This is a genomic window from Nocardia jinanensis, from assembly GCF_014645735.1.
In the GTDB taxonomy this organism is placed as follows: domain Bacteria; phylum Actinomycetota; class Actinomycetes; order Mycobacteriales; family Mycobacteriaceae; genus Nocardia; species Nocardia jinanensis.
Genome location: NZ_BMMH01000013.1, coordinates 115,344 through 165,864 on the forward strand (window position 1 = coordinate 115,344; position 50,521 = coordinate 165,864).

55 protein-coding genes, 1 tRNA gene, 2 pseudogenes and 1 riboswitch (1 of these 59 running past the window's edge) are annotated in these 50,521 nt (G+C 68.1%); of the genes and pseudogenes, 26 read left to right on the plus strand and 32 right to left on the minus strand.

The annotated features are described in order from the left end of the window. A protein-coding gene (gene betT, locus IEY68_RS26030) for a choline BCCT transporter BetT (RefSeq protein WP_058856375.1) crosses the window boundary here: on the minus strand, positions 1 to 1,191 show its 5' portion. 1,023 nt of this gene lie to the left of the window's left edge; the window shows 1,191 of its 2,214 coding nt (coding positions 1-1,191); the start codon lies at positions 1,189 to 1,191; its stop codon lies off the left edge, out of view. A 105-nt stretch (positions 1,192 to 1,296) separates the two neighbouring features. Here betT and IEY68_RS26035 point away from each other — a divergent pair, with 105 nt between their 5' ends. The 4 genes from IEY68_RS26035 to IEY68_RS26050 all read left to right on the plus strand — a co-directional run bounded on the left by IEY68_RS26035 (position 1,297) and on the right by IEY68_RS26050 (position 5,787). After that, entirely contained in the window at positions 1,297 to 2,217 is a 921-nt protein-coding gene (locus tag IEY68_RS26035; protein ID WP_063916410.1) for a YihY/virulence factor BrkB family protein, read from the plus strand. Positions 2,218 to 2,290: 73 nt separating this feature from the next. Further along, entirely contained in the window at positions 2,291 to 2,992 is a 702-nt protein-coding gene (locus IEY68_RS26040) for a response regulator (protein WP_058856373.1), read from the plus strand. Beyond that, entirely contained in the window at positions 2,989 to 4,089 is a 1,101-nt protein-coding gene (locus IEY68_RS26045; protein WP_082681577.1) for a HAMP domain-containing sensor histidine kinase, read from the plus strand. Before IEY68_RS26040 ends, IEY68_RS26045 begins: the two co-directional genes overlap by 4 nt. A 228-nt stretch (positions 4,090 to 4,317) precedes the next feature. After that, positions 4,318 to 5,787: a DUF4153 domain-containing protein gene (locus IEY68_RS26050; protein WP_229718995.1), complete on the plus strand. Its 1,470-nt coding sequence runs from the start codon at positions 4,318 to 4,320 to the stop codon at positions 5,785 to 5,787. Between the two features lie 30 nt (positions 5,788 to 5,817). Here IEY68_RS26050 and IEY68_RS26055 read toward each other — a convergent pair whose 3' ends face one another. Further along, a complete protein-coding gene (locus IEY68_RS26055; RefSeq protein WP_229718996.1) occupies positions 5,818 to 6,633 on the minus strand; it encodes an SAM-dependent methyltransferase in 816 nt (271 codons plus the stop codon). A gap of 319 nt (positions 6,634 to 6,952) precedes the next feature. Here IEY68_RS26055 and IEY68_RS26060 point away from each other — a divergent pair, with 319 nt between their 5' ends. The 3 genes from IEY68_RS26060 to IEY68_RS26070 all read left to right on the plus strand — a co-directional run bounded on the left by IEY68_RS26060 (position 6,953) and on the right by IEY68_RS26070 (position 9,184). Next, positions 6,953 to 7,636, plus strand: coding sequence for a HEAT repeat domain-containing protein (locus IEY68_RS26060; RefSeq protein WP_373293017.1), 684 nt, complete (start codon positions 6,953 to 6,955; stop codon positions 7,634 to 7,636). After that, entirely contained in the window at positions 7,630 to 8,643 is a 1,014-nt protein-coding gene (locus IEY68_RS26065) for a HEAT repeat domain-containing protein (RefSeq protein WP_058856371.1), read from the plus strand. The genes IEY68_RS26060 and IEY68_RS26065 overlap by 7 nt, the downstream gene beginning before the upstream one ends. A gap of 238 nt (positions 8,644 to 8,881) precedes the next feature. Further along, a complete protein-coding gene (locus IEY68_RS26070; RefSeq protein ID WP_058856370.1) occupies positions 8,882 to 9,184 on the plus strand; it encodes a hypothetical protein in 303 nt (100 codons plus the stop codon). 205 nt (positions 9,185 to 9,389) lie between these two features. Here the strand turns inward: IEY68_RS26070 and IEY68_RS26075 are convergent, their stop codons facing one another. Beyond that, positions 9,390 to 10,085, minus strand: a complete 696-nt coding sequence (locus IEY68_RS26075) for a DUF3159 domain-containing protein (RefSeq protein ID WP_199804987.1) — start codon at positions 10,083 to 10,085, stop codon at positions 9,390 to 9,392. Between the two features lie 172 nt (positions 10,086 to 10,257). Here IEY68_RS26075 and mbp1 point away from each other — a divergent pair, with 172 nt between their 5' ends. The 4 genes from mbp1 (at position 10,258) to IEY68_RS26095 (ending at position 13,444) form a co-directional block, all read left to right on the plus strand. Next, complete coding sequence (gene mbp1, locus IEY68_RS26080; RefSeq protein ID WP_058856369.1) at positions 10,258 to 10,500, plus strand: microaggregate-binding protein 1; 243 nt, start codon at positions 10,258 to 10,260, stop codon at positions 10,498 to 10,500. 183 nt (positions 10,501 to 10,683) lie between these two features. Then, the gene (locus IEY68_RS26085; RefSeq protein ID WP_058856368.1) at positions 10,684 to 11,376 is read left to right on the plus strand and encodes a PhzF family phenazine biosynthesis protein; all 693 of its coding nucleotides are present in this window, start codon (positions 10,684 to 10,686) and stop codon (positions 11,374 to 11,376) included. Positions 11,377 to 11,526: 150 nt separating this feature from the next. Continuing rightward, positions 11,527 to 12,675 (plus strand): phage tail tip lysozyme, encoded by a 1,149-nt coding sequence (locus IEY68_RS26090; RefSeq protein WP_058856367.1) that lies wholly within the window; start codon positions 11,527 to 11,529, stop codon positions 12,673 to 12,675. A gap of 406 nt (positions 12,676 to 13,081) precedes the next feature. Continuing rightward, the gene (locus IEY68_RS26095) at positions 13,082 to 13,444 is read left to right on the plus strand and encodes a cupin domain-containing protein (protein ID WP_058856366.1); all 363 of its coding nucleotides are present in this window, start codon (positions 13,082 to 13,084) and stop codon (positions 13,442 to 13,444) included. A gap of 176 nt (positions 13,445 to 13,620) precedes the next feature. Here the strand turns inward: IEY68_RS26095 and IEY68_RS36440 are convergent, their stop codons facing one another. Further along, a complete protein-coding gene (locus IEY68_RS36440) occupies positions 13,621 to 13,869 on the minus strand; it encodes a cytochrome P450 family protein (protein ID WP_082681576.1) in 249 nt (82 codons plus the stop codon). A 7-nt stretch (positions 13,870 to 13,876) separates the two neighbouring features. Here IEY68_RS36440 and IEY68_RS26100 point away from each other — a divergent pair, with 7 nt between their 5' ends. The 4 genes from IEY68_RS26100 (at position 13,877) to IEY68_RS26115 (ending at position 17,278) form a co-directional block, all read left to right on the plus strand. Next, complete coding sequence (locus IEY68_RS26100) at positions 13,877 to 14,632, plus strand: class I adenylate-forming enzyme family protein (protein ID WP_229718997.1); 756 nt, start codon at positions 13,877 to 13,879, stop codon at positions 14,630 to 14,632. Continuing rightward, positions 14,625 to 15,476, plus strand: coding sequence for a mycofactocin-coupled SDR family oxidoreductase (locus IEY68_RS26105; RefSeq protein WP_058856363.1), 852 nt, complete (start codon positions 14,625 to 14,627; stop codon positions 15,474 to 15,476). The genes IEY68_RS26100 and IEY68_RS26105 overlap by 8 nt, the downstream gene beginning before the upstream one ends. 246 nt (positions 15,477 to 15,722) lie before the next feature. Then, entirely contained in the window at positions 15,723 to 16,493 is a 771-nt protein-coding gene (locus IEY68_RS26110) for a VOC family protein (protein WP_189094504.1), read from the plus strand. A gap of 113 nt (positions 16,494 to 16,606) precedes the next feature. Further along, positions 16,607 to 17,278 (plus strand): hypothetical protein, encoded by a 672-nt coding sequence (locus IEY68_RS26115; protein ID WP_058856361.1) that lies wholly within the window; start codon positions 16,607 to 16,609, stop codon positions 17,276 to 17,278. Between the two features lie 84 nt (positions 17,279 to 17,362). Here the strand turns inward: IEY68_RS26115 and IEY68_RS26120 are convergent, their stop codons facing one another. Continuing rightward, positions 17,363 to 17,605: a hypothetical protein gene (locus IEY68_RS26120; protein WP_058856360.1), complete on the minus strand. Its 243-nt coding sequence runs from the start codon at positions 17,603 to 17,605 to the stop codon at positions 17,363 to 17,365. A gap of 18 nt (positions 17,606 to 17,623) precedes the next feature. Here IEY68_RS26120 and IEY68_RS26125 point away from each other — a divergent pair, with 18 nt between their 5' ends. Continuing rightward, complete coding sequence (locus tag IEY68_RS26125) at positions 17,624 to 18,280, plus strand: hypothetical protein (protein WP_058856359.1); 657 nt, start codon at positions 17,624 to 17,626, stop codon at positions 18,278 to 18,280. A 43-nt stretch (positions 18,281 to 18,323) separates the two neighbouring features. Here the strand turns inward: IEY68_RS26125 and IEY68_RS26130 are convergent, their stop codons facing one another. Further along, the gene (locus IEY68_RS26130; RefSeq protein WP_058856465.1) at positions 18,324 to 18,650 is read right to left on the minus strand and encodes a histone-like nucleoid-structuring protein Lsr2; all 327 of its coding nucleotides are present in this window, start codon (positions 18,648 to 18,650) and stop codon (positions 18,324 to 18,326) included. A 307-nt stretch (positions 18,651 to 18,957) separates the two neighbouring features. Here IEY68_RS26130 and IEY68_RS26135 point away from each other — a divergent pair, with 307 nt between their 5' ends. Then, on the plus strand, positions 18,958 to 19,266 hold the full coding sequence (locus IEY68_RS26135) for a DUF3237 family protein (RefSeq protein ID WP_058856358.1): 309 nt from the start codon (positions 18,958 to 18,960) through the stop codon (positions 19,264 to 19,266). 44 nt (positions 19,267 to 19,310) lie between these two features. Here the strand turns inward: IEY68_RS26135 and IEY68_RS26140 are convergent, their stop codons facing one another. Then, positions 19,311 to 19,685 carry a WDGH domain-containing protein gene (locus tag IEY68_RS26140; protein ID WP_058856357.1) on the minus strand — a complete coding sequence of 125 codons (375 nt, stop codon included), beginning with the start codon at positions 19,683 to 19,685 and terminating at the stop codon, positions 19,311 to 19,313. Positions 19,686 to 19,748: 63 nt separating this feature from the next. Between IEY68_RS26140 and IEY68_RS26145 the strand changes: the two genes are divergently transcribed. Further along, positions 19,749 to 20,717: an ADP-ribosylglycohydrolase family protein gene (locus tag IEY68_RS26145; RefSeq protein ID WP_229718998.1), complete on the plus strand. Its 969-nt coding sequence runs from the start codon at positions 19,749 to 19,751 to the stop codon at positions 20,715 to 20,717. Between the two features lie 89 nt (positions 20,718 to 20,806). Here IEY68_RS26145 and IEY68_RS26150 read toward each other — a convergent pair whose 3' ends face one another. From IEY68_RS26150 to IEY68_RS36445, 4 genes are all read right to left on the minus strand, one after another. Next, entirely contained in the window at positions 20,807 to 21,160 is a 354-nt protein-coding gene (locus IEY68_RS26150) for a UBP-type zinc finger domain-containing protein (RefSeq protein ID WP_058856464.1), read from the minus strand. A 304-nt stretch (positions 21,161 to 21,464) separates the two neighbouring features. Next, the gene (locus IEY68_RS26155; RefSeq protein ID WP_058856356.1) at positions 21,465 to 21,872 is read right to left on the minus strand and encodes a four-helix bundle copper-binding protein; all 408 of its coding nucleotides are present in this window, start codon (positions 21,870 to 21,872) and stop codon (positions 21,465 to 21,467) included. Positions 21,873 to 21,991: 119 nt separating this feature from the next. Beyond that, positions 21,992 to 22,723 (minus strand): helix-turn-helix transcriptional regulator, encoded by a 732-nt coding sequence (locus tag IEY68_RS26160; RefSeq protein WP_229718999.1) that lies wholly within the window; start codon positions 22,721 to 22,723, stop codon positions 21,992 to 21,994. A 20-nt stretch (positions 22,724 to 22,743) separates the two neighbouring features. Beyond that, positions 22,744 to 22,968: a hypothetical protein gene (locus tag IEY68_RS36445; protein WP_229719000.1), complete on the minus strand. Its 225-nt coding sequence runs from the start codon at positions 22,966 to 22,968 to the stop codon at positions 22,744 to 22,746. Positions 22,969 to 23,399: 431 nt separating this feature from the next. Here IEY68_RS36445 and IEY68_RS26165 point away from each other — a divergent pair, with 431 nt between their 5' ends. Further along, entirely contained in the window at positions 23,400 to 24,221 is an 822-nt protein-coding gene (locus IEY68_RS26165) for a SigB/SigF/SigG family RNA polymerase sigma factor (protein ID WP_058856355.1), read from the plus strand. Positions 24,222 to 24,356: 135 nt separating this feature from the next. Here the strand turns inward: IEY68_RS26165 and IEY68_RS26170 are convergent, their stop codons facing one another. Genes IEY68_RS26170 through IEY68_RS26195 form a run of 6 tightly spaced genes read right to left on the minus strand, consistent with a single transcriptional unit; the run spans position 24,357 to position 29,020 of the window. After that, on the minus strand, positions 24,357 to 24,542 hold the full coding sequence (locus IEY68_RS26170; protein ID WP_156426345.1) for a hypothetical protein: 186 nt from the start codon (positions 24,540 to 24,542) through the stop codon (positions 24,357 to 24,359). Then, positions 24,532 to 25,002, minus strand: coding sequence for an OsmC family protein (locus IEY68_RS26175; protein ID WP_063916409.1), 471 nt, complete (start codon positions 25,000 to 25,002; stop codon positions 24,532 to 24,534). The genes IEY68_RS26170 and IEY68_RS26175 overlap by 11 nt, the downstream gene beginning before the upstream one ends. Further along, on the minus strand, positions 24,999 to 26,348 hold the full coding sequence (locus IEY68_RS26180; protein ID WP_058856354.1) for an LLM class flavin-dependent oxidoreductase: 1,350 nt from the start codon (positions 26,346 to 26,348) through the stop codon (positions 24,999 to 25,001). Before IEY68_RS26180 ends, IEY68_RS26175 begins: the two co-directional genes overlap by 4 nt. A gap of 28 nt (positions 26,349 to 26,376) precedes the next feature. Then, positions 26,377 to 27,444, minus strand: coding sequence for an NrtA/SsuA/CpmA family ABC transporter substrate-binding protein (locus IEY68_RS26185; protein WP_058856353.1), 1,068 nt, complete (start codon positions 27,442 to 27,444; stop codon positions 26,377 to 26,379). Then, on the minus strand, positions 27,441 to 28,196 hold the full coding sequence (locus tag IEY68_RS26190; RefSeq protein ID WP_058856463.1) for an ABC transporter ATP-binding protein: 756 nt from the start codon (positions 28,194 to 28,196) through the stop codon (positions 27,441 to 27,443). The genes IEY68_RS26185 and IEY68_RS26190 overlap by 4 nt, the downstream gene beginning before the upstream one ends. Continuing rightward, entirely contained in the window at positions 28,193 to 29,020 is an 828-nt protein-coding gene (locus tag IEY68_RS26195) for an ABC transporter permease subunit (protein WP_082681573.1), read from the minus strand. The genes IEY68_RS26190 and IEY68_RS26195 overlap by 4 nt, the downstream gene beginning before the upstream one ends. 179 nt (positions 29,021 to 29,199) lie before the next feature. Here IEY68_RS26195 and IEY68_RS26200 point away from each other — a divergent pair, with 179 nt between their 5' ends. Beyond that, complete coding sequence (locus tag IEY68_RS26200) at positions 29,200 to 29,835, plus strand: GntR family transcriptional regulator (RefSeq protein WP_058856352.1); 636 nt, start codon at positions 29,200 to 29,202, stop codon at positions 29,833 to 29,835. A 72-nt stretch (positions 29,836 to 29,907) separates the two neighbouring features. On the opposite strand, the gene IEY68_RS26205 is transcribed toward IEY68_RS26200, so the two are convergent. The 3 genes and pseudogenes from IEY68_RS26205 to IEY68_RS26215 form a co-directional block, all read right to left on the minus strand. Further along, positions 29,908 to 31,086: an acyl-CoA dehydrogenase family protein gene (locus IEY68_RS26205; RefSeq protein ID WP_058856351.1), complete on the minus strand. Its 1,179-nt coding sequence runs from the start codon at positions 31,084 to 31,086 to the stop codon at positions 29,908 to 29,910. A gap of 154 nt (positions 31,087 to 31,240) precedes the next feature. Then, positions 31,241 to 32,147: pseudogene (locus IEY68_RS26210) on the minus strand (IclR family transcriptional regulator). A 176-nt stretch (positions 32,148 to 32,323) separates the two neighbouring features. Further along, positions 32,324 to 32,551: pseudogene (locus tag IEY68_RS26215) on the minus strand (SDR family oxidoreductase); the annotation flags it as partial. 223 nt (positions 32,552 to 32,774) lie between these two features. On the opposite strand from IEY68_RS26215, the gene casG reads away from it, so the two are divergent. Then, positions 32,775 to 34,439 carry a steroid-24-oyl-CoA synthetase gene (casG, locus tag IEY68_RS26220; protein WP_058856349.1) on the plus strand — a complete coding sequence of 555 codons (1,665 nt, stop codon included), beginning with the start codon at positions 32,775 to 32,777 and terminating at the stop codon, positions 34,437 to 34,439. 194 nt (positions 34,440 to 34,633) lie between these two features. Here casG and IEY68_RS26225 read toward each other — a convergent pair whose 3' ends face one another. Beyond that, complete coding sequence (locus IEY68_RS26225; RefSeq protein WP_058856348.1) at positions 34,634 to 35,257, minus strand: TetR/AcrR family transcriptional regulator; 624 nt, start codon at positions 35,255 to 35,257, stop codon at positions 34,634 to 34,636. A gap of 274 nt (positions 35,258 to 35,531) precedes the next feature. On the opposite strand from IEY68_RS26225, the gene IEY68_RS26230 reads away from it, so the two are divergent. Both IEY68_RS26230 and IEY68_RS26235 read left to right on the plus strand, forming a co-directional pair. After that, positions 35,532 to 36,374 (plus strand): mycofactocin-coupled SDR family oxidoreductase, encoded by an 843-nt coding sequence (locus IEY68_RS26230; protein WP_058856461.1) that lies wholly within the window; start codon positions 35,532 to 35,534, stop codon positions 36,372 to 36,374. 97 nt (positions 36,375 to 36,471) lie between these two features. Then, complete coding sequence (locus IEY68_RS26235) at positions 36,472 to 37,128, plus strand: P1 family peptidase (RefSeq protein WP_267886597.1); 657 nt, start codon at positions 36,472 to 36,474, stop codon at positions 37,126 to 37,128. An 83-nt stretch (positions 37,129 to 37,211) separates the two neighbouring features. On the opposite strand, the gene IEY68_RS26240 is transcribed toward IEY68_RS26235, so the two are convergent. The 4 genes from IEY68_RS26240 to IEY68_RS26255 all read right to left on the minus strand — a co-directional run bounded on the left by IEY68_RS26240 (position 37,212) and on the right by IEY68_RS26255 (position 41,113). Then, positions 37,212 to 37,955 (minus strand): hypothetical protein, encoded by a 744-nt coding sequence (locus IEY68_RS26240; RefSeq protein ID WP_058856347.1) that lies wholly within the window; start codon positions 37,953 to 37,955, stop codon positions 37,212 to 37,214. Between the two features lie 443 nt (positions 37,956 to 38,398). After that, positions 38,399 to 38,587 (minus strand): hypothetical protein, encoded by a 189-nt coding sequence (locus IEY68_RS26245; RefSeq protein WP_058856346.1) that lies wholly within the window; start codon positions 38,585 to 38,587, stop codon positions 38,399 to 38,401. 219 nt (positions 38,588 to 38,806) lie between these two features. Then, entirely contained in the window at positions 38,807 to 40,150 is a 1,344-nt protein-coding gene (locus IEY68_RS26250; RefSeq protein WP_229719004.1) for an NAD(P)/FAD-dependent oxidoreductase, read from the minus strand. Between the two features lie 270 nt (positions 40,151 to 40,420). After that, complete coding sequence (locus IEY68_RS26255) at positions 40,421 to 41,113, minus strand: MerR family transcriptional regulator (protein WP_229719005.1); 693 nt, start codon at positions 41,111 to 41,113, stop codon at positions 40,421 to 40,423. 81 nt (positions 41,114 to 41,194) lie between these two features. Here IEY68_RS26255 and IEY68_RS26260 point away from each other — a divergent pair, with 81 nt between their 5' ends. Further along, positions 41,195 to 41,665: a DUF6194 family protein gene (locus IEY68_RS26260; RefSeq protein WP_058856345.1), complete on the plus strand. Its 471-nt coding sequence runs from the start codon at positions 41,195 to 41,197 to the stop codon at positions 41,663 to 41,665. Between the two features lie 118 nt (positions 41,666 to 41,783). Here the strand turns inward: IEY68_RS26260 and IEY68_RS26265 are convergent, their stop codons facing one another. From IEY68_RS26265 to IEY68_RS36455, 6 genes are all read right to left on the minus strand, one after another. Further along, entirely contained in the window at positions 41,784 to 42,944 is a 1,161-nt protein-coding gene (locus tag IEY68_RS26265) for a bifunctional 2-methylcitrate synthase/citrate synthase (protein WP_058856344.1), read from the minus strand. Then, on the minus strand, positions 42,944 to 43,858 hold the full coding sequence (prpB, locus tag IEY68_RS26270) for a methylisocitrate lyase (RefSeq protein WP_058856343.1): 915 nt from the start codon (positions 43,856 to 43,858) through the stop codon (positions 42,944 to 42,946). The genes IEY68_RS26265 and prpB overlap by 1 nt, the downstream gene beginning before the upstream one ends. Continuing rightward, positions 43,855 to 45,360, minus strand: coding sequence for a 2-methylcitrate dehydratase PrpD (gene prpD / locus IEY68_RS26275; protein ID WP_063000089.1), 1,506 nt, complete (start codon positions 45,358 to 45,360; stop codon positions 43,855 to 43,857). Before prpD ends, prpB begins: the two co-directional genes overlap by 4 nt. Before the next feature lie 194 nt (positions 45,361 to 45,554). After that, positions 45,555 to 46,973, minus strand: coding sequence for a short-chain fatty acyl-CoA regulator family protein (locus IEY68_RS26280; protein ID WP_058856458.1), 1,419 nt, complete (start codon positions 46,971 to 46,973; stop codon positions 45,555 to 45,557). A gap of 326 nt (positions 46,974 to 47,299) precedes the next feature. Beyond that, positions 47,300 to 47,524, minus strand: a riboswitch (cobalamin riboswitch). Positions 47,525 to 47,739: 215 nt separating this feature from the next. Beyond that, on the minus strand, positions 47,740 to 48,117 hold the full coding sequence (locus tag IEY68_RS36450; RefSeq protein ID WP_058856342.1) for a LysR family transcriptional regulator substrate-binding protein: 378 nt from the start codon (positions 48,115 to 48,117) through the stop codon (positions 47,740 to 47,742). Between the two features lie 139 nt (positions 48,118 to 48,256). Beyond that, a complete protein-coding gene (locus IEY68_RS36455; protein ID WP_058856341.1) occupies positions 48,257 to 48,583 on the minus strand; it encodes a LysR family transcriptional regulator in 327 nt (108 codons plus the stop codon). A gap of 68 nt (positions 48,584 to 48,651) precedes the next feature. On the opposite strand from IEY68_RS36455, the gene IEY68_RS26290 reads away from it, so the two are divergent. Both IEY68_RS26290 and IEY68_RS26295 read left to right on the plus strand, forming a co-directional pair. Beyond that, positions 48,652 to 49,914: a YbfB/YjiJ family MFS transporter gene (locus IEY68_RS26290; RefSeq protein WP_082681589.1), complete on the plus strand. Its 1,263-nt coding sequence runs from the start codon at positions 48,652 to 48,654 to the stop codon at positions 49,912 to 49,914. Between the two features lie 30 nt (positions 49,915 to 49,944). Then, a tRNA-Pro gene (locus IEY68_RS26295) sits at positions 49,945 to 50,021 on the plus strand. Here IEY68_RS26295 and IEY68_RS26300 read toward each other — a convergent pair. Beyond that, positions 49,984 to 50,340: a tyrosine-type recombinase/integrase gene (locus IEY68_RS26300; protein ID WP_082681571.1), complete on the minus strand. Its 357-nt coding sequence runs from the start codon at positions 50,338 to 50,340 to the stop codon at positions 49,984 to 49,986. The two genes, IEY68_RS26295 and IEY68_RS26300, sit on opposite strands and share 38 nt — an antisense overlap. Positions 50,341 to 50,521 lie beyond the last annotated feature (181 nt).

Genomic DNA, 50,521 nt, shown 5'->3' on the forward strand with positions numbered 1-50,521 from the left:
CACCCCGAAGACGAACTGTCGCAAGGTACGACCACGCGAGATGCGCGCGAGGAACAGGCCCACGAACGGCGCCCACGCCACCCACCACGCCCAGAAGAACAGCGTCCAGGCGTCGAGCCAGGTGGTCGGTTCGTTGGGTGTCTCCGGATTGCGGTCCCAGGCGAAGGTATCCAGCGTCCGGTCGAGGAAGGTCGACACATAGTCGCCGGCGTTCTGCACGAGCGCATTGAGCAGGAAATCCGACGGGCCCGCCAGCAGGATGTAGACGAGCAGGGCGATGGCGAGGACGACATTGAGTTCCGACAGCCGCCGGATCCCCTTGTCCACGCCCGATGTCGCCGAAATCGTCGCGACGACGACCGACAGCGCGATGAGCCCGATCTGTACTGCCTTGCCCTGGGGGATGCCGAACATCTGCTGCAAGCCGTAGTTGAGCTGCACGATGCCGATGCCGAGTGAGGTCGCGATCCCGAAGATGGTGCCGAGTACCGCGGCGACGTCGATGGCGTCGCCCCAACGGCCGTGCACTCGTCTGCCGAATATCGGGTAGAGCGCCGCCCGGATGGTCAGCGGCAGGTTCTGCCGGAACGCGAAGTAGGCGAGCGCGCCGCCCATGAGCGCGTACATGGCCCAGCCGCTGATGCCGTAGTGGAAGATCGTCCAGGTCGTCGCCGCGCGGGCCGCCTCGTTGGTCTCGGCGGCGCCGGTCGGCGGGTGGAGATAGTCGTACACGGGCTCGGCGACCGAGAAGAACATCAGGTCGATGCCGATACCTGCGGCGAAGAGCATCGATGTCCAGGTGAAGAGGCTGTACTCGGGTCGGGACTCTTCCGGACCCAGCCGGTAGGCGCCGTATCTGCTGGCACCGAGGAACACGACGAGGCCGACGATGCCCGTCGCGAGGATGAAGTACCACCAGCCGAACCAGGTGACGATGAAGGTTTTGACCCCGCCGACGACGGTCTCGGCACTGCTGGGCGAGGCGAGTGCCCAGAGAGCGAAGGCGAGCACGAGCCCGGCGGCCGAGAGGAAGACCGGTGTATTGACCGACCGGCGGTCCGCCCCGGGCCGAGCCGGGGTGGCGGTTTCCGGCGTCGCATGGGGGTCGGCGGCCCCGGTACCCGCTACACCGGCCCGTTCCGGCTCGGGGCCGGCGTTGTCCCTGTCCGGAGGATCACTGAGACCGCCCATGTGACGAACCGTAGTCGCGGATGTTCCGTGTCGGTCCCAGGCACGAGGGTCGCGTTTGCGCCGCGCGCCGCGCGGGTAGATGACAGAACCGGAGGTGATGCCGGGGTGAAACGGCGTTTTCGCAGGTTGAGCGCACGAGTGCTGCGACGCGCCGAAGCCCGGGTCGCAGTCCGGACGCTGCGGGCGGCATGGTCGGACCAACTGTCCGACTGGGCCGCCGCCCTGACCTACTACAGCATGCTGTCACTGTTCCCCGCCCTGCTGCTCACCGTTGCGGTACTCGGCCTGGCCGGTCCGGAGCCGACCGGTGCGCTGGCGGGCGCGGCGGGGCATCTGGGCCCGGAGGGCAGCGGCACCCTGCTCGCCGATTCGGTGCGCCACCTGCAGCAGGTCCGGGCCTGGTCGGCACCGATCGCGATCGCGGGGCTGGTATCGGGCTTGTGGACGGCGTCGGGCTATATCGGCGCGTTCATCCGGGCCGCCAACGCTCTGTACGGGGTCGTGGAGAGCAGGTCCTGGGTGAGAACTGTACTTCTGCAGTTGTCGTTCAGCGTCGTGCTGATCCTGATGCTGGTAATCACCGGACTCGGCTTCGTGGTGACCAACGGTATGGCCGGGCGATTCGGTGGTCTGGTCGCGAGCCTGCCGTACGTCCACGGCGCCTGGATGATCCTCCAATGGCTCGTGCTCGCTCTCGGGGTGAGCTTCGCACTCTCGCTGCTCTACTGGGTCGCGCCGAATGTGCCCGGGCAACCGTTCCGGTGGCCGTCGGCGGGCAGCGCGATGGCGGTCGCCGTATGGCTCACCGGTTCGGCCGGCTTGTCGTTCTACGCCTCGCATTTCGACTCGATCAACAAGGTCTACGGGTCGCTGGCCGCGGCGGTCCTGTTCCTCATCTGGTTGTGGGTCACCAATTTCGCGGTCCTGCTGGGGGCGGTTGTCGATGCCCAGCGGTCGCGCCGGCCCGCACCGCCCGCGCCGGAGCAGCAGACCACGACAGCGGAGGAAGATGCCGTCCCAGGGTGACCGGCAGCGTGCACACGAAATCTCCACAACCGGCGCCAGTTCTCTCCACACGCGATGGCTAGGCTCCCCGAGCATGGAACAGAACGCACCGGCAGGGGGAGCGACGGCGCGGCGGATCCTGGTCGTGGACGACGAACCCACCATTGCCGAATCTGTTGCCGCACGGCTGCGCGCCGAAGGGTTCACGGTCGCTACGGCGCACGACGGGCCCACGGCGGTGACGGCGGCGAGCACGTTCGAGCCCGATCTCGTGGTCCTCGATGTGATGTTGCCCGGCTACGACGGGCTGGAGGTGTGCCGGCGTATCCAGGCCGAACGTCCGGTACCTGTACTGATGCTCACTGCGCGGACGGACGAAACCGATCAGCTCGTCGGACTCGGCGTCGGCGCCGACGACTACCTGACCAAACCGTTCTCGCTGCGGGTCCTCACCGCACGCGTGCACGCCCTGCTGCGCCGGGTCGAACGCGCCGCCGGGCGCAACGGCACCGTCACCGTGGTCGGCGATCTGCGCATCGACGCCGACCAGCGGCGGGTCTGGCGTGGCGGGGTCGAGGCCCAGCTCACGCCGCTGGAGTTCGATCTGCTCTCGCGGCTGGCCCGGCGCCCCCGCGCGGTCCTCGCCCGCGAGCGCCTGCTCGAGGAGGTGTGGGACTGGGCCGACGCCGCGGGTACCCGGGCGGTCGACAGCCATATCAAGGCGCTGCGCCGGAAACTCGGCGCCGACCTGATCCGGACCGTCCACGGTGTGGGTTATGCCCTGGAGACGCGATGAGCGAGCATATCGACGCACGCACCGGCCCCGATCGGCGCGACGGGCCCGGAGCCGTGCACAGCGTGCGGCGGGTATCGGATCGGCTGGCGGCGGTCCTGCCGCGGCCACTGGACCGGATCCGTTCCGTCAAACTGAAGCTGGCCGTCCTCATGACCTTCGCGGGCGGGCTCGCCTTCGGCTGGTTCCGGCTGCGGATCGGCTGGCTGCCGCCGATGACCACGCTGGCCGCCATGGTCATCGCGCTGGTGTCCTCCCAGTTCCTGGCGCACGGCATCACCATGCCGCTGCGTGAGATGACCGCCGCGGCCCAGCGGATGGCGCGGGGCGACTACACGAGCAGAGTGCGCGCCTCGTCCCGGGACGAGGTCGGACAGCTCGCCGAGGCGTTCAACCGGATGGCGGCCGACCTCGCCGCCGCGGACCGGCAACGCCGCGATCTGATCGCCAACGTCTCGCACGAATTGCGCACCCCGATCACCGCGCTGCACGCCGTGCTGGAAAATCTGGTGGACGGGGTATCCGAACCCGACCCGAGAACACTGGAAACCGCTCTCGCCCAGACCGAACGGCTCGGCCGGCTCGTCGCCGAACTCCTCGATCTGTCCAGTATCGAGGCGGGCGCCGTACCCCTGGAACGCGAAGAGCTGAGTATCGCGGCACTTTTCGCGGATGTCGTGGCCGAGGCCGAGGTGACGACAGCGGGCCTGGGCCGCGGTATCCACTTCCGCAGCACGGTGGACCCCGATACCGCCACCGTGTACGCCGACCGGGCCCGACTGCACCAGGTTCTGCTGAACCTGCTGGACAACGCCGCCCGGCACGGACCGGCCGGCGGCGAAGTCCGCCTGCACGCCCACACCGTGGGCGGCGATGCCGTCCTCGATGTCGACGACGACGGACCCGGCGTACCGCGCGGGGAACGAGAACGCATTTTCGACCGCTTCACGCGCGGCGGCCGGACCGACGGCGGCGGCACCGGGCTCGGGCTCGCCATCGCACGCTGGGTGATCGACCTACATCGCGGTCGTATCGCCGTCATCGACCCCGGCTCACGGATCCGCGTGATCCTGCCGGCCACCGGGTCCCGCAACCACTGACCCCCTCTCTCCCGAACCCCGGCTCGCCGATCGGCTCCGGGGGCGATCCCGCGCACCCACAGGAGGACGACCATGCCGAGACGATCCACTCCGGACGGCACCGCGAGAAGGAAACCACCGGCCGAATCGGCTGCTGGTGCGGCCGATTCGGTGGAACCGACGGACACCGCGCGAGCGGCTGATACGCCGGACATCACAGCCGGGGCGCCGAGCGGTTCGGCTACAGCCGTGAGCTCACCGTCCACAGATCTGCGGGCGGAGGAGAAAGCGCCTGCACCGGCTGTGCCACCGCGATGGCAGCGGGTGGTCTACCCGGCGGGCGCACTGCCCGCCGTGGGAATCGCCGGGGTGGTCGCGGCCGCCACCGTACCCATCGATCGGCCCGGAATCGGTTGGCTCGTAGCGGGAGCCGTCGCGGCGGGCGCGGTGACCGGAGTCCACCGCCGGGCGGGTCGATCTCGGGAGTCGGACGGACCCGGCGAACCAGGGGATCGGGAACGCCTGTGGTGGGCGATCGCGGCACTGGCCTTGCTCTCGGTCGGCACCTTCCGAGCCGCCGGATGGTTGTTCGTCCTCTGTGTGGCCGCGGCGGCGGTGGCCGGATCGCTGGCGGTGGTGGGCCGACGATCCACTCGGGGGTTGTTCCGCGACGCGGCAGCCGTCCCGCTGGCTTCGATCGGTGCTCTCGCCTGGGTTTACACGGCGCAGAGCAGCCTGCGTACCGGTGCCGGGGCTCGGCACCGGCGCCTCGGCGTATCCGCCGCTGTCACGGTGGGGTTGCTGGTGGTGTTCGTACCGCTGCTGGCCGGTGCCGACGCCACTTTCGCCGCGTTGGTCGAAGCACTGGTGCCACGGATGGACGGTGGCATCCTGGCGCGCTGGATCGTCGTGTTCCTGCTCGCGGCCATCGGATGCCTGAGCGCGGTGTACCTGCTCGCCGGGGCCGCGGCAGATGCCGGTGGGCGGGAACGTATTCCGCACCGGATGCTGGTCCGCGCGGAGTGGGGTCTGCCGGTCGGTGCGCTGACAGCGGTATTCGCGCTGTTCGTCGCGGCGCAACTGGTGGCCCTGTTCGGCGGCGACGATTATGTACAGCGCACCGCGGGCCTCACCTACGCCGAATACGCGCGCAGTGGATTCTGGCAACTGTCCGCGGTGACGGTTCTCACCCTCGCCGTCATCCTGCCCGTATTGCACAGGGCCGCGCGGGATTCAGCAGCGGACCGGCGGTGGTTGCGCGGGTCGCTGTGCACGATCAGCGGTCTCACTCTGGTAATGATCGCCTCCGCGCTCGGTCGGATGTGGACCTACCAACAGGCCTACGGATTCACCGTGCTCCGTCTCCTGGTCGGGACCTGCGAACTCTGGCTCGGTGGCGTGTACATCCTGGTGATCGTCGCCGTGCTGCGCCTGGAACCGGCCTGGCTGCCCCGGGCCACCGCGGGAACCGCCGTGGCCGCACTGCTGACGCTGTCCGCGCTGAACCCCGAGGGCCTGGTCGCCCGGGAGAACATCGACCGCTGGCAGCGCGGCGAGGAGATCGACATCGATTACCTCGCCGGCCTGTCGGCCGATATCGTCCCGGCGATCGACCGTCTTCCGGCGGCGGTCCGTATCGATCTGCGCCATCGGCTCGAATACCGATTCGACGACGACACCTGGAACAGCTGGAACCTGGCCCGTACGCGGGCGCGCTGACCGCGCCGGGCCGGGTTCCGGCGGAGGAGGCTATCCGACCTTCCGGCCCACCGCACCGTAGAGCGACACCTTCTTGTCGTGGCTCTTGGGATGCTCGATACCCGCATTACGCCACCGGTGGATCACCTCCACACCCGGCTCCACCAGTTCCAGCTGTTCGAAGAAGCGCGCGACCTCCGCGCGGGTGCGCGGTCGCACCGGAATGCCGCGATCCACATAGACCTGCAACAACCGCGCCATTCCTTCGGGATCGTCGGGGCCGTCGTCGAACTCGGTCGTGACATGCGACATCGCCAGATAGGACCCCGGTGCCAGCGGCGCCATCAAGGTGTTCACGATGTCGTAGACGTCGCCGGGCACGAAATGCAGAAGAGCCATGAGCGATACCGCGACCGGCTGCGACAGATCCAGCGTCGCCAGCAGTTCCGGCGCGGCGAGGATGGATTCGGGCTGCCCGGCATCGGCCTGGATGTAGGCGGTACTGCCCAGATCCGAACTCACCAGCAGTGCTCGCGCGTGGGCGAGCACAATGGGGTCGTTGTCGATGTACACGACCCGCGATTCCGGCGCCAGACCCTGGGCGACCTGGTGCAGGTTGGGCTCGGTCGGGATACCCGTGCCGATATCGAGGAACTGGCGGATACCCTGCTCGGTGAGGTAGCGAGTCGCGTGGCGCATGAACTCACGGTTGGTCCGAGCGGTCAACCGGACCGCCGGAAAATCTTGTAGCGCCTGCTCCGCAGCGGCCCGGTCGGCATCGTAGGAATCCTTGCCGCCGAGAAAGTAGTCGTACATGCGGGCCGGGTGCGCCACATCGGTGCGAAGGTCGATAGAGCCGTCGGGCACGGCGAATTCTCCTTGTGACGTCGAGATCGGTACCCCCGCAGGTATACCGCATCCGGGTAAGCCGCCCAACACGATCCGGCGGATCGATACGGTGCGGGTATGGACGAGCGCGTCCGCCGCTTCGATCCGATCGCCGACGAGTTCCGTTCAGCGCCCGCGCGTCTCGACCCGGCGCACTGTACGACAGACCGGCCGGCGAGAACAGCGTCTCCCCCACCGCACGCACCGGGCGGCCGTCCCCCAGGGACGCCGGGCCAGCCGACCGGAGATCACACGCTTGACCCTGACACTGTGACAAGGTTTTCACTGAGTGCAGGAGGTGGTTCCCATCAACTCGTCACCCGATTCACCGGCCACGCGCCTGCTCGAGGCACTCGGTGCCGCGAACTCGTCCATCCGGCTCCAGGCTGCCCTGGCCGCCGGCACCGGCGCCGACCCCGGCCTCGCCGCCGCGCTGGTGGCGCGGTGCGCTATCGAACCGGACTTCTTCGTCCGCGATATGCTGACCTGGGCCTTGACCCGGCTCCCGACGGAGATCACGGTGCCCGCACTGCGCGCCGAACTACGGTCCGAAGGGGCGCAGGCCCGGAGCCAAGCGTTGCACACGCTGTCCAAGATCGGCGACAAGGCCGTGTGGCCGGCCATCACACGTTCGTTGTTGCGCGACCCCGACGACGAGGTCGCGCGGAGCGCATGGCGTGCCGCCGTCATCCTCGTCCCCGACGGGATGGAAGCCGGGCTGGCCGCGGAACTGGCCGCCCAGCTCGGTCGCGGCGACCGGACGGTGCGGCTGAGCCTCAGCCGGGCGCTGATCACACTCGGCGAAGTGATCGAGCCGGCCCTGCGGACCGCTCTGACCGGCGCCGATCCGGCGGTACGCGCGCACGCACGGGCCACCCGACAGCTCCTGCACGACCCGGACGCCGCGTTCGACCCGGCCGTCGACGAAGCGAAACGGATCGTCGCGCTCGGTCCGGAACCTGCCGGCGAGGCCGCGTGCTGATCGGCGAGGTCGCGCGCCGCTCGGGTGTGAGTACCCGGATGCTGCGGCACTACGACTCCCTCGGGCTGGTGCGGCCGACCGGCCGCACCGTCGGTGGCTACCGCGAGTACGCCGCCGAGGATATCCGGCGAATCTTCCATGTGGAGAGCCTGCGGTCGCTGGGGCTGTCGCTACGGGAGGTCGGACGCGCACTGCAGGACCCGGCCTTCACACCGTCGGCACTGGTCGGCGATCTCATCCGGCGGACCGAGGAACGCCTGCAGCAGGAGCAGGAGCTACTCGACCGGCTGCGGACGGTAGATGCCTCGGCTCCAGCCGGCTGGCAGGGTGTGCTGCGCATGGTCGAACTCCTGCACGGGCTCAACTCTCCGAATGCCGCGCAACGGCAGCAAACCATCCTGTCCTCGGCCGATGACCAGCCGGTAGCCACCGAATTACTGGCCGCGGCGGTACTGCGCGAACCCGATCCCAATGTCGCCGGTGCGCTGCGCTGGGCGCTCGCGCGAGCGGGCGGTGACGGAGTCGCGAAGGTGGCGGCCGGCTTGTCTTCGGAGAACGCCGATATCCGCCGCCGTGCGGTGCTGGCACTCGCCGAGATATCCAGCGACGCGGCGAGTTCGGCACTGGCGGAAGCTCTCGAGGACCCCGACCCGGCGGTGCGACGGCATGCCGCCCTCGCCGTCGGCGGGCGTGGCGAGCCCGCGGCCGTCCCGATCCTCGTCGGCATGGTGGTAGCGGGCACGAACGACGTAGAGGCAGCCGAGGTACTGGGAAACCTGGCACTGGATCCCGTGCTCGCGGACCGAGTCATGAATGCGCTCGCCGCGGAACTCACCGCGCGGACCGCCGACTTCGCGGTGCGGATACGTCTGGCCCAGGCGTTCGCCGAGATGCCGGGGACCCTCGCCCTGGACGCTCTGCATCGCTTGGCTCACGACCCCGATCCGGCTGTCGCCCTGGTCGCGTCCGCTCTCGCCGGCGTGCTCGAAGAACGCTCGAGCGACTGAGCGGGTCCGGTGACCACCGGGCGCCTGGCAGCCGTTCGTGCTCAGTGTTCGGGTCGGCGCCCACGAGCCCGGCCACCGCGGAACCGGCCGTGACCGAGCCCACGACCGGCTTCCCCGCCGGTTCGCGCGAATCGAACCACCACTTCCCGCCGGAGTCCGCATCCTCGCGAGGACGCCGCCCCTGACCTGCTGGAATCGGCGGAGGTTTCCCTCCGGCCGGGCTGGGCAACCGGGGGCCATGGACGCCGAACACCGGAAACCCGGAAACTCACCGGCCGACGCGCGCGCACCGGTGCCACCGCACACCCAGGTCACGCCGGCCGATCTACGCCGGCTACTCGCTACGGAGAGCCCGCAGGCCACGCTGGTGCTGGCGGCGGGCCGGATCCGCGTCGAAGCCGATTCCGAGGCCGCCGCACAGGCTCTGCCCGTCGTCACCAGGACCGCGCTCGCCGAGCGGGTGGGCGCGGAACCCGACGATCGGGCGCTCATCATGCAGGCAGCCGAGCTCAATACCGAGATCCGGATGCTCGGCGCCTGAACCGCCCGGCACCGATCCTGCCGGCGGCCCGCGCAGCTGGTCACGATCGCCTCGGCGCGGGATCGCGAGGCGCCGGGGACGCGGGAGCCGCGCGGTGCGGGCATGCTCGAAATTGCCACGGTCCTCGCAACTCCTACACGTCGTAGGTGTTGCGAGGACCGCTGGAACCCGCGAGCCGGGCCCGCACCGCCGGGCGAAACCGGCGCTAGGCCACTACATGCTTGGTGGTCCGCCGGAACGCCCAGAGCACCACCAACGCGGCCAGCACCGTCAACGGCGTCCCCATCACGATCTTGGCGACCGCCAGCCAGGTCGTCGAATCGGCGAGGTACAGCCATTCCTTGACAACGAACCGGGCGCCGAACACCGCTGCTACGGCGAGGGTGGCGATATCGTGCGCACGCAGCGCCACCGGGTCGTCACGCCAGGCCCGCGCACCGCCGTGCACCAGATTCCAGACCACGCCCGTCAGAGGCCGCCGCACCAGCACCGAGGCGAATGTGACGACGAACCCCGCCAACGCCATCCAGATCCCGAGCACGAAGAAATCCTTCGCCGACCCGGTCCACGCGACGATACCCACCGCGACCCCGATGCCCACCAGACCACCGATCGCCGAAGCGAAACGCTCACCACGCCCCAGCCGGAACACGGTCAGCGCCAACCCGACCGCGATCGAGATCGAGATCGTCATCGGCAGCGGCAGCACCGCGTTCGCCGCCACGAATACCACGACCGGCAGGGTCGAATACACGAATCCCATCGGGCCGCCCATCTGATCGAGCAGGGTCGGCTTCTGCTCGGCGGCGCCGGTCTCGACAGCCGGCCCGAAGGCCGCTTCGGGCGCCGATACCACCTCATCGCTCTCGGTGCGGTCGAAGCGCTGCTCCGTCATGGTCATCCCGTCCTCCCATGTGGTTGTCGAGCTCTTCACCATGAAAGACCATGCCGTAACGGCACACTCAACCCCACGCAGAAAGTCGCGATCCAGGCGGAAAGTCGTGATTGAACTCGCGATCGCGGGGTACGCGGCCCATGTCCACCGAACACACCGACATTCGGAGGTAGTTATCGTGGCCGAAGATCGTACCGGCCCCAAGGAAGGGCTGGAAGGCGCCGTCGAGGGCGTGAAGGGCAAGGCCAAGGAAGTCGCGGGCACCGTAGCCGGCAACAAAGACCTGCGGGACGAAGGTATCGCCCAGCAGGACAAGGCCGAATCGCAGCGCGAGGTCGCGCAGAAGGAAGCCGAAGCCGAGAAGGCGCGCTCCGAAGCCGACCTGGAGGAGCAGCGGCAGCGCTCGCACCAGGGGCGATAACACCGACCTTCGCGTAGCGAGCATCCGCGCCGCCCGACGCTACGGCGCGGGCGGGGAATACAGGAGGAGGACGGCGGCCGTCCCGGCCACCCGCCGGGGCGGCCGCCGTTGTCGTCGATACGGCGCCCGCGGTCCGCGCGCGGCCCCCGCGCGGCGAAGGAGGACCCCAGTAGGCTCGAGTCCGTGAACGTTGAAGAGGGCGGCGGCACTCAGGTCGAGGTGGTCCGGGTCTTCACCGATGCCGCAGGGCAGTGGGGCAATGCCCTCGGTGTCGCCCGTGCCGGTGCTGTGGAGGGCGTCGATCACCAGGCGCTGGCCGCCCGGCTCGGTTACAGCGAGACAGTCGTCGTCGAGCCTCCGGAACGCGAAACCGCCCGGATGCGCATCTACACGCCGGCCGTCGAACTCCCCTTCGCCGGTCATCCCACTGTCGGGGCGGCCTGGTGGCTCGCCGACCAGGGCACTCCGGTCGAAGTCCTCGAGGTACCCGCCGGCCCGGTGGCCGTCGACTCTGCCGACGGTCTCACCTGGGTGCGGGCCAGAGCGGATTGGGCGCCCGATTTCACCTTCCACGAATTCGACGACCTCGAACTCCTGCGCACCGTGCACCCCGCCGACTTCGACAGCGGCCAGCACTATGTCTGGGCCTGGACCGACCGCGCGCGCGGCGCGGTACGTTCCCGCATGTTCGCCCCCGCCATGGGCATCGCCGAGGACGAGGCCACCGGTGCCGCCGCCATCGCCCTCACCGCCCGCCTCGAACGCAGTCTGGACATCACCCAGGGCCGAGGCTCCCAACTGTTCACAAGGCACGAGCCCGGCGGCTGGATCCAGCTGGGCGGACGGGTGGCCCCCGACCATCCCGTCGTGCTCTGAACCACCCGCAAGACAGTCTCAGCGCGCAAGACCGCGCCTTTTGGTTCCTTCTTCACGCGCCGGGGACGATCAGCAGGCGTTCCCACATCGGGGAACATCCGATAATCGACGTGTGTCGACACTGTCTGCCCGGGTGAGAGCGAGGCGCTTATGAGCCCCGACGGCACCAAGCGGCTGGGCGATCTGCACAAACTTCCGGACTGCGCGCCCGAGGGCTTGAGAGCTTTGGTCGGCTTGGCCGAGGGGATTATCCAGGAGCAGGTCGAGTTGCTGGGGTCCGGTAAACCGTCCAAGGCACCCGACCTGCGCGAGTTGTTGCGCGAGCAGGGAATCGACAAGCCCGAGGATCAGTCGACGATGATCACCGAGTACACCAAGCACAAGACCGAGGTGGACGAGGTCAAATCGGCCTACCAAGGCAAGGACGACGGCATCGTCGTGAAGACCGCGGGTATCGGCGAGGTCGTGACGGACGCCTACGATGTCATCGATGCTTCGGTGGGAGATCTCAACGAAAAGATCGACGCCGCCTGGTCGGTCCACACCTGGACCGACAGCGAGGGCAAGGTCCATCACGGTGTGCCCCAACACATAGTGGACGGCGTGTTCACCGAGGTCTGGGATACGCTGAACACGACGTTCGAACAGGTCAACGGAGTATCGGACCAGGCGGCAGCAGCGGCGGTCACGATCACCGGCGATGACCCGAGCGTCAGCCCCATGCGTGGCACCAACGGCGGTGTGCAACCGGCGTCGTACAGCGGTTCGACTCCGGGGAGGACCCCGTGGAGCGCGAACGCGAGCCCGATTTCGGTGAACTCCGCACCACTCAGCGCAGGAGCCGAGCGCGATCTGGTGATGAAGATGATGGATCATCTCGTCAACAAGCTCGGCTTCACGCCGGCACAGGCCGCGGGAATCATCGGCAATGCGAAACACGAGTCGAATTTCAACGTCGGGGCAGAAGGAGACCTCAATCTGGCCGACACAGCTCACGGCATATTCCAGTGGCGTGGCGGACGATATGCGGGGCTCGTGAGATACGCGTCCGAAAATGGCAAGGATCTCAACAAGTGGGAGACCCATCTCGACTACATGGCTCACGAATTACGCAACAACAACTCCTATCAAAAAGCTGAAAATCTCATCGAGGCGAACAAGAACGACCCCAGCCAGGTGGCGTGGGCCTTCGACCGCCACTACGAGATAAGCTCGGGTCACTCGACCCCAGCCCGTCAGGCATACGCGGTCAGCACCCTCGAGACATGGAACAAGGCCCAGCAGACTGCAGCCGTCTGAGCCGACCGCATTTCTCGCGCCCCAGGTGACGCGCACCGGAGGCCGGGCCGACTGTCGTCGGATAAGAGCACGAACTGCTGGACCATCCCGAGCCGGCTCGTCGAGCAAGTAGATCTCCGACCCCGGCCGGTCATCTTGCCGCTGGTATGCCTGCTCACTAAAATGTGATCTGCACCACACAGTACCGTACGATCGTCGGGCACAGATCCCCGCTGGCGCGCCCGGATGGGATGAGTGCCGCAGTGAGGACCGGGCACGGTCGGTTCTGCCGAACTCTCCGTCGACCCGAATTCGGATACGTCGCGTCCACGAGCACGAGCAATGACGGCCAATCCCGGATCGCTCCGGATGCCGCGGGCGGCCAGGCTACCGATCCATCAGGAGAGCAGTACCCAGGAGAACGATCATGTCCGGTTTGGTACGCAAGAATTTCGATTCACCCGAGGAAACTCGCCCGTTCGAAGGGAACAGCGGCAGACTCGATATCGTCAACCTCGACACCGGCGCGGTCGGCCGGGCGGTTTTCGAACCCGGCTGGCGCTGGTCGGAGCATGTCCGCCCGATCGCGCAAACCGATAGCTGCCAGGCGGCACATACCGGATATTGCGTTTCGGGCCACCTGATGGTGGCCATGGACGACGGCGAGAAACAGGAATACGGGCCCGGCGATTTCATGGTCGTGCCACCCGGGCACGACGCCTGGACGGTCGGGGACGAACCCTGCGTCATGATCGACTGGCAGGGGTCGGCGGACTACGCCCAACGGTGAGCCGGGTGGCCGACCGCCACCACCGCGGGTAACCGTGCGGCGAGATGGAGTACCTGCACCTGCCATCCGCATCGATCAGCCGGCGGGCTGGTGGCTGCGAACGCGTGGACCCGTATGCGCCGGCAGGTGTTCGTAGCCGTGGAGGGTGAACAGCGGCCGCCGGACCGGCGGATCGGTCAACCGCAGATCCGGGCGGTGGACTGTACCGGCGGATCGATCCGCAGGATCTCCTCCACCGCATTGGGCCAGAGTTCCGGTTCGGCGCGCAGACGTTCGATGTGCTCGGCGAGATACCGGTGCACCCGCTCGGAGGATTCCATCGCCCGCTGGTGCGTCCGCCAGGAGATCCCGAGGTCCAGCAGCGGACTGATGTCGTCGCCCCAGCGCAGGAACATCTCGCGGTCGGAATCCGGGAAACCGAGCATCCCGGAGATGATACTGCCACCGATCACTCGGTGCCGCAGAGTCATGTTCACCGGCGGCGAGGCTGTGCCCTACGCCGAGGCCGAACGTTTCGAAGCGGCCACAGGGGCACTGGTCCTGCAGTTCTACGGCTCCAACGAAACCGGAGCGGCGAGCGCCACCACGGTCACCGACGACAGAGCGACCCGGCTGGGTACCGGTGGGCATCTGATCGGGGAGATGAATGTGCGAATCCTCGACGACGGTACGGGCGCCGGTGGCCCGGGTGTCCGGCGCGGGCAACCCGCGGTGCGGGGACCGCTCATGTCCCCCGGTTACTGGAACGACGACACCGCGAATGCCGAACTGTTCACCGACGACGGCTGGATACTGCTGGGCGATATCGTGGAAGTCGACACGGCCGACCGGCTGCGTGTGGTGGGCCGCCTGGCGGACCTGATCATCCGCGGCGGAAAGAACATCTCCGCACTCGAAGTGGAGGATTTCGTCCGCGAGCATCCGTCGGTGGAGATGGTCGCGGCTGTCGGGGTGCCGGATCCTATCTTCGGCGAACGACTGTGTGTGGCGGTCACACTGGCCCGGGAGACCGATCACCTGACACTCACGGAACTGAACACCTGGTTGCGCGCGCAGGGGATCACCCGGGAATACCTACCGGAACGACTACGAATATTCGGGCAGATGCCCCTGGCACCGGGCGGGAAGATCGCGAAAGCTCAGGTCAAGGAACTGATCGCGCTCAGCACAGGAGATAACGATGGCTGATCGTAGGACCGGAAGTGACCTCGGCGGCCGTACCGCGATCGTCACGGGCGCCGCGCGGGGCCAGGGGCGCGCCGTCGCGCGGGCGCTCGCCCGGCGCGGCGCTACCGTCTGGCTCGCCGATCTGTGCGCGCCCAGCGATACCGCCCCCTATCCGCTGGCGACAAGTGACGATCTCGCCGAGACGGCCCACCTGATCGAGAACGACGGCGGGCACTGCCACCCGTCGGTACTCGACGTCCGGGAATCCACCGCTGTATCGTCCTTCGCCGACGCCGTCGCCGCGCAGTCGGGCGGTATCGACATACTCGTCACCTGCGCCGGTATCGTCGGATTCGCGCCGGTCACCGAACTCACCGACACCATGTGGGCCGATATGCTCGCGACGAACCTGACCGGGACCTTCCACTGCATCCGGGCGGTACTGCCCCATATGCGCGCCGCCGGTTCGGGCAGGATCGTGGCCATCTCGTCGATGAGCGGCCGCCAGGGGACCCCGAACCTCGCCCATTACTCCGCGTCGAAATGGGGTGTGATCGGCCTCGTCAAGTCCGTCGCCCTCGAATACGCGGAAAGCGGTGTGACAGCGAATATCGTGTGCCCTACCAATGTGGACACACCGATGCTGCACAACCCGGCTCTGTATTCGTTGTTCGCCCCCGATCTCGAGAATCCCGCCCGAGAAGACGTCGAGGACCGCTACGCGCGGATGAGCCCTATGCGAATCCCGTGGTGCCCACCCGAGGCGATCGCCGACGCGGTCGATCATCTCGTCGGTGAATCCGGGCGCTATATCACCGGATCGGTTCTCGATATCGGGCTCGGGGCGACCGCCCGCATGCCGTGAGACCGAACCCGGGCGTGGGTTCGTAGTCCGGCCCTCGCCACCGCCGCCCACCCCTGGGACCGGCGCCCGAGCAGCCGTGCCGCGAGTCGGAGCCACCGGCCGGAGCGGTCATCCGAGCCCGCGGGCAGGCCGCCGCCGACCCGGTTGTCGCCGGCTCGGTGGCCGTCGCGCAGACTCGGATCACGGGACCGCGCACGAATTCGCGACCGACGTCCCGGACCGGAAACCCCTGAACCGGAGGTCTGTATGAGCGCGACGAGTATCGAGAGCATTCTGATCGGCAGCTCCGCCCCCGACCGGCTACGCGCGTGGTACGCCCAGGTCCTGGGTGTCTCCATCGATATCGACGGATTTCTCGACTTCGGCTGTGTGAGCGTCCTGGCCGATGCCCGTGACGATATCGCCCCGCGCACCGCCGAACCGGGGCGGGTGATCATCAACTATCACGTCCCGGATATCCACGCCGCCGCGCGGCGGCTCGAGGCATTCGAAGTGCCCTGGGTGTCCGGTGTGGAATACCGCGATGCCGGACTCTGGTTCGCCACGGTCGAGGACCCTGACGGAAACTATGTCCAGCTGATCCAGACCACACCCACCTACTGGACCGAGAAGCGGAAACGCGCCGGCCTTGCCGCCGGCCCGCTGGATCACGCCCGGGCGGCGGTTCGGCTGCCGGCCCGAGATCTCGACCGGGCCCGCCGCTGGTACGCGCAGCGGCTCGGACTGGAACCGGTCGAGGAACGCGAGGGCGGGCTGCGCTACCGGTGCGGCGGTACCGAATTCGTCGTCTTCGCCTCGACCGGACGGGCCTCGGGCGACCACACCCAGATGGGTTTCACAGTGCCCGATCTCGATCTGGCCGTCACGCAACTGCGGGAACGCGGTGTGGAATTCGAGGGCGAGATCATCGAGGTGCCCGGCAACTACCCGTCGACCGGTGCGTCCGGTGAACGCGCCACCTGGTTCCGGGACAGCGAGGGCAACCTGCTCGGTCTGGGCCAGTACAGCTACGACTGACCGGCCGCAACCGGCCCGGGCACACCGCCTGCCCGCCGCGTCCGCGTGCCACCGACGACCCACGGGTAAACCGCGGACCACGGGTTGTCGGGCGGCATCGATAGTCTGCCGGAATGGTCAGAACGGATCCGGCACTGCGGCGGCTGCTGCGCGACACCGGAAAGTTGCTACAACCGTACGGCTTCGACGGCACCGAAGCCCCTTGGGTGCGGATCGAACCGGACGGCGTCGCGTCCGTCGGCCGCACCAGGGTGTCCCGCACCTGGGCCGATGGTCAGCAGGTCCTGAAATTCGGCCTGCATCTCGATGCCACCCCGAGGACGTGGTGGGAATTCGGCAACTGGCGCAACGAACAACACGGTATGCCGCCCATACCGCTGGAGAAGGCGAGCGGCCCCGCACTGATCGACGACCACAGGCTGCCCGAGGAGCTCATCCGGCCGTGGTCCCTGCGAGTCGATCCGGACCAGCCGGGCGGGCACGCCCTGCAGTCCGATATCGACACCATCCGCGCGGAACTCCCCCGGCGCGTACACGCCTACGCGCGCCGGGCGATCGCGCTGGCCGACCCCGACCGCTACCTCGACGAACTCCTGGCGCAACCGGGGGCGCGGATCGGTACCCGGGAGGCGGTCGTCGTCCTGCTCGCCGATCGCGGGCCCGGGGCCCGTCTCGACGAGGCGATCCACCGGCTCCGGGATTGTGTCGCGCAACGAGCGTCCTCACCCTTCACGGAGGACGTCATCGAGTTCGCGCGGATCCGGTCCGCCGCCGCCGTCGTCTGACAAGTACCGCACCGGATAATCCGCCCAGGGGCCGGGCTGCCCACGCGACCGCGCACTCGGGATCTCCACCCGTGGCAAGGCCGGTCAGCGGCGGAACCATCGCCGCGTCCGGCCGCGCAGCCGGGCCCGAAGCGATTCCCGTTCCGGGAGTTCGACGGCCGCCTCGGCGGCCACCGCCTGGGCGAACCGGGCATGCAACTGTTCGCGGACCTCGTCCGGAGTGTAGGCGCGGCGGCGGCGTTCGGCGCGCACCACCACCACACCGGTCGCGACCACACCGGCCGCTCCCGCCAAACCCAATACCTTCCACCACCTCATAGACCTCATAGCGCATAGGCTACTTCCATGGCAGGTGCGGATCTCGATCTCGACCGGGCTGTCGAGATCACCAGGACCGGGGATATCTGGTTGTTCCGTGGGCATTCCACGGCCGACCGGATGATCCGGATGACGACCAACAGTCCGGTCAACCACGTGGGAATGTCGGTGGTGATCGACGATCTCCCGGCGCTGATCTGGCACGCGGAACTCGGACGGTCGCTACCGGATATGTGGTCGGGCACCGCACACCGCGGCGCCCAGCTGCACAATCTGCGCGACGCGGTGATGGTCTGGGCCAACCGCTACGGTCAGCAGGCATGGCTGCGCCAGCTGGAACCGCCCGCCAGCCGGGAGATGGAGGACGGCATGCTGCGCACCGTCGCGCGCCTCGACGGCACACCCTTCCCGTCGACAGCGGCCCTGGCCGGGCGCTGGTTCCGCGGCCGTGTCCGCCTACCTCGCCGGCGCTCCCGCCCACCGGCCGCGCGCGAGGTGGAGAACGCCTACTGCGCGGAGATCGTGGCAACGACGTACCAGGCGATGGGGCTGCTACCGGATACCCGCAGCCCCGACTGGTACGATCCCGGCCGTTTCTGGAGCGGAGATCGTTTGCAGCTCAACGGCGGTCATACACTCAGCGGTGAGATCGCCGTCCACGCACCGCCCGACCCGGCGAACTGATCGCCGCCGGGAACGGCCGGCCGCACGCGGTGGTTTCCGGGCGCTAGCCGGCGGCGCGCTGATAGGCGTCCAGCACCACCCCGGGAATGCGACCGCGGTCGGGTATCTCGTGCCCGTTGCGCCGGGCCCACTCCCGCACCGTCTTCGCCGATTGCGGCCGGTCCGGCGTCAGCCCCTTCGCCCGGCGCGGCCTGCCGACTCTCCGCGCGAACGGAATCCATTTGTCCAGAGCCGCGCGGAACTCCCGCGCGTTCACCTCGGAAAGGTCGATCTCGTACAGGAGTCCGTCGACCCCGAACGACAGCGTCTCCGCTGCGGCGGATTCGCCGTCCAGATCATCGACCATCGTGACTACTACCCTGCGCGCCACACACACATCCCTTCACTCACTACACCACCGGCCGACCCGGCACGCGACACCGTACTGGCCCCACCCCGTAATACCGCCTCAGAAACGCTGAGAAACCAATGAGAAAGAGGCACTTGGACTCTCGTCCGACAACGGATACAGACAACCACACCCCGGCGCGGGCGGCCGACCTGGCCGGGAAGACGTCGACGCCGTCGTAACCGGCAGCGTTCCCAGCTCCGGCCGCGGTGGCCGCCACCTCGGAATATATCGGTCACTCCAGCCCCCGAGCGCTTCGAACGCCGCGCGCAGCGCGCGTTCCCGCGCCGTGCCCGCAGTTCCGGGGTTTCTCGACGGCCGCACGATGATCATGGCCGGGGATGCCGAACAGAAGTTCGTCGCGTATCCGATCGGCGATGCGATCAATTTCATCGCCGAACGACGCACCGGTGGTTTCCACAGCGGGGAGGCCGACTGGAATCGCGCGGTCGACCCGTCGGACTACTACTTCCGTCTCGTCGTACAACTGGAGACCTCCCGGGCCGACCTCGCGGAGCTGCTGGAGCGCTCCCTGTTCGTGGCTTCCGCGATCCGGCAGGCGGATCGGGTCCGCTACACCGCCTACCGCGTCACCTGACAGGGCACGCCTGCCTGTCGGCATCCGCCGGCAGGCGCCGCCGATCAGGTCGCGGGCCTGCTGTCGGTGTCCGGACGCGCCTGCGCTGTCAGGAATCGGAGCATGCGATCGGCGGCTTCGTCCGCGGTGTGCCCGTCCCATGCCACGGGCACCCGCCGTTCGGGAATCCGGAACAGACCCCAGTGCCGCATCCGGTAGTGGTTGGCTATCTGCCCGGTCGGCAGCGTCGCGTACACGACGAACCAACCGCCGCCGAGACAGAGTTCGCCGTCGCTGTGCCGAATACTCTTGTGGACGTCGTACCGCCCGCCACGTGCCCATTCGTTGAACACGAGTGCGTTGTACAGCATCCGGTAGTGGTACAGCTCGGCGAATGTATGGATGCCGTCGCTGGTGTTCTCGTCGGTCTCGCCGTACACGCCGCCTCCCGATGCTCACTCTGGTAACCGGACGAATACCCGGTCCGGCTACCATTCGACGCGATGCATATCGACTCGATGCTCGATTCGCTGGACGGGCTTTCGGTGGGGGACGCGCTGGGGCAGCAGTTTCCCGTCATGCGCCGGTCCGTCGCGGATCTCCGGGCAGGTGACCTTCCTACCGAGCGGCTGTGGGCGTGGACCGACGACACCGAAATGGCGTGCAGCGTGGTCGCCGAACTCCTGCGCAACGGCGCGATCGACCAGGATCGGCTCGCCGCCGCTTTCGCGCGCCGGTTCCAGCCGCACCGTGACTACGGATTCAACACGGTCGGGGTGCTGCGCCGGATCGGTGACGGTGCGCGCTGGCGGGACGTGGCCGGGGCCCTGTTCGAGAACCAGGGCTCCCGCGGCAACGGTGCGGCCATGCGGGTCGCCCCGCTGGGCGCCTGCTACGCCGGCGACCCGGAACGGGCCGTGGCCGAAGCGATCCGGTCGGCGGAGGTCACGCATATGCATCCCGAAGGGATCGCCGGTGCGGTCGCCGTCGCGCTCGCCGCCGCTCGGGCCGCCCACGCCCGGCTGAGCGGAACCCGGCCTTCGCCAACGGAATTCATCGACTCGGTCCTCCATCACCTGAGTGACAGTGAGACGAGCCGGTCGATCCGTCGTGCCCGCGCCCTGCTCGGTGCCGCCACACAGGAAGCCGCCGGCGAACTCGGCAACGGCTCCCGGGTCACCGCAGAGGACACAGTGCCGTTCACGATATGGGTCGCGGCAACACATCTCGGCGACTATCCGGCCGCCGTCGCCACCTGTATCGAAGCGGACGGGGATATCGATACCACCGGAGCCATAGTCGGCGGGATCGTCGCCGCCCACACCGGTAGCCGCCCCGGAACCGGTGTGCCGCAGTGGTGGCTCACCGCGCGGGAGCCGTTACCCGGCTGGTTCGACCCGGACCGCCGGCCGCCCCGGCCCCGCAGTTCGGCTTTCGGCCACGTGCGCCGCTGGTGGTCCGGCGTCTCCTGAAGGAACGGCGATCGCTCCCGCGCACCGGCGGCCGCCGATATGCCGCCCGACCGGCGCACCGGACCGTTCGCGACCGCGCATCGACGAACTCAGTGGATGTGGTCCTGCCAATCCGCCGGAACCCGCTCGCGCGGCCCCGGCGTGGACTGAGCGCGCGGATGTTCCCGGGGCGGTGCGAGTTCCGGCCCCGCACCGAACATCTCATCGGTCCGGTAATCCCAGAACCAGTCCTCCCCCGGCTCGAAACTCTGCACGAACGGATGCCCGGTCGCGGTGAAATGCGCGGTGGCGTGCTGGGCGGGCGACGAATCGCAGCACCCGATATGGCCGCACTGGGCACAGCGCCGCAGATGTACCCACCAGCCCTGCGCCTGTTCGCACTCGACACACCCCGGGCCGCTGGGCGGCACGGCCGGGTCGACCCCTTCGATGGCCTGAGACATCATCTACCTCCGCAGCTCGGGACTGACCGGTGACAGCGCCGAACCCGCCATGAGGCGGGGAGCGCGGGCCGGCAGCGAGGTTTTCGAGCCGTACCGGCCACGATGCGGACCCTACCGCGTCCGCCCGGCCACTCGAACCCACGCCGGCTAATTATGCGAGGTCGTGACACCGGCGGGACCCGGGTGGGCGATTCGCACGGCTACGGCACCGGCGCGGCCGTGTTCCGTTTCGCCGGAGCACGGCCGGGTACGCGCCCGGCGAGCGCCGGCACCGGCGGAGGAAGGAGAGCATATGGCGGGCCTGTCAGCCGAGAGTCGCGACCAGGTCCTTGCAGGCCTGCTCGCAGCGGCGGCACGCTTCGGCGCACACCTCACAGTGCTCGTGGGAGCCGGCGTGCCGGAGACACTGTGCCCGGCACGCCCGGCACGCGGCAGCGCAGGCCTCGAGCAGCGGTCGGGTCGGCTCGGTGCGCCCGCCCGTGTGCCGGGTGAGAACGCGCCCGGTGGTCTCGCAGATCTCGGCGCAGTCGAGATTGGTGCGGATGCAGGTCACCAGATCGGCGACCGAAGATTCGCTCAGGCAGGAATCCGCGCACGCGGTGCAGACCTGCGCGCACGAATGACATTCCTCGATACATCGGATCAGGGCGGTGCGGTCCAACCCGTCCAGATCGCGCGGGTAGAGGTCCAGCATCTCGGCCGCGTGTGTCATGGTCGGCTCCTCGCTCGGTCGACGAAAGGTCATCGGCGTCCTACCCAGAGCCGAGGGCGATATACGCGCGCGCACAGACCGGCCATGGTTGTCCGGGATCGGCGTTCCGGACCGCGCGGTCAAGCGTGCAGGGCCTCCGATGGTGGGCGTCCGTAGTGGCGGCGGTAGGCGGCGGCGAAACGACCCGGATGGGTGAACCCCCACCGGTAAGCGATGGTGGCGACGGTCTGCCCGTCCCCGGGCACCGCCGCACGCAGATCGTCGTGGGCGCCGGCCAGACGCAACCTTCGCAGATACCGCAGTGGTGTGGTGTCGAGGTGGCGCCGGAAGGCCAGCTGCAATGCCCGCGGTGTCACGAAGGCCGCCGCCGCGACCCCGGCGATCGTCACATCCTCGTGCAGGTGGGATTCCAGGTAGGCCACGGCACGGCGCACCGTCTCCGGGTGCGCGTCGCGGCGGTCGGCGGCGGCGGGTTCGGTCACCGCTGTGTTGGGCATGGTCGCGAGGACGGTCGCGGCCAGATAATCGGCGCCGGTCGCCGCCAGCAGTGGACTCTCCGCGGTGGCGGGGTCGGCGGCCACCCGTTGCAGATGGGTGATCACCGCGCTGAGCTGGCGGTTCGCCGAGAGGCTCACCGGCCGGTGCCCGCTGAGCCGGACCGGCCCAGCCGGGCCGTCGGTGGCCGCGAGACGGTCCAGCAGCTCCGGTTCGAACATCGTGATGTCGTAGCGAGCGGAACGGACCACCCCGGAATACGGCAGGTCGTGCGGGGTGAGCAGACCCGAATCACCGGGCACGAAGGTATCTCGGCCCGTATCGCGGTAGTTCTCCTCGACCGTCCCGGAGTGCACGGTGACCAGGCAGACCTTGTTCAGGGGTCGGCGTCGTAGGCCATATCGAACCCCAGGTAGAGCCGGTCCAGACTCACCGGGCCGAAAACGTCGCGGCGGATACGGGTACGCACCCCCTGTGGGCTGTCGTTGCTGATCTGCATATGGGTATAGGCATCGTTGAGGAATTCCTCGGTCGCCCCCAGGTCCTCGCTGTCGAATGCCAGACTCTGCATGATCAGCCTCTCCAGTCGGATCCAACCCACCACCACACTGTCGGATATGTGGAAAGGAAGTCGTTCGCTCTACGACACCATGGGTGCTCACCCGGAGCAACCGGACGCGAACGGTGTGGTCCGCACGACCCCGCGGAGCCGCTGCGCGGCGGCTCCCGGGAGAAGCGGCGTCACAGTGCGCACGACGTCGAGCCGGGCCAGTCCGGCCACGCCCCTCGAGCGCGCATCGTCCCGGGCGGGTGCCCGGGCTCCTCGATTATCCGTGACCGGGGTGTTCCGGGCCCGCCGTGCCCATACCGAACCGGTCACAGTCCTGAAAACGAAGCTTCAACCCCAGAACGCGTACACAAAGCGAAGAGGCCGCGCCATCCGTGGTTGCGCCCACCCGAACGCGGTAGCCCGGGTCTGTCACCCTCCCACGGCGCCGTCCAGGCGGGGGGCGACGGAAAGCGAGGTTCTCGATGACGACTGTGGCCGCATACGACTCCCCCACCACAGCACGCCGCGCCAGCCGCGGTACCGACAGCTACGACGGGATCGAACCGCTGTTGGAGCAGCTCGCGACGATGGACGCCGACAACCCCGGGCGCCCGGCGTTGCGGGAGGAGGTCATGCGCCGATGCCTGCCGCTGGCCGATCACATCGCCCGCCGGTTCACCGGCCGCGGCGAGAACTACGAAGACCTGCATCAAATCGCCTCCCTCGGGCTCGTACTGGCCGTCGACCGCTACGACGCCACCCGGGGATCCAGCTTCGTGGCCTACGCCGTCCCCACGATCATGGGTGAGGTCCGCCGCCATTTCCGCGATCACACCTGGGCGGTCCGCGTCCCACGGCGGATCAAGGAAACCCAGCTCGCCCTCGGCCCCACCATCGAACGCCTCGGCCAGCAACTCGGCCGCACACCGACCGCGCTCGATATCGCCGTGGAGATGAACCTCGATCTGAACGAGGTCACCCAGGCGTTGCTGGCCGGGAATGCCTACCGCACCGATTCGCTGGACGCCTCGGCCGAGCAGAACGACAGCAGCGGGATCTCGGCGAAGAGCACCGATACCCTCGGCGACGACGATCCCTCCTACGAAGTCACCGAGAACGCACTCACCATCGCGCCCCTGCTGCAGGAGTTGCCCGCGCGGGACCAGCGGGTGCTGCACATGCGGTTCTTCGAGAACCGCACGCAGGCCCAGATCGCCACCGAACTGAATGTGTCGCAGATGCAGATCTCCCGCATCCTGACCCGTACGCTGGCGACTCTGCGCGAACGCGCCCTGCGCGATTGACCATGCGCGGTGACTGATGCCCATCCGAGCGCGGGACACGTGAGTCGATCGGCGATCGGGCGAGGTACAGAGCGCACTCGCCTGACGCGCGAGGATCGATCACCGGCCAGGCGGTCACCACGGGCAACACTCCGGTCAGCTGTCGGGTGGGTCGATCATGCCCGGAACCAGCCAGGGCCGGTACAGCCCCGGAGCGGAGTGGACCGGGTCCACCCGACGGGTAACGGCCGACCCCTGCGCATAGCGGCGCCGCCGTAGCACCGTGCCCCGGCAATAGCTGTCGTCCGCCGGTTCCGCGTACCGGTCCGCACTACTGCTCATGGTCGCCATGTCCTCCCCCACTCGCCGGCCCGGCGGCCACCGGACGGGTGCCGCCATTGAGAACAACCTCGATCCCGCTACCGCGACGGACCGTGTTGTAGATGGGGCAGGTGGCCACGAAGTTGTCCACCAGCGCCCACCCGTCCGGATCGCCGGCCCCTTCGATACCGATCTCCAGCAGCGTGCGGCGGTAGTAGGTCGGGTCGTCCTCGTGCCGGGTGTGCGATGCCGTGGCGGTCACCCGTACACCGGCGAATCCTGTTTCGGCGGCGCGGTTCTCGATATTGGCGAGAGCACACGAGGCCAATGCGGCGAGCAATAGTTCGCCGGCGTGGATCGCTTCGCCCTCGGCCGGCCGGGAATCGCTGACCAGGTGATTCGCCCGCGCCGAGACGATGAACCGGCCCGGCGCGGCGATCTCGGCCGCCACCACCACCTCACCGCGTACCGCGTCTGTCACTCCGCACCACCCGCACGAGCGACCCATTCACCGCGAGCCGGCCGGTCGAGCCCGAGGTTCTCGCGCAGCGTCGCACCCTCGTACTCGGTCCGGAAGAGTCCGCGCTTCTGCAACTCCGGCACGACCTGCCGGGTGAAGGTCTCGAACCCGCCGGGCTGATACGGCACCTGCAGGGTGAAACCGTCGGCGGCGCCGTCCTCGAACCAATCCTGTAGCCCGTCGGCGACGTCGGCGGCGGTGCCGATGAAATTCCCTTCGGTCCGGCCGCCGTACTGCTTACCCAGCTGGCGCAATGTCAGACCATCGCGTTCGGTGATCTCCCGCACCTCGTGGTAGTGGCCTTCCACGCCCGGAACCTCCACCTCGGGCAGACGTTCGTCCAGTGGGAAGGTGGAGAGGTCGATATCGAGGTGGTAGGCGAGGGTCGACAGACCGCCCAGCGGCGGAACCAGTTCGAAGATCTCCTCGGCCAGCTCCTCGGCCCGTGCGGAGGTCGGCCCGACGATCGGCGTGATGGACGGCAGGATCTTGATGCTGTCGGGGTCGCGCCCGAAAGTCGCCGCCCGCTCCTTGATCTCGGTGTAGAAGGACTGCGCGGACTCTTTGGAGGCGTGGCTGCAGAAGATCACATCGGACCAGTGCGCGGCGAAATCCTTGCCCTTGGAGGAGGCACCCGCTTGGATGAACACGGGATAGCCCTGCGGCGGACGCGGCACGTTCAGCGGGCCCTGTACGGCGAAGTACTGCCCCTGGTGATCGATACGGTGCACTCGGTCCGGGTCGGCGAACAGCGGCGCCTGCTCGTCCAGGACCAGCGCGTCGTCTTCCCAGCTGTCCCAGAGTTTCGCTGCCACCTGGAGGAATTCGTCGGCACGCTCGTATCGGGTCGAGCGGTCGAACTGCGCGTCGAGATTGAAGTTGCGGGCTTCGGATTCCTGGAACGAGGTCACGATATTCCAGGCGGAGCGGCCCGCGGTGAGGTGATCGAGGCTGGCGAAAGTTCGCGCGACACTGAACGGCTGGGCGTAGCTGGTCGAAACTGTCGCCGCGATACCGAGATGGCGCGTCACCGCGGCCATCGATGCCATCACCGGCAGCGGGTCCACCCGCAGCGAGCCCAGCGCGCCGTAGCGCAGCTGTGAATCGGTGCTGTCGCCGAAACGGTCCGGCACCGAGAGGATATCGGGGAAGAACGCCAGGTCGAACCGGCCGTCCTCCAGGGTCCGCGCGATGTTGTGATAGTAGGACGCGTCCAGCCAGCCGGGGACCGATCCCGGATAACGCCAGCCGCCCGGCCGGCCCGGCCCCGCGGTGACGAATGCGGCGAGGCGCATTTTCTTGCTCATCGAATGGTCTCCCGGTATCTATCGATCACTATGTGGACAGTTCGGCGCGCACGGCATCGGCGACCGGCGCGAACCGGGTGTCGGCGAACCAGCCGCGCACATCGACGGCCTCCGGGTACACGCCCAGCTCGTGGAAGTTGTCCGCCAGATCCTGTGTGCCGGCGACGGCTTCCTGATCGATGACGCCGAAATCACCCGCACCCGAGTACGAGAGCCGTTTCTGCTGGACCAGGTCGTAGTAGACGTCCTTTTCCAGGGTGGAATCACCGAACCCGCCCAGCGCCGCGAATTCCGCGACGGCGGTCTCGGGATTCGCCTCGATCCAGCGCTGCGCGTCCCGCACATTGCGCACCAGGGTCGCCACTTCGCGCGGACGCTCGAACGCGAACTGTTCGGAGGCCACGAAGAAGGCGTAATCGTAGGTGCGCACGCCGGGCAGCACATCGGCGTCGTGCTTGCGCCGGGCCAGTTCGATAGTGGGCTGCCAGTTGATCCAGGCGTCCACATGCCGTTGCGCGAAAGCGGCTTCCGCGTCCGCGGCGGTGAGGTTGACGTACTCGATATCGTCGATCGTCAGCCCGGCGGTCTCCAGATATTTGACGAGACTGTAGGTCCCGGTGGTGCCCTGATGGTCGGCGACCTTGCGACCCGCGAGATCTGCCGCGGACTTGATATCGGACCCCTTCGGCACCAGGATGTCGACCTCGTTCGCGGGCAGCGGGTAGGCGACCAGCGGCACCACCGGCACGCCGCCACCGATCGCGTAGATGATCGCCGTCGCGGTCGCGAAGGAGAACTCGATACTTCCCGCCTTGATCGCCTCCATCACCGGAAGCGATGCGGCGAATCCGGTGGGGAACGACACCGGCAGCCCCACCTCGGCACTCACATCGAAGCCGCCGAGCCGATGCGACAGGATCGTGCCCGGTTCGGCCTTGCCGTCGCCGATCAGCGCGTAGCGGATCTCGGTGAGTTCCGCCGGCGCCGAGTTTCCGGGCCCGCAGGCCGATAGCGCCGCGGCCCCGGCCACGCCCAGCGCGCCGAGACCGGTGGCCTTCAGAAATCCGCGCCTGTTCAGCGATAACGGCCTGCTCATACTGTTGTGCCTTTCCGGGATTGCCGCGCCAGTCGGTCGGCGGCGAGTAGATCGTCCAGCAAGCGCTGTTCGAGATCGGCGAGCTCGGCATCGCCACGGCTGCGTGGCCGCGGTTGCGCGACGACGAGGTCGGTGGTGATGCCCTCCGGTGTCAGCAGCAGCACCCGGTCGGCCAGCATCAGCGCTTCTTCCACATCGTGGGTGACCAGCACGACGGTCCGCGGTTCCCGCGCCAGCAGCGCTTCGACGAGTTCGTGCATGTTCACCCGGGTGATGGCGTCCAGGGCACCGAACGGCTCGTCCAGCAGCAGGATGTCCGGGTGGTGCAGCAGCGCCCGGGCCAGCGCGACGCGTTGGCGCTGTCCGCCGGAGAGCTCCGCGGGCCAGTCTTTCTCGCGCCCCGCCAGTCCCACCTGTTCGAGCAACTCGCGCGCTGTGTCGTCCCGGCGCCGGGTCGCCAGCGTGACATTGCCGAGCACCGACTTCCAGGGCAGCAGCCGGTCCTCCTGGAACATCATCCGGGCTGAATACGTGGCGGCTCCGACCGTGCTGAGGGTCCCTTCGGTGGGCGCTTCCAGCTGCGCCATGAGCCGGAGCAGACTCGATTTCCCGACTCCGCTCGGACCGACGATCGCGACGAACTGCCCCGGTTCGACCGCCAGGTCCAGATGGCGCAGCACCCAGGTGTCGCGATACCGGATGCCCACATCACGCAATGCGAGACCGACTGGGTCTTTCGTCCGACCGCTCACGACCGCACCTTCCGCATTGTCGGGTTCCACCGCAGTGCGCGGCGCTCGATGAGCCGGGTGATCTGATCGGCGAGCAGACCGGCGAGTGCGTAGAGCACGATGGCCAGCACGATCCGGTCGGTGCGCAACATCTCCCGGCCGTTCTGCGCCAGGTAACCGATCCCCTCACGGGTCGCGATGGTCTCGGCGACAACGAGGGTGAGCCACGCCACACCCAGCGCGTACCGGATACCGGTGAGAATCATCGGCATCGCGCCCGGCACGACGATATGGCGGATCAACCCCCATCGGGTGAGCCCGTAGGAGCTGCCCAGCTGGATCAGTTTCTCGTCGACGGTTCGAATACCGCTGACCGTGTTGAGGTAGACCGGGAAGATCACCCCGAGCGTGACCAGCACGATGCGCGGTGTCTCACCGATCCCGAACGCCGCGATGAGCAGCGGGACCAGGGCCAGATGCGGAAGCGCCCGCACCATCTGCAGGCTCCGGTCGAAAACCCCTTCCGCAAGCCGGGACAGCCCCACCGCGAAGCCGAAGGCCAGGCCGATCGCCGCGCCGATACCGAACCCGATCGCCACCCGGCGCAGGCTGACCAGAATGTGGTCCGGTAGTTCACCGCTGCGCCACAGCGTGCCGGCGGTATCGAGCACGACCGACGGCGCGGGCAGGATCGCCGGTGAGATGATCCCGGTGTTCGAACTCCACTGCCAAGCCCCGACGATCAGCACCGGCACCACCCACGGCAGCAGCGCCCGCGGATACCCGCCGAGTTTTCCGCTCGGGGTCCAGCGGCGCGCCGGCCCCGCGGCCACCGATCCGGTCATCGGCGGGCTTCGTTCACTTGCGGATACATAACTCTCCTGTCCTGCTTTTCCAGGCACGGTAGGGCTTGCGTACGCAAGTGTCGCCATTTGTATACAGTTGCGTTCAGAACTCTGTTCTTCGCGCTGTGACTGTGGTATCGGTGAACGATCGCGTTCCCGCTCCGAGGAGATATCCCCTTATGCCCGAATCCCGCGGTTCATCGGATTCGCCGTATCGACAGCTGCGCGCCCGTATCGTCGGCGGCGACTACCCGCCGGGCACCCTGCTGGTCCCCGCGAACGTCGGGGCCGACCTGGGTGTATCTCGCACTCCTGTGCGCGAAGCCATGATGCGACTGGAAATCGAAGGTCTCATGACGAAGGAATCACGCGGTTTCGTCGTCCGGATGCGCACGCCAGAGGAAATACTCGATATCTGCGAGGCCCGAATAGCCCTGGAGGCCACCGTCGCCCGCAGCGCGGCCGCCCGCCGCACAGATTTCGATCTGGCCAAATTGCAGCACCTGCTGGAATCCACCCGGGGACTCAACGGCCAGGAGCGCCTCGACCGGCACGCGCAATGGCATGTCGCGCTACGTCATGCCGCGCACAACACCACGGCCCTCGAGCTGATGGCCCTCCTCGACGCCCGGCTGCGGGTCTACGACGGCGCGGTCTCACGCACCCGGGACAACCTGGATCTCATCGAGCAGGAGCACACCCAGATCTTCGAGGCGATCCGCGACCGCGACCCCGAACGCGCCGCGAAAACCATGGAGACCCATCAGTCCCGCACGCGTGACCTGCGTCTCGCCGAGATGACCCACCGCCGGTAGCCGAGACGGGAGCACACCCGAGCCCGGCCACGCCGCACCGCACTACATTCCGGATCTACGCAGATGTGCCGTTCAGATCATCGAGCGGTGGATACCCTGCGGTTCGCCGCCCAGCTGGGTCAACGCCGAGGCGTGGAAGATCGAACCGGGGACATGGATCGCATGCGCCAGCCCGGCGTGCGCGTCCCGGAAGAAGCGCTGCATGGGAAAGCGGTAGTGCAGCGCACCGCCGCCGGCCCTGGCGAAGATCTCGTCGACCGCGCGAACCGCCCGCCACGCCGCCGCCGTCTGGGTGCGCCGGCCGATCGCGCGTTCCTCGAAGCTCACCTCCCGGCCCTTTTCCGTACTGTCCCAGAACCGGTCCACGTTCTCGAGCAGCGCCGCCCGCGAAGCGGCGATCTCGGCGGCCGCCTCGCCGATGGAGAAGAGGACGTACGGGTCCTCTTTGACGGGGATCCCGGTTACCGCGACCCGCTCCCGCTGCGCCGCGATATGACAGGCCAGCGCTCCCTCGGCGATACCGATCACCGCGGAGGTGATACCGAGGGGAAACATGCAGGAGAACGGCATCCGGTAGAGGGTTTCGGTGCGACCGGCCCGCCGTACGGCGGTACCGTCCATCACATCCGCCGCGGACAGCGTCCGATACTCGGGAATGAAGACGTTCTCGACGATCAAGTCCTTGGAACCGGTGCCGCGCAGTCCGATCACATCCCAGGAGTCCGCGACGATCTCGTAGTCCGACCGCGGCAGGATCACATGCAGGGAGTTCGGTGGCAGCACCGGTTTACCGGCGGCATCGCCGACCAGCGCCCCGAGGAAAGCCCACTGACAGTGGTCGGTGCCCGAGGAGAACGACCATCGGCCGTTGAGCAGATAACCACCGTCCACGGGAGTCGCCACACCCATCGGCGCATAGGGCGAGGCGACCCAGGTGTCCGGATCGGCGCCCCAGATCTCCTCCTGCACACGCGGGTCGGCGAAGGCGAGCTCCCACGGGTGGACGCCGACGATACCGGTGACCCAGCCCGCCGCCCCGTCCATCGCGGCGATGGCCATCGTGGTCTCCGCGAATTCACGTGGGTGGCATTCCAGTCCACCGTGCGCCTTCGGTTGCAGCATCCGTATCGCACCGGATTCCCGCAGTCGCCGTACGGACGTGGCGGACAGGCGCATGAGCTTGTCGCCTTCGGCTCCCTCGGCACGGAGCTCGTCCGCGTACTGCTCGATCCGGTCCAGTACCTGGCCCATGGCTACAACTTTCTGTTCGATCGCGTGCGGCGGAACCGGCGATGCGCGCGGCGTCGCGGATTCGCGGCGTACTCGCGCGTCCCCGGTCGCCGGTCACCCGGTCGTTTCGCCGAGGCTGCCAGGACGTTCGGCGTTCGAACACCGCGCCTTCCGATCAGTGAGACCCGAGATCCGGAAATTCACGACCACATGGGGTATCGGGCCGGTTCGCTCGCTCAATGGGTTCCGAGAGCCTGGAGCCGTCCGGCCCCCGCATTGTCCGCCGACCGGTCGGCTGGTCCGGCGAACAGGGTGCGCGATACCTCACGGGCCGTGTTCACCACCAGCGGTGCGACGCGGTCGAGCCGCGCGGATTTCGCATCGCCGCACAGCGAGACAGCGGCGACCGGACCGCTGTGCCCGCGCACCGCCGCGCCGACGCAGGCCACGCCGGGTACCGATTCGCTGTCGTCGAAGGCGAGTCCGCCGCGCAACCGGATCCGGCTGAGCTCGTGGTGCAGGATCGTGCGTTCGGCGATCGTATTACCGGTACGGCGGACCAGAGAAGGACGGTAGAGGCGGTCGACCGCCTCCGGCTCGAGGCCTGCCAGAATCGACTTTCCCCCGGCTGTGGAGTAGGCCGGGGCGCAGCCGCCCACCCGGGAGGGCAGCTGAGCGGCGAACCGCCCGCCCACTTTGTCGAGATACCGGCTGTCGCCACCGTCGAGCACAGTCAGGTGCACGACCATTCCGGTTCGCAGGTGCAGTTCGTGCAGCAGCGGTGCCGCCGCCGCCCGGATCCGATCATGTCCGTCACCACCACCGAGGCCGAGCGCGCGACGGCCGAGCGCGTAGCCGAAAGATGTGTGCTCGATCCAGCTCGACTCGGTCAGCTGGTGCAGGATGCGGTAGACGGTGGATCGGGGCAGTTGCGCGCGCCGGGCGACTTCCTCGAGGGACAACCGCGTCGCACGACTGTCGAACGCATCCAGGATCCGGGTCATCCGCTCGACCATGGACGGCGGCAGCTCCGGCCTCCGGTCCTGCTCGGCGGTGCCGGACCCCGAATCAATGATGGTCATCAACATCTCCAAATGAGCTGTTCAGAAGCCTTTCATAGGCAAAAACTGAAATTGATTCTCGCATCACAGTAACACCCACCGACCGCAGCGGAGCGGAATCGGCGAGTAATCCGAGATCGCAGCCCATCACCCGGAGCCGGTATGTACCACCCCCGCACGGATCGTTCTGGTACCGGTCAGGACCAGCGCGCCTGTCCCCCGTCGAGCGGTATGGTCGCGCCGGTCAGATAGCCGGTATCCGGCCTCACCAGGAACGCGACCGCGCGACCGATATCGTCGGCACAGTCGCCGATCCGCCCGAGTGTGATGGTGGCGACGAACTCGGCCGCTTCCTCGGGATTGTGCTCGGTCCACCATTTCAACCCGGGCGAGAGGGCATGCGGGGCGACCGCGTTCACCCGGATGTGCTGTGGCACCGCGGGTGATACGGCACCGCGGTCACCGACCGCCGGCACCCGTCCGGCACACCTTCCCGACGGGCCCACCACCCGCGGCGCCGCAACGCCAACCGCGAAGGCGGGAGCGGTCGTGGGCGCGGTCTCGCTCAGTGGCAACGTCGGCCGGGCTTTCCGGCACGCCATGAGAGGTTGCCAGCAGCTGGGCACCGTGAACGAGAGAGGCGCCACCATGACGACACCGGCAGACGCAGCGCGGCGGCTGAACGAAGTCATCACCCGATTGACCGGCCCCGGGGGCCGTTTCGAGATAGGACCGGAAGAGGTCCTCGGCGCCACCCTCCCCGTGATGCGCAACCGCGGCCGGACACTGGGCGATCTGGTGGCGGCCTCGCGGGCCTGGAAGGACCGCGACTATCTGGTGACGGCCGACCGTCGCATATCCTACGAACAGCATCTGGACGCCGTCGCCGCCCTCGCGACCGCATTGCGCGACGAGTACGGGGTGGGCCGGGGCGACCGGGTGGCGGTGCTGGCGGCCAACTGTCCCGAATGGGTGATCGCGTTCTGGGCGACCCAGTGCCTGGGCGCCGTCGGTGTCGGCCTCAACAGCTGGTGGATGCCCCCGGAGATCGAATACGGGCTCGGGCACTGCCGACCGACGGTGCTGATCGTCGATGCCGAACGTGCGGCCCTGCTGGCCGATATCGATACCGCGGGGATCCCGGTACTCACCGTCGAAGAAGACCTACCGCGGCTCATCGCGGCCCACTCCGGCGCCGAACTGCCCCGGGCCGATATCGACGAGGACGATCCGGCGGTCATCCTCTACACCAGCGGAACCAGCGGCCGGCCCAAGGGCGCGCTGCATTCGCAGCGCAATCTGCTGGCCGTCGTCGACTACCACCGTTTCTCCGACGCGCTCGCGGCCGGGTTCGCCGGGCGCACCTACACCGATACCGAGCCGAGTCCCCTTCGCTACCTGCTGACCTCGCCACTGTTCCATATCGCCAGCCTGCACAACCTGGTCGTGCCGCGGCTCGCGACGGGGAGCACGGTGGTGATGTACCAGGGCGCGTTCGCCGCGGATCCGGTGCTGCGGCTGATCGAACGGGAGCGGGTCACGAACTGGGGTGCGGTCCCGACCATGGCGTCGCGACTGCTCGAGCACGACGATATCGACAACTACGATCTCTCGTCCCTGACCGCGTTCGCCCTCGCGTCGGCTCCGTCGTCGATCGCGCTCAAGGACCGGCTGCGGCGACGGTTCCCGTTCGCCCGCGACGCGCTGGTCGACAGCTACGGTCTCACCGAATGCAGCACCGCGATCGCGGTCGCTACGACAGCCGATCTCGAACAGTACCCCGGCACCCTCGGCCGGCCGATCCTCACCGTGTCCGTGGAGATCCGTGACCCGTTCGGCGAACGTGTACCGGACGGTACCGAGGGCGAAGTATGTGTGCGGAGCCCGTTCGTCATGCTCGGGTACTGGGAGGACGAGGTGTCGACCGCCGCCTCGATCACCGCCGACCGCTGGTTGCGCACCGGCGATTTCGGCGTCCTCGAGGACGGCCGGCTCCGGCTGACGGGCCGCCGCTCGGATCTGATCCTGCGCGGCGGCGAGAACGTCTACCCCACCGAGATCGAACAGTGTCTCGACGAACATCCCGGCGTAGCGGAGTGCGCCGTCGTCGGCGTCCCGCATCACGATCTCGGGCAGGAGGTAGCGGCGATCGTCGTCGCACGACCCGGCGCGGTCGTCGACGCGGACCAACTTCACGAGTACGCCGCGACGCGCCTGTCGTATTTCAAAGTGCCGACCCGCTGGCGGATCATTACCGAACCCCTGCCGCGCAACGCGACCGGAAAGGTGGTCCGGCGCGGTCTCACCGCCTGACATGGGCGCGGCCCGCCGCGGCGGGCCGCGCAGTCACCACCGCGGCAGGGCCGCGCCACCGGCGCCACCGCCGCAAGTCGCACCACCGCGAACCTCGTGATCGGCGGCAAGTCACGCAACCGGCGAACGGCCATGAGCCGCACCACCGGGAGCACTGCGACGAGTCGCGACCGGTCCGACCGAATCCCTCCGCGTCACACCACCGCGAACGACTCCGGCCATTCCGCGAGCAACAGATCGCAGGACACCCGCAGATCGGCTTCGGCGTCCGCGATGGTGATGCGTCCGTTGAGGCAGGACTGGATTATGCCGAAAACCGAGTGGATCAGTACTCGCAGCAGCCGGGCGTCCCGTTCGGTGATCTGCTCGATACCGGCGGCATCGTAGAGCAGTTGCCGGAAATTACGGTCCACCCCCGCGGTGTCCGGAACAGCGGATGCCTTGGCCGTGCTGTTCGACTGGATCATCGCCGTCGCCAGTAGCGGCCGCCGCAACAAACCCCGGACCACCTGGAGCAACGTGTCGTGGACCGAGTCCTTCGCACTCTGCTCCGGCTGCGCGTGCCGGGCGTATTTCGCGCTCATCCGATCGATCTGATCGAGCATGACCGCTACGAAGAGGTGGGTTTTGGACGGGAAGTAGCGGTACAGGGTGGCGACAGCGACACCCGCGAGTTTCGCCACCTCGTGCATCTGGACCCGTTCGAGCTCCTTGTCGGTGGCCAGCGTGACGGCGGCGGCGAGTATCCGGACCACCCGCGCATGCTGCTCGCTGGAACTCGGTGCCGCGGCATCGCGTGTCTCGGCGATCCTCGGCATATCTCCCCTTTCTCGTCCCACCACCCTCGGCAATCGTGTCGATAGTGGCGGCCGGTCGAGACGAACAGCAGAACCTCGTCGTGGAGTGGGACTGCCCGCCTGCAGGGTCGACGCTACCGATCCGGCTCTGCCGCCCGGAGGTTGCGGTCTCGCCCAGTGAGAGTGCCGGCCGCGGCGCCGGCCCGGCGCCCCTACCGTGAGCGACGCCGACCGCGCGCAGGTCGCGGCCGATCCCACCGTCGTGCGCGGTCGCGCGCATCCGAGGAGGACAACGATGTCGCAGGATTTCCAGGGCCGGGTCGCACTGGTGACCGGTGCCGCGCGCGGTCAAGGGCGCGCGCACGCGGTCGCGTTCGCCGAGCGCGGAGCCGATATCGTCCTCTGCGATCGCTGCGAAGACAGTGCGGCCCTAGACTATTCGCTCGGTACGCGATCCGAGCTCGCGCATACCGAGGAACTGGTCACCGCACTCGGGCGGCGATGTGTGAGCGGGCAGGCCGATACCTCCGACAGAGCCGCGATGGACGAGTTGGTACGGCGTGCCGAGAACGAACTCGGATCGGTGGATATCGCGGTCGCCAACGCGGGCGTGACCGGGGTGTCGCCGATCGGTGAACACACCTCCGAACTCTGGCACGAAGTGATAGGCAGCAACCTCACCGGGGTTTTCAATACGCTGGCCGCTGTCACCCCGGGCATGATCGCCCGGAAGTACGGCCGGATCATCACCACCTCGTCGATGATGGGGCGCGGCGCGAGCCCGGCGATGGCCGCGTACGTGGCCTCGAAATGGGGTGTCATCGGCCTGACCAAATCTCTGGCGATGGAGCTCGCCGCACACCACATCACGGTGAACTCCGTCGCACCGGGCAATATCGCCACGCCCATGGTGCAGAACGACGCCATGTATCGCAGGTTCCGGCCCGACCTCACCGATCCCACCTGGGAGGACATCGCGCCGACCCTCGCCGGGCTGACCCATCTGCAGCCCGTAGCGGCCCTCGACCCGGAGGAGGTCTCCCGGGTCGTCCTCTTCCTGGCCGCCGAGGCGAGCGCCCATCTGACCGGGATGGTATTCCCGATCGACGCCGGAGCCGGCGCGAAGAACAACGCCTGAACCCGGTTCCGGGCGCGCGGTCGACCGCGCTACGGCGGCACGCTTTCTCGGGGATCGCTTTCGGCGCCGCGCGGCGGGCGAACCTCGACGGGACGATATCCACGCTTCCTCGGCCGTCGTCACACGGTGCGTGACGATACGACACGCGGCTATGCCGACTCCGGCCGGGCGCGTACCGATCATCCCCACCCTGGCGCTCTTCGACTTGGGCGCGGGCGATCCCGCCGCGCGGCCCACCGCCCGATCCGGCTATCTCGCGGCCCGGGCGGCCGGTGGGCAGCAGCTTCTCGTGGGTCGCGTCGGTGCGGGCACCGGTGCCTACACCTCGCAGTGGCGTGGGCCGGAACTGCGGCGTCCCGGCGGTCTCGGCTATGCCGAGCGGCGACTGGGCGATCTGGTGGTCGGTGCGCTGTGCGCGGTCAATGCCTTCGGCGATATCGACTTGGGAACAACGGATATCTCCCTGGACGCGGTCGCCCGGCTCGACGGCGGGTTCGACTTCGTCCACTCGCGCGACCACACCACCATCGGGGTCGTCCTCACCAACGCCCGGCTGGACAAAGCAGGCTGTCGCGTCGTCGCCCAGGGCGCCCACGACGGCCTGTCCCGGGCACTGACACCACCGCATACCCGCTTCGACGGGGACGGTTTCATCGCCGCCGCCACCGGCGGTGTGGACGCGCATGTCGACACGGTGCGACTGATGGCGCCGGCCGCTGTCGTCGACGCGATCCGGTCGGTCGCTGCGCGGTGAGAAGATCTCCGCTGAGCAGGTCGGCGAGATCGACAAGCCGACACCGCGGGACGATATCCGCGATCGGGTGAGCGGACGAGAGCTCAGCGACCGAACACGGTGTTCAGCAGATCCGCCGCGATCCGGTGCATCGGTACCACCACCCGCCGGTGCGCGAATGCGATCGGCCGTACGACGATGAAGTCCCAGCATGTCCCGAGCGCACGCAGGACCGGACGCAGCACCGTCCGGTAGACGAACGCACACGGCACCACAATGAGCACCCGGACCGCGGCGGTCGCCCCGCGCCAGCCGTAGGAGACGATCGCCACGACCAACAGCCCGCACGGCCGCAGCACCCACCGCCACACCTGGCGCAGCGGCCACTCCACACACCACCGCCACAACCACTCGACGATTACTGCGATCGCACCGAGCACCGGCCGCAGGAGCCGGCGCCACAGCAGGACGAGCGCCGGTCGCAGCAGTCGCCGCCACAGCCACCGCTCGACCGCGTGCCGCAGCGGCCGCAGCAGCCAGTCCATCAGCAGCGCACCCAGCGGTGTCAGCACGAGGCCCCACAGCACGTGCTGTAGCGCCCACCCCCACAGCACATCCTTCACGAACAGCCACAGCGGCCGTACCAGCCGATACCAGAGAAACCGGCCCACCGGCTCCACCAATCGTTCCAGTACGTAGACGCACGCCGTCACGACCGCCCGGCCGCACAACTTCACCGCTTCCCAGAGCAACCGCACCGGTACCAGCAGCAGCACCGCGAGCCCCCGCGCCACCCATTCGCCGATCGTGACCCGTCTACGCGGTTCCTGTGGATCTGTCGAAGACATCGAATCCTCCTCCCGCCGGAATCATCGCACTTCGCTGAGCCGCGCGTATACGTAGTTCCCCGGTCGGCAGGCCGAGTAGAAATACCTGGTGTATCCGGTCAGGCCACCTGGCTCGGCATAGTGCGACCCGCGGCTGCGGAACCGCTCGCCGACCCGGCGATCGCCCGCCTCGAACAGTGTGAGGCCGAGGGGTTGTGTTCTGCTCTGCTCCCCGCGCACCCTCGCCGACGCTGTGCTCACCACAGCGCTGCGGCAACCCGGGTCCGGGTAGCGCCCTACTACGACCGCCACAAGAAGACATCCGCCCCCGGACCCACTACGGGCTGAGCGCGTGTCCCCACTTCACCGCACCTCGTCGGCGGGCACGCCGACCGAACCCGGAACGGCGACTGTGGCGGCGATCCCCACGATCTCCGCCCGTCCCGCCGGCACTCGCACTCCGCTCAGCCGCGCAGCGCCGATCCGTCGCCCTGCCGGTCCAGCCGTTCGGCGGCGAGATCGCCCGGCGCCGGTCCGGCAGCGCCCGGTCCCGCCGGACCGGCGAACAACCAGCCTGCCGACCGGCCGGCCAGGCCCTTGCCGCTACCGCCGGCAACAACGGGTTGCTGGTCACCGGCCCCGCCGGACGGCACGCCGGCGCGGGCCCCTGGTTCACCGGCTCCGCACCCGGACCAGCGTGCGTGGCGCCGCGGCGGCTATATGGTTGGACAACACCATCAGCACCAGCACCGCGAAACCGGCGGCAGCCGTCGTGTAAACCATCATGGGGACCTCCTCGTATCGCTTCGAGGTCCACCCTGCCCGGCGAACCTGGCAATACCCTGTGCGCCGCTCGGTAATGCCGTGTGTACTCAGCCACGCTCCGGAATCCCTTCGCTGCTGCCGAAGCTCGCTTCTTCCGGGCCGACCAGACCGAGCAGGGTCAGCGGGCGCGGCATGACCGCGTTGGTCAGATACGTCACGGTTATCGCCCAGCGGTTGATCCCGCGCGGAAGTGCGTAGATGTGATACGCGCGGGTCACCACTTTGGCCGGGAACCCGGACAGACGCACCCCCATCGGATCGGCGACGGCGAAACCGGGCCCCAGGTCTACGACCAGCCCCATGTCTCGGTGTTTGTACGCCGCCTGTGTGCCGATCCCGAGACCCGCGGCCACATTGCGGGCCAGGATCTTGCCCTGGCGCGTCGCATGCTGCGCGGTCGGCGGGGTGATCGTTCCCGGTTTCGTCAGATCCGGGACCGCGGCCGCGTCACCGGCGGCGAAGACGTCCGGGTGGCCGGGCACCTGTAGGTGAACATCCACGGTGAGCCGCCCGCGTTCCATCGGCAGTCCGAGCGTGCCGAGGACCGGCGCTCCGGTCACGCCGGTCACCCACGCCACGGTGTAGGTCGCCACAGTCGTGTCGTCGGTGAGCACGACATGATCTCCGGCGAGCTCCTTCAGCGATGTCCCGAGCCGGATATCGATACCCCGGTCGCGCAGGACAGCGAGCACTTTGTCACTGAGCTTCTCCCCCACCTCCGGCATCACGCGGTCGGCCGTATCGAGCAACACGAACCTGATCTCGGCGGGATCGAAGCCGCGCCGTTTCGCGTAGGTGTCGGCGAGTGCCCGCAACTGGGCGGTCAGCTCGGTACCGGCGTAGGAGGCGCCGACGACGACCACGGTCCGACGGGCCCGCCGCAGGTCCCGGTCCCCTTCGTGATCGGCGAGCTCGAGTTGCCGCAGCAGCTGCTCACGCAGGTACAACGCCTCGGCAACGGTTTTCAGGCCACGTCCGTGTTCGGCCAGGCCGGGCACATCGAAGAGCCGGGTCACCGATCCCGGGGTGAGTACGAGACGATCCCAGAACAGCGTGCGCGGGGTGTGGTGCTCGCTGGTAACAGTGATCGTCCTACCGTCCAGGTCGATGGATTCGACCGTTGCCACGACCAACCGGACCCGCGGCAGCGCATCCACCAGCGAGACAGCGACGAAGCGGGGGTCGATGAGCCCGCCCGCCACGTCCGGCAGCAGCGGCGTGTAGAGCATGTAATCGTTGGGCGTGACGAGTACGACCTCGATATCGCGGTCCTGTTTCGCCAGAACTCGGCACAGTTCACGGGCGCAGGTGAAACCGGCGAACCCGCTTCCCACGATCACCACCCGCTGCGGACCGGTGGTGCGGTCTGTGTGGTCCTCGACGTCCGGCACGGCCACCTCCTCCTTCGTATCGGCTCACTGCGCGATTCCCGCGAGATCGCAGCCGAAACCTCGGGGGTCACCGCGCATTGCGCCGCGGCCGGACTCGCCCCGGGACAGTGCATCTCGGTGGTGGCACGGCTGGACGACGCACCCGCCGGTTGCGGCAGTACAGCCTCGTCGGCCCGCCGGAGGACGGCCGTCTGGTCTTCGCGGTGAAACGGGCCGAAGGCCGGCCCGCGAGCCCGGTCGGCGAAGTGTCGACGGGGCGGAACTCCCCTGCTACTGCGTCCGCAGCAGCATGTGCAGCGCGGCGGCGGCTTCGAACAGGGCCGCGCAGCGAGTATCGATACCGGTGTCCCGCTCGGCCAGAGCTCGGGTGATCTCGTCCGATCGCCCGACATCGCGCAGCCTGGGGATCAGCTTCCGCAATGACTCGATACCGTAACCGGCGAGGCGGAGTTGATGGACCAGCCGCGCGGCCCGGACATCGCCGGGCGTGTACCGACGGGCCGACTGCCCAGCGCGATGCGGTACGACCAATCCCTCCGCGTCCCAGTGCCGCAGCGCCGAAGCCCGGATCCCGAGGACTCGGGCCAGTTCGGAAATGCTCATGTCATCCGCCGGACGGGTATCGCCGACAGGTTCGTCGGCGATGGCCCGGGCCGCCTCGCGCGCGAACTCGACATCCCGGCGTTCCCGGTCCAGCCGGGCGTGCGCCCCGTTCAACAGCTCGAACAACCGGGACGGGCCCCTTTCCCGCGCCTCGCGCAGAATCCGCTTGGCCTCCACCGGGCCGGTACCCGCCGCCAGCGCGCGGTAAGCGCGCACCGACCACAGATGAGCTACGCCGTATACCCGGTAACCGCTGGGCGTACGCGGCACGGGAGGCAGGATGCCGTCGCGCTCGAGATTACGCACCTGCTGTACCGAGTAGCCGGTACCGCGGGCGATATCGGCGGTCCGCAATACCACCCGGTTGCGACTTTCCGCCGCTTGAACAGGCCAGTACTCGCCACAAGTCTCCACAAGCACTTCAATGTAATGCTCGAAGCCATGAACATCGACGAGATCACGGAATTCCTCGGCGCCCTCGACGGCGTGCTGATCCTGCGACCCGGCCCCGGCGACGGCACCCCCGAGATCGCGTGGGGCGATAAATTCTTCTACTACGCCCCCGACGGCGAGATCCCGGCCAACACCCAGCCCTTCGCCACGGTCGTCACCAAGAACTACCCCGACGACGAGCGGTCCCGGCTCGACCGATCCGGCGTCTTCCGGGTGAACATCCAGGTCGGTACGGAGTTGTTCACCACATGGACCGGCCGCGCTCCCCGCGATCCGGAGCCCACCGATACGGACCCGAGTGTGACCGATACCGTGATCGCCCACCCGGTGTACGGGAAACTCGGCTGGCTGGCCGTGGTGGCGCCGGGTCCACGGACCACGGAGACCATCCGGGAGCTCCTGCGGGTCGCCTACGACCGGGCATGCTCCCGCACGCGGCGCCGCACCGAGAGCCGTTAGCCCATAGATGTACCGGGTGACCCGGCCGCCGCGCGGCAGCACTGCGGCCGGGGCCGATCCCGTATTCGTTCGACGCGGGAGAACATGAACCGACCGGTTCACCGCGATCGGCTACTCGTCAGGCCACGACCGGGCGCTGGGAGACGCCCACGTATTCACTCAGCGGCCGGATCAGCGCATTGGATTCGCCCTGTTCGATGATGTGAGCGGTCCAGCCGGTGATACGGCTCATGACGAAGATCGGCGTGAAGACCTCGATATCGAAGCCGAGCAGGTGATAGGCGGGACCGGTCGGGAAATCGAGGTTCGGCTTGATCCCGGTGGCCTCGTCCATCGCGCGCTCCAGGATCTCGTAGATCCGCACCCATTTCTGCCCGTCGGTCGCGGCGGCGATATCCAGGAAGGCCTGCTTCATGGTGGGCACCCGGGAGTCACCGTTCTTGTAGACCCGGTGGCCGAAGCCCATCACTTTCTCCTTCGCGGCCAGCCTGTCGCGCAACCACCGACTGGCCCGGCCCGGGTCATCGATATCGAGCATATGGTGCATGACCGCCTCGTTCGCCCCGCCGTGCAGGCTGCCTTTGAGCGCTCCGATGGCTGCGGTGACGGCGCTGTAGATATCCGACAGCGTCGAGGTGACCACCCGGGCGGCGAAGGTGGAGGCGTTGAAGCTGTGCTCGGCGTAGAGGATCAGGGAAACCTCGAACGCCTTCACCAGTTCCCGGGAGGGGATCGTCGCGAAGCACATGTTCAGGAAATTCTCGGCGTAACCGAGCTGTGCGTGCGGCGTGATGGGGTCCAGACCGTGACGGCGGCGATGGTCGGCCGCGACGATGGTCGGCAGTACCGCGAACATCCGCAACGCCTTGGCTCGGTTGGCCGGGACCGAATTATCGTCCTCGTCGGGGTCTTCGGCTCCCAGGTAGCTGATCGCGGTCCGGACGACATCCATGGGGTGGCAGGTATCGGGCAGTTTCGCCACCAGTGACAGCAGCGAGCGGTCCGCACGGCGCGAGGCCCGTTCCTGCTGCTGGAAGCGCTCCAGTTCCGCGGCGGTCGGTAGTTCGCCGTACCAGAGCAGATAGGCCACCTGCTCGAAACTGCAGTGGGCGGCCAGATCCTGCACGGCGTACCCGCGGTAGGTGAGCGAATTGGTTTCCGGCACCACCTTGGAGATCGCGGTGGTATCGACGACCACCCCTGCCAGACCTTTGTAGATGGTCGGCACAGCGGCCTCGGCCCCACCCCGCACCGGATCGCTGAGCGATGCTGTGCTCATCACTGGCCCCTTCCCAGGGTGAAATCGTATACAGCGGAATCGAATTCGTTGTAGCGCTCGTACTGGAGCAGTTCGTAGAGGCGGCTGCGGTGCTGCATACGATCCAGCAGGCCCGATTGCGTACCTTCGGCGTAGATCTCCCGCAACCCCGCTTCGGCGGCGAACATCGCCAGCCGCAGGGTGGACACCGGATAGATGACGGCGTTGTAGCCGATCGATTCCAGCGTCGCGGCCGGAATCAATTCGGACTTGCCGAACTCGGTCATATTGGCCAGCAGCGGGATGGATACCGCGGCACGGAACTGCTCGAAATCCGCGGGGGTGTGCAGCGCCTCGGTGAATATCAGATCTGCGCCGGCCTCGGCGTAGGCCCGTGCCCGCTCGATCGCCGCGTCGATTCCCTCGATTCCCGCGGCGTCGGTGCGCGCGCAGATCACGAAGTCCGGATCGCGGCGGGCGCAGACCGCGGCACGCAACCGGCGAACCATCTCCCCGGTGGGCACGACCGTTTTGCCGTCGAGGTGACCGCAACGCTTCGGGTTGACCTGGTCCTCGAGGTGGCAACCGGCGATCCCGGCGTCTTCGAGAAAGGTGACCGTCCGAGCAGCACTCATCGGCTCCCCGAAACCGGTATCGGCGTCGATGAGTACCGGCAGATCGGTGACCCGGGCGATCTGATGTCCGCGCCCGGATACTTCGGTGAGCGTGGTAAGGCCGATATCCGGCAGCCCCAGATCGGCGGAGAGCACAGCGCCCGAGACGTAGACACCCTCGAATCCGATCTCCTGGATCAGCTTCGCCACCAAGGGATTGAAGGCGCCGGGGAAGCGCTGGATACGACCGGAGGCCAGGCCTGCCCGGAAGGCGGAGCGCTTCTCGGCCGCCGATGTGGAAGCCGCGAGCAGACCGGTCATCGGAACAGTCCTTTCGAGGAACGGGGCGCACGGGCGAGCACCTCCGGCGAGACGGTGAAAGTGAGCTCCGACAACTCACCCGCGGGCACTTCGCCCGCGCGCTGGACCATCTCGAGGAAGCGATCCTGCTCGGCCGGATCGACGACTCCCTCGGCGAGGGTGCGGAATTTGGCGATGTACTGGTCGCGGGCGAAGGGCCGCGCGCCGAGCGGGTGGGCGTCGGCGACGGCGAGTTCGTCGACGATCACCTCACCGCTCTTCAGCGTGACCTCGGCGCGGGCGCCGAAGGCCTTCTCGCCGGGGTCGGTGGAGTGGTATCGGCGGGTCCATTCCGGATCCTCGGCGGTGGAGATCTTGCGCCACAGTGCCACGGTGTCCGGGCGCTGCGCACGCTCGGGCGCGTAGGAGCGCTCATGGTGCCAGGTGCCGTCCTGCAACGCGACCGCGAAGATGTAGGGCACCGAATGGTCGAGCGTTTCCCGCGACGCCCTCGGGTCGAACTTCTGCGGGTCGTTCGAACCGGTGCCGATCACCACATGGGTGTGATGGCTGGTGTGCAGCACGACGGAGGCGATCTGGTCCAGGTCGCCGATCCGGTCGCGCAGCCGGCGGGCCAGGTCGATCGGGGCCTGGCTCTGGTATTCGGCCGAATGCTCCTTGGTATAGGAGTCCAGAATCGCCCGCTTGGGCTCCCCCGGACCGGGCAGCGGCACCGAGTACTCGGCGTCCGGACCACCCAGCAACCAGGCGATCACGCCGTCCTCGCCCTCCCAGATCGGTGAGGGCGCACCCTCACCGCGCAGCGCCCGGTCGACGGCCTCGACGGCCATCTTCCCGGCGAACGCGGGAGCGTAGGCCTTCCAGCTCGAGATCTCGCCCTTGCGGGACTGGCGGGTCGCGGTGGTGGTGTGCAACGCCTGGCCGATGGCCTGGTAGACGGTTTCGGCATCGAGTCCGAGCAGCGTGCCGATACCGGCGGCGGCGGAGGGGCCGAGATGGGCGACGTGATCGATCTTGTGCTCGTGCAGGCAGATCGCGCGGACCAGGTCGATCTGGATCTCGTACCCGGTGGCCAGACCGCGGAGGAGATCGCGACCGGACCGGCCGGCGTGCTGGGCGACGGCCAGGATCGACGGAATGTTGTCGCCGGGATGGGAGTATTCGGCGGCCAGGAAAGTGTCGTGGAAGTCGAGTTCACGCACCGCCACCCCGTTGGCCCAGGCCGCCCACTCCGGGGAGAACCGGCCGTCGACGCCGAAAACGGTGGCGCCGGGCCGGTATGGGTGGGCCAGCGCCTGCGCACGGGCATTGGCGACCGGGCGGCGGATCAGCGAGGCCGCGGCGACGGCCGCGTTGTCGATGATCCGGTTGACGATCATCTCCTCGGTTTCCGGGGCGACCGTCACCGGATCGGTGGCCACCTCCGCGATCCGCCACGCGAGATGCTCTTCGCGGGGGAAGATCTCCGCCGAACGGTGGGTGCGGACGAGGTGGTTCTTCACGGTTCAAGGCCTCCATGGGATCAGTGCGATGTGCTCTCACTTGCACGCTACATAGACCCCGGGCCTGCGAAAATACGTCGCAACGGGCGAATTTTGTGTAACCGGACCTGCGAATTTGCGGAATCTGTGTAACGGAGCCGGCGGGCAGGTTCACGACCGCCGGAGCCGGCCGCTCCCCGGTCGTGCGGGTCCGTTCACTCGGTACCGCTCGCCGGTGCGTAGGGAGTGTTCGCCGGACGGTTCTCGTCGGCCGCGAGCGGGCGGCCGATCTGCGGGAACGCGCGCTGGGCGCATGCGGTGCGCTCACACACCCGGCAGCCGGCACCGATCGGGACGGCGACGGCGGAGTCGTGGATGGGCAGTCCATGGGAGTAGACCAGCTTCTCCGCGAACGCGAGGTCACAGCCGAGACCGACGGCGAAATCCCGTGCGGGCGCGAGATACCCGGGGTTGTTCTCACCGGTCGTGCGGGCCAGCCACAGGTAGGTGCGCCCGTCGGGCATCTCGGCTATCTGCGTACGGATCCGGCCGGGGGTGGCGAAAGCGTCGTGAACCACCCACAGCGGGCAACTCCCACCGACCCGGGAGAAATGAAATGCCGTCGCGGACTGACGTTTCGAGATATTGCCCGCCCGGTCGGTGCGAACGAAGAAGAACGGTACCCCGCGCTGACCGCGCCGCTGCAACGTCGAGAGACGATGGCATACGGTCTCGAAGCCGACCTCGAATTGCGCGGAGAGCAGGTCGATGTCGTAGCGCAACCGCTCCGCCGCATCCAGAAAGCGCCCGTAGGGCAGGATCAGGGCGCCCGCGAAGTAATTGGCCAGCCCGATACGCAGCAGTCGGCGCGACTCGGCCGGTAGTGCCGCGGTCTCCCCCAACAGGTTCTCGATCACATCGGAGCAGGCGAGGAACGCCAGCTGGGTGGCCAGCTGGAATGCCCGCTGCCCGGCGGTGAGCCGCCGCGCGAGAGTCAGGGTGCGTGCCTGTGGATCGTAGACCCGCTTGGTTCCCGGCCGGCCCGGCTCGCCCGACCGGATCCGCACCGCCACGTCGTAGTCGTCGCGTAGCAGCCGGGCCAACTGCAGATCCAGCCCGCCGAGAGTGAAACCGCTGTGCGCGAACAATTCCTCGGCGGCGGTGTCGAGAGCGGGGATGTAGTTCCGGCGGTCGTAGAAGTAGTCGCGCACATCTTCGTACGGCATGGCGGTACGCGGGGGCGCGACCGGACCATCGATTCCGGCCGTGAGTTGTTCGAGCTGCCCGTTCGCGCTGCGCAGCCGCCGATGCTGGCTGATCAGCAAGCGGGCCGCCGTCGGCACCCGCGAGAGCAGATCGTCGAGTTCGCCGCTGGTCACCGCCGCGGCTTCCGGGTCCTCGGCGAACACCTCGTGCAGATCGGCCAGCAGCCGCGCGTCGGTCTCCAGCGCGAAGAATCCGACCTCCAGATCGAAGGTCGAGGTCAAGCGCATCAGCACCGGCACCGTCAGCGGCCGCTGATCGTTCTCCAACTGGTTGACATAGCTCACCGACAGCCCGAGCGCCTTGGCCAGCCCGGATTGGGACAGCCCCCGCTGCTCACGCAGCACCCGCAGCCGACCACCCGCGTACATCTTCTCCACCGCCGAGATCCTCTCCTGGACCGGATGACTGACAAAGGCCGGACTGCCCGGCGGATATTCGCCCGGGCCTCCGGGCCACGCTCCCGGCCGCAGTTCGCATGTAGGGCCGGTCCCCGCCGCCGACCCGGCTTCACCTGTTCGACAGCGCCCGCACGGTCATCCCGCTCAACTTCGGACAGGTCGGCACGGTATGCCCTCCTTCGGTGGCAGGAGCGACCGCAACCCTCCGAACGCGCACGACGACATATCCCGGCATCTCCGTACACGTGAACTGCCGGCGTAACGCCCGATCCGCGAGGCGACGGCCGCCGGGCACGGCGTGCCCGGCGCAACCGGCAGGTCTTCGGACTCGCGGGCATCGGCCTCGATCGGCCGGCCCGGGCGAAGTGCTTTCGGGCTGGTACTACGCCGTCGCTTCCCGGGCACGAGACCCAGTGCTGTATGACAGCGATCGCTCCCGCTCACCGCTGCGGGACAGTCCCGGATTCCCACCGGGTTCCCTCTCGCCCGCCGCTCGGTGAACCCGACCGGCAGGCTTCGACACCCCACACACCGAGGCGGCGCGGGATGAACCAGCTGCACCGGCCAGCATATTGCGCGGACCACGATCCCGCTGCCGCCGGGCGCGAGCGTGTCCGGTCCCGGGTATCCGCGAGACCGCACGATCACATGCCGTTCGAAGCAGAGGTGACAGGGGCCGGGACAGACCGACCGCGATGCCTCGAGACCGGCGCCGATCATGCGACTCCGCACCGGTTCATACCGGCGGCAGGGCGATATCGAGGAAGCGGCGAACAGATCGCGCCGGCGGCGGGGTGCGGCGCCACCCCAGGTAGAGCGCGGAGTCCGGGATCCCGGAAATATCGCGATAGACGACTCCGGGATGCGGGGCACGGTGGACCGCGATGGCGGGGACGGCACCGATCCCCCGACCGGCAGCGACGAGTTCGAGCCACTCGTCGAAGTTGGTGCAGGTGACGATATCGCGGCCCGGTTGCCGTCCGGACAGGCTGTCGGGCGTGGTCGTGCCGGATCGGGTATTGACGACCAGCGGGTACGCCGCGAGGTCGGTCCAGTTCAGACCGGGTGCGCGCGAGCCCGGACCCAGCCGATACCGCCAGCACTCGACGCTCACTACCGATTCGTCGCCAGGTGACCGAGTCGCTCGTGCGGTCCACTGTCCGGATCAGCGCGATATCGAGACGGTTGTGCCGGAGATCGCCGACGGGATCGTCGGTGCGGCGGATGGCCAGGCGCCCACCTTCGCGTTCGTACTACGCGCGCACCCCGGCGAACCAGTCCGAAGGCAGCAGCCAGGCGAATCCCAGCCGGACCTCGGCCCTGCCGCCCAGATCGTTACGCAGTGCGGTCAGATCGGTCAAGATGCGGCGAGCCCGGGCCAGGAACTCGTGGCCGTCCACCGTCAGTTCCGGGCCCCGGGTCCCCCGGACGACCAGTTCGGTGTCGAGCACACGTTCCAGATCCTGAACCGTGCGACTCAGTGAAGGCTGGGTGAGGTGCAGCCGAGTAGCGGCCCGGGTATAGGTGCCCTCCTCGCACAATGCCACGAACGCGGCCAGATGTCGCACCTGCAGATCCATACGCTCAGCGTATACAGCATGTTCAGCAATCATTTCCCGAGTCCACCCACGGATCGTAGGTGCAGGATATGACCGATCGAACCGTTACGCGCAGCCGCCGGCCCACGCTGCGGGGTCCATCGGTAGGAGCAGCCGCCGCGGCGGGCCTGGCCGCGGCGATGGGTATCGGCCGGTTCGTATTCACCCCGCTCCTACCGATCATGACCGGTTCGGCCGGAATCACCGCCGGTGCCGGTGCCGTGATCGCGACGGGAAACTACGCCGGATACCTGACCGGAGCGCTGCTGCTGGCGCGCCGGCCGCAGTGGAACGTGCGCTCGATGTTCCTCGTGTGGTCTGTACTGCTCGTCGCCAGCGAGGCCGCGATGGCGGCCACCGCGCAGGTCGCGATACTGACAGGGCTGCGATTCATCGCCGGTACGGCCAGCGCGGCAATCTTCATCGCCTGCGCGGCCACCGTCGCCCACCACCGCAACGAGGGCGCCTCGCCCGGAATCGCGTTCGCGGGCGTCGGCGCCGGGATCGCGGTCACCGGGATCTACACATTGCTCGCCGCACCGCATCTGTCGTGGCAGGGCCTGTGGCTCGGCTCGGCAATTCTGACCGCGCTACTACTGATCCCGGCCCTCCTTCTCGATATCCGTACCGAAACCGGCCGCACCGGTCGCGCGGACGATACCGAGCACGGAGCGGAGGCACCGTCACGACGGGCATTGCGATTGTTATCGGCGTCGTACTTCGCCGAAGGCGTCGGCTACATCATCGTCGGCACATTTCTGGTGGCGGCGGTCGCCGGAAACGGCAGTTCCTCGGCAGAGGCACTGGTCTGGACGCTCGTCGGACTGTGCGCGATGCCGGCAACCGTGGCCTGGCACCGGATGGCACATATTTTCGGCACCGGACCCACACTCGCTGCGGCGCTGGGATTACAGGCCGCCGGCACCGCAGTCGCCGCGGTCTCCGGCAGCATCGCCGCCGCAGTGGTCACGGCGGTGACATTCGGCGCCACTTTCATGGCTGTGGTCGTCCTGACTCTCGATTTCGCCCACCAACTCCACGCGACACGCGCCGCGGCGGTACTGACCGCCACCTACGCGGTCGGCCAGGTGACGGGCCCGCTGATCGTCATCCCTGTCCTGGGCACCGACTTCGCCACCGCGTTCACGATCGCCGCGATGATCATCGCGCTCTCAGCGATACTGGCGCTGGCCGCTTCCCGCACACACCGCCACTGCAACGACCCCGGCGCCGGGCCGGGGAGCCGACCCCGCGCGGACCCACAACACCCAGCGCAACCAGCCGATTTCCGCTCTCGAACCCCTCTGAGGTAATCTCATCGGGCGCCGCAACGCGAGGCGCAACGGGCTGTGGCGCAGTTTGGTAGCGCACTTGACTGGGGGTCAAGTGGTCGCAGGTTCAAATCCTGTCAGCCCGACCATAGAAAAACCCCTTCCCACCTGTATGGGAAGGGGTTTTTCTCTTATTCCACCAATCGGAGGTTTGGGACCATCTCGGCCCTGTCGGGCCGTCGCAGACCCTTGACCAGGGGCGACCAGGAAGCGTGACAGTCGGTCACCGTCGCCGCGCAGCTCGTCCAGATCGGGGTGCAGATACCGCTGGGTGATGCGTGGATCGGTGTGCCCGGCGATCCGCTGCAGCCGGTGCAACGGCACGCCGGCGTCGGCGAACCAGGTCAGACCGGTGTGCCGCAGATCGTGCCGGCACAGGTATCGGGCGGTGGCGACCCGATTCGACAAAGTCGCCGTCCGCTACCTCGCCACGCTCCACATCGCCGCCATCAATCTATGGCTCAGTAACAGTTGAGGGCGGGCTGGCGCCCGCCCTCAACTGCTGCTCGACTTCGAGACACTGCCTAGTGTTCCGCGCCTGAAATACGTTGGATATATCGGGCGAGGGAGTCGAGGATCTCCTCAGCGG

Excerpts from the sequence above, each read along its gene's own strand:
- IEY68_RS26040 (WP_058856373.1), top strand. The coding sequence starts at position 2,291 with ATGGAACAGAACGCACCGGCAGGGGGAGCGACGGCGCGGCGGATCCTG.
- IEY68_RS26045 (WP_082681577.1), top strand. The coding sequence starts at position 2,989 with ATGAGCGAGCATATCGACGCACGCACCGGCCCCGATCGGCGCGACGGG.
- IEY68_RS26070 (WP_058856370.1), top strand. The coding sequence starts at position 8,882 with ATGGACGCCGAACACCGGAAACCCGGAAACTCACCGGCCGACGCGCGC.
- IEY68_RS26075 (WP_199804987.1), bottom strand. The coding sequence starts at position 10,085 with ATGACCATGACGGAGCAGCGCTTCGACCGCACCGAGAGCGATGAGGTG.
- IEY68_RS26090 (WP_058856367.1), top strand. The coding sequence starts at position 11,527 with ATGAGCCCCGACGGCACCAAGCGGCTGGGCGATCTGCACAAACTTCCG.
- IEY68_RS26095 (WP_058856366.1), top strand. The coding sequence starts at position 13,082 with ATGTCCGGTTTGGTACGCAAGAATTTCGATTCACCCGAGGAAACTCGC.
- IEY68_RS36440 (WP_082681576.1), bottom strand. The coding sequence starts at position 13,869 with ATGCTCGGTTTCCCGGATTCCGACCGCGAGATGTTCCTGCGCTGGGGC.
- IEY68_RS26100 (WP_229718997.1), top strand. The coding sequence starts at position 13,877 with ATGATACTGCCACCGATCACTCGGTGCCGCAGAGTCATGTTCACCGGC.
- IEY68_RS26105 (WP_058856363.1), top strand. The coding sequence starts at position 14,625 with ATGGCTGATCGTAGGACCGGAAGTGACCTCGGCGGCCGTACCGCGATC.
- IEY68_RS26110 (WP_189094504.1), top strand. The coding sequence starts at position 15,723 with ATGAGCGCGACGAGTATCGAGAGCATTCTGATCGGCAGCTCCGCCCCC.
- IEY68_RS26115 (WP_058856361.1), top strand. The coding sequence starts at position 16,607 with ATGGTCAGAACGGATCCGGCACTGCGGCGGCTGCTGCGCGACACCGGA.
- IEY68_RS26120 (WP_058856360.1), bottom strand. The coding sequence starts at position 17,605 with ATGAGGTCTATGAGGTGGTGGAAGGTATTGGGTTTGGCGGGAGCGGCC.
- IEY68_RS26125 (WP_058856359.1), top strand. The coding sequence starts at position 17,624 with ATGGCAGGTGCGGATCTCGATCTCGACCGGGCTGTCGAGATCACCAGG.
- IEY68_RS26145 (WP_229718998.1), top strand. The coding sequence starts at position 19,749 with ATGCATATCGACTCGATGCTCGATTCGCTGGACGGGCTTTCGGTGGGG.
- IEY68_RS26150 (WP_058856464.1), bottom strand. The coding sequence starts at position 21,160 with ATGTCTCAGGCCATCGAAGGGGTCGACCCGGCCGTGCCGCCCAGCGGC.
- IEY68_RS26155 (WP_058856356.1), bottom strand. The coding sequence starts at position 21,872 with ATGACACACGCGGCCGAGATGCTGGACCTCTACCCGCGCGATCTGGAC.
- IEY68_RS26165 (WP_058856355.1), top strand. The coding sequence starts at position 23,400 with ATGACGACTGTGGCCGCATACGACTCCCCCACCACAGCACGCCGCGCC.
- IEY68_RS26170 (WP_156426345.1), bottom strand. The coding sequence starts at position 24,542 with ATGAGCAGTAGTGCGGACCGGTACGCGGAACCGGCGGACGACAGCTAT.
- IEY68_RS26180 (WP_058856354.1), bottom strand. The coding sequence starts at position 26,348 with ATGAGCAAGAAAATGCGCCTCGCCGCATTCGTCACCGCGGGGCCGGGC.
- IEY68_RS26185 (WP_058856353.1), bottom strand. The coding sequence starts at position 27,444 with ATGAGCAGGCCGTTATCGCTGAACAGGCGCGGATTTCTGAAGGCCACC.
- IEY68_RS26195 (WP_082681573.1), bottom strand. The coding sequence starts at position 29,020 with ATGACCGGATCGGTGGCCGCGGGGCCGGCGCGCCGCTGGACCCCGAGC.
- IEY68_RS26200 (WP_058856352.1), top strand. The coding sequence starts at position 29,200 with ATGCCCGAATCCCGCGGTTCATCGGATTCGCCGTATCGACAGCTGCGC.
- IEY68_RS26205 (WP_058856351.1), bottom strand. The coding sequence starts at position 31,086 with ATGGGCCAGGTACTGGACCGGATCGAGCAGTACGCGGACGAGCTCCGT.
- casG (WP_058856349.1), top strand. The coding sequence starts at position 32,775 with ATGACGACACCGGCAGACGCAGCGCGGCGGCTGAACGAAGTCATCACC.
- IEY68_RS26225 (WP_058856348.1), bottom strand. The coding sequence starts at position 35,257 with ATGCCGAGGATCGCCGAGACACGCGATGCCGCGGCACCGAGTTCCAGC.
- IEY68_RS26230 (WP_058856461.1), top strand. The coding sequence starts at position 35,532 with ATGTCGCAGGATTTCCAGGGCCGGGTCGCACTGGTGACCGGTGCCGCG.
- IEY68_RS26240 (WP_058856347.1), bottom strand. The coding sequence starts at position 37,955 with ATGTCTTCGACAGATCCACAGGAACCGCGTAGACGGGTCACGATCGGC.
- IEY68_RS26260 (WP_058856345.1), top strand. The coding sequence starts at position 41,195 with ATGAACATCGACGAGATCACGGAATTCCTCGGCGCCCTCGACGGCGTG.
- IEY68_RS26265 (WP_058856344.1), bottom strand. The coding sequence starts at position 42,944 with ATGAGCACAGCATCGCTCAGCGATCCGGTGCGGGGTGGGGCCGAGGCC.
- prpB (WP_058856343.1), bottom strand. The coding sequence starts at position 43,858 with ATGACCGGTCTGCTCGCGGCTTCCACATCGGCGGCCGAGAAGCGCTCC.
- IEY68_RS26280 (WP_058856458.1), bottom strand. The coding sequence starts at position 46,973 with ATGTACGCGGGTGGTCGGCTGCGGGTGCTGCGTGAGCAGCGGGGGCTG.
- IEY68_RS36455 (WP_058856341.1), bottom strand. The coding sequence starts at position 48,583 with ATGGATCTGCAGGTGCGACATCTGGCCGCGTTCGTGGCATTGTGCGAG.
- IEY68_RS26290 (WP_082681589.1), top strand. The coding sequence starts at position 48,652 with ATGACCGATCGAACCGTTACGCGCAGCCGCCGGCCCACGCTGCGGGGT.